This is a genomic window from Bradyrhizobium sp. NBAIM18, assembly GCF_020193825.1.
GTDB lineage: Bacteria > Pseudomonadota > Alphaproteobacteria > Rhizobiales > Xanthobacteraceae > Bradyrhizobium > Bradyrhizobium yuanmingense.
Genome location: NZ_JADYVO010000008.1, coordinates 225,092 through 282,762, shown reverse-complemented (window position 1 = coordinate 282,762; position 57,671 = coordinate 225,092). Strand labels below are relative to the sequence as shown.

Sequence of the window (57,671 nt, the reverse complement as noted above, 5' to 3'; positions counted from 1 at the left end):
GGCGCGACCGCGTCATCACCCGCGCCGCCCTGATCGAGGAGATCTACGGCTTCGACGACGAGATCGAGTCCAACACGCTCGAGGCGCAGGTCTCGCGCTTGCGCAAGAAACTGGCCGAGCTCGGCGGCGACGTCGAGATCCGCAGCATGCGGGGCATCGGCTACATCCTGCGACTGGCAACGCCGCGATGACGTCGATCGCCCGGACCTTCGCGATCTCGCTCGGGATCGCCGCAACGACGATTTTCCTGATCATGCTTGGTATCTTCATCTGGCGGTATCCGACCGAGGAACGCGAGTTTAGGTCCTGTCAGGTCGTGGCTGCCGTTCTCGATCGCGCAACGGTCATCGAAGGGCAAAAACTGACGGTACGTTCGACTCCTGCCCTTGAGGAATTGAAGGCGGACAGCCCAAACCTCTGGTACGTCGTGTCCGCGGGCGACCTGCTCAGCGAATACGGCAGCGAACATCGGCCCGCGCTCCCCTTCGTATTCCCCTACCACGGGCCCGTCGGTTCGTCCGTCTTCAGCACGCTCGACCAGAACAGCACTTTCTGTCTATCCGCCGTACAACGGGGCTCGTTGCGGCTCGCGATGATGGTCGGCGAGCCTCAGGTCCGCTTTGCCCGGATTGCAAGGACGTTTCTCCTTCGCAGGGTCTTTTCGATCGCCCTGGTGGCGCTGGCCTTTGCCGCGACCGTCGCCATCGGTTCAGCGCTTGCCGCACGTTTCGTCTCTCGCAGCATCGAGCGGGTGGCGCGTCGCGCGCTCGCGATCGATCCCTCGGCGCCGCAGGGCCTGATCTCGCTATCCGAGGTCCCTCGCGAGTTGAAGCCGCTGGTCGAGGCGCTGAACCGCGCTTTCAGCGAGATCGATGCCTATATCAGGATGCAGCGCCGCTTCCTCGGCAATGCCGCCCATCAGCTCCGCACGCCGCTGACCCTGCTGCGCGCCAAGATCGACGATGTGCCCGATCCGGCCCTGAAGGCCGAGCTGGTGCGCGACGTCCGCCGGCTGACCTCGCTGGTCTCCGCGATGCTGGACCTGGCGCGATTGCAAAATCATGCGATCGAGAAGCGGCCGATCGATCTTGCCCAGATCACGCTGGACGTGCTGGCCGATTTCAGCCCGTCGGCGCTGGACGCCGGCATCGAGCTTGCGCTGGAGCACGATGGAAGAGGTCCCTTCGTGGTGCAGGGCGTAGACGCTGCGATCCGAAGTGCACTTGCCAATCTCGTCGGCAACGCGCTCATCCACGCCCATGGCGCGCGGCGCATCGTCGCCACGATCGGCTGCGATGGCGTGGCTATTCACGATGATGGCGCGGGCCTGCCCGACGGCGCCGAACACGGGCTGACCGAGCCGTTTCAGACCGGCAACGCCGCAGGTGCAGGCGCCGGTCTCGGCCTGTCGATCGTCCGCGAGATCATGGCGGCGCATGGCGGGGAGCTGGTCGTCGCTTCCGCGCCCGGCTACGGCACGACGATGCGCCTGCGCTTTGCCGCGGCCGCCGCGCCGGCGAGATCTGCGCAGCTCGATCTGCAAGAGCATTGAGCGGGCGCATCGGCGCTTTTCGCGAAACCGTCCGGAAACATTGGCGCGGAAAACGTCTTCCGCGTTTCGTCCCTTCGCATCACGCAATCAATATCTGCGCCGAAGACAACGGGAATGTTCGCGCACGGGCGAACCTGTTCTGCCATCGCGGCGACCAAACCTCCGATCGACATCTTCCACGGAGATTCTCCCATGCGTGTTCTCTCGATGATTGCCGTTGCCGGCGCCATGATTGCGAGCTCGGCCGCCGCGTTCGCCAGCGAACTTCCCTCCTATGAAGTGACGTCGTTTCCGATCACGACAACGCAAGTGCAGGTGCTCGGCGGCGCCGGCGTCGAGGAGCAGTCTGCGAGCCCCGCGATGATCGTCGCCGGCATGCCGGCCTCGCCCGTGCAGGTCGCCGTGCTGTCGCCGCGGATCAAGCAGCTCGCGAGCGCGGGTTCGAATAACCAGGCGCGCTAAGCTTGGCGTTGTCGCTCCGGTTCGGCGCTTCGCGCCGACCGGAATGACGCGCTTCTACATCATGCTGCCCGGCATGAAGCAACGCACGCGCGGATGGCCGTCGATATAGTGCTTCCACACCATGGTGCGGCCGATCTTGTTCGGGACGGTGATCACGGCGCCGTCAGGCACCACGACCCACTCGTCGTCGATGCGCACGCGGTAGCGACCGCGATCGGACTCCCAATCGACGTCGGCGATGACGTAGCCGTCCGCATCCGAGCAGCATAGCCCGAACTCGCTACGCAAACTCTCGAACCAGGGTTTCAGGGGCGAGTTGGCGAAGCGGCCGTCGTCGCGCGCTAGCGCCGCATGCGTCAGAACCGCCAGCCCCAGCAGCACGGCGGCACACTGTCTTGCAGGTTTCATGTGGTCTCCGCGGTCGAAGTGATCACCGCGGGGCAAACGCTACCGTCCGCCTTCCGCATGGTGCGCGGCAGGCGTGGAGACGGCGACTCGCTCCCCCAGCAGCTTTGCCGACAGCTATGCAAATCCAGCGCCAGCGCGCATTCCGGGGAACTACTGGAGGGCGCCCGAGGCACGTTCGCCCTTCGGCGAAGGTGGCCGCACAGGCTGGAGACCCTGCGCTAGGGCCATTGAGACCGCGCAGCGTGCGGCTTGCGCCCTTACTGCTTTGCCGGCGACATCATCGCGCCGCCCTTTTTCGCCGCGGGCGCCGGTTGCTTGGCGGCAGCAGCCTGCGCGGGCAAGTATTTTGCGACGATGGCCGGATCGACCTGCGCGATGTTGGCATCGGGCAGGCGCGTCCAGGTCTCGTCCTTGCCGAGCAGCGCGATGCCGAGATAGCCGCGCAACGTCAGGGTCTGACCGTCGGGGCTGACCCGCATGTTGGCCTTCCAGATCTGGCCGTCGCGCGGATTGAGCACGTTGCCGCCCTCGTACTTCAATCCTTCGCGCTTCATGTCGCGGACGAAGGAGATGCCGAGCACCCGAGCGTTCTTGCGATCGTCGGTGCACTTGGAGCAGACCTCATTCGGGTCGTCGGTTGGCCGCGGGAAGGTCTTGGCGATCACGCCTTCGAAGACGCCGTTGCGATCGATGAAGAGGAACCATCCGACCGTCCTGCCGTCTTCGACCTTCTGCCAGAGGCCCGCCGCCGTGGGCTCGGCGGTCTGCGCCGCGCACGGCGTCACGATCGCGAGCGACAATGCGAGCGCCAGGAAGGAGAGCAGCCGAAAGCTGGAAACGAGAGTCCGCATTATGATCACCTTGCTGAGCCAATCACCTTTGCTGAGCCAAGACTTCGCAGAGCCAAACTGTGCTAAGCCAAAAACCTGGCCAAGCCTATGACCGGAATGGCCGCAGACTACGGCGATTTCACGAACGGTTCCAGCACCAGAAACATGGGGCATCGCCGCCCCGAACGCTTCCGTCAGTTGACACCGAGCTTCTTTTGCAGGCTGGAGGACGAGGTCGTGTACTGGAACACGAGCCGCTTCTCCGGATAGACATAACGATGGGCTTTTTGCGACATCAGCGCGCCCTCGTGGAAGCCGCACAGGATCAACTTGATCTTGCCGGGATAGGTGTTGATGTCGCCGATCGCGAAGATGCCCGGCACATTGGTCTCGAACGCGGACGTCTCGACCGGCACCAGATTGTTCTCCAGCGCGATGCCCCAATTCGCGACCGGGCCGAGCTTCATGGTCAGCCCGAAGAACGGCAGCATGGTGTCGCAGGCGATTTCGGTGACGCTGTTGTCGTTGCCCTTGACGGTCGCGCCGGTGAGCTTTCCGTCGGCGCCGGAGAGCGCGGTGACCTGGCCGAGCCGCAGATCCATCTTGCCACCGGCAACCAGCGCGCGCATCTGCTCGACACTATGGGGCGCGGCGCGAAACTCGTCGCGCCGATGCAGCAGCGTGATGCGCTTCGCAATCGGATGCAGATTGAGCGTCCAGTCGAGCGCGGAATCGCCGCCGCCGACGATCAGCACGCTCTTGTCGCGGAACGTCTCCATCTTGCGCACGGCGTAATGCACCGAGGTGCCTTCATAGGCCTCGATACCCGGTACCGGCGGGCGTTTGGGCTGGAACGAGCCGCCGCCGGCCGCGATCACCACCACCTTGCATTCGAACACCTTGCCGGCATCCGTGGTGCAGCGAAACAAGGGATCGCCGATCTTCTCCACGGTCTCGACCATCTCGCCGAGATGGAAGGTCGGATGAAACGGCTTGATCTGCTCCATCAGCGCGTCGGTCAGCCCCTGCCCCGAAACCTGGGGAATGCCGGGAATGTCGTAAATCGGCTTTTCCGGATAGAGCTCGGCACACTGGCCGCCGACCTTGTCGAGGATGTCGACGAAATGCGCCTTCATGTCGAGAAGGCCGAGCTCGAAGGCGGCGAACAGACCACACGGCCCGGCCCCAATAATCAGCACATCGGTTTTGATCACGTCGCTCATGTCGTCTCTTTATCGATCGTTATCGGTTGGACGGCGCCCGTTGGGCAGAGGTGACCCTGCCTGTCTAGCCAACGGGGATGGAACAGGGAAGGCATAAAAGCGGGATCGCCCCGCAGCCGCGCCCACTTGCCGGGGCAAAATAACTGGGCTGTAACGAGAATGGATATGACGGAGATCAATCGGTGAACGCGCCAGCCCGCCTCGACACGACCCCGCGCCTTGAGGACTTTCCGTTTCGCCTCAGCGACAACGTCCGGTTCGGCGACCTAGACCCGAACCAGCACGTCAACAACGCGGTCTATGCCACATATTTCGAGACCGGCCGTGTCACGCTGATGAAGCTTCCCGAATACGGGCTGACCCCGCCGGGGCTCGCCTGGATCATGGTGCGGCTCGACATGCATTTTCGCGCCGAGCTGCACTGGCCCGGCTCGATCGAGCTCGGCCTCGGCGTGGTCAAGCTCGGGCGAACGTCGGTGACATTCGAGCAGGTCGTGTTCTCGAACGGCACGTGCATTGCGTCGGCGACGTCGGTCGGCGTCCTGCTCGACGAGGCGACGCGCCGACCGGCGCCGCTGACCGCAGAGGTGATCGAGAAGCTCAGACCCTGGCACAAGCGCGGCATCGAGGTCGCGCCGCCGAGCATTTAGAGCATGATCCGGAAAAGTGTGTAGCGGTTTTCCGAAAAGATCATGCTCAAACAATAACCTAAAGCGCGATGACGATTCATCCTAATCGCATCGCGCTTTAGTCGACTTGGACAGTCTGCTTGGAGACGGATCAGGCCTGGCGCTCGGGCGTCGCCACGACGAGGCCGTCGAGCTCGTCGGAGACCTTGATCTGGCAAGACAGGCGCGAATTCGGGCGCACGTCGAAGCCGAAGTCGAGCATGTCCTCTTCCATCGGCGTCGGGCTGCCGACCTTCTCGCGCCAGGCTTCGTCGACATAGACATGGCAGGTTGCGCAGGCGCAGGCGCCGCCGCATTCGGCCTCGATGCCGGGAATACTGTTGCGGATCGCAGCTTCCATCACGGTTGCGCCGTTCTCGATTTCCACCGTGCGGGTTTCGCCCTTGTGGTCGACAAAGTGAATCTTGGCCATGTGTGCTCGTGCTGCCGCGGTGCTTTGAATGAAGGAGGGTCCCGGCTGTCCTATAACGGGTCGGTCAGCCCGGCGCCATAGCGTTTTGAAGCCAAATGATTCCCGCTTTGCGGGAAGAAAACGCGTCAAAACAAGCGACTAGAGCCCGGCTCCGGACGTATCGGCTCAACGCTTCAGCATCGCCGCGATGGCAGCGCGGGCCTCGGCCACCGCCTCTTTCAGCGCGGCGAAGGCGTGGGGCCGGCCATGGCCGGTCCGGATCGCAGTCTCCAGGCTGGCAGCGGCATCAGCGACCGCAAAGGCGCCGATCCCGCGCGCCGAACCCTTGAGCTTGTGCGCAAGCGTGCTGGTCTCGGCCGGCAATGCGGTCATCGCCGCGAGCAGACGGGCCGCCTGCTCCGCGAACATGGCCAGCACTTCCTGCTCCAACTCAGCGTCGCCGAGCGTCATTCGAGAGAGGTGATCGAGGTCGAGCGGGCTGTCGATGGGCGCAAGCGGGGGCGAAGGCATCCAGTCCATCCCTTGCAGTTCAGGCGTCATGGCGCAGGCCCCGGCTTCGCGCGACGGCCGCCGGTCCGGCGGTCAGATTCCCCTCACCCAAGCATGGAAATGGTTAACGAAATGTTTGGGGGATTTGACGCAGATCCGCCGGTTTATTGACGAAAAGTTGCCGCAATTGGCCGAGTCCGGTTGAGAATTGCGTTGATTGCTAAGGCGTTACGGCGCGATCCTGTTAACGATGATTAAGAATGTCTTAATCGCGGGCATTTCATTCGCGACGCTCTGCCAATAGGATGTTGCAGAAATTGGCGGACAAGCCGTCCGGGTGGGGACGGCTCGGAGATCCGCGCAAGCGGCATGATCCGGTCTGTGGGCTTGCGTCGCGCGCAGGGCTCGCGGGGGGACGCGTACAAGTAACGAGGGCTCGGACTGAACATGGCGAACACTCCGAAAAAGGTCAAAGACCCTACAGAAGTTGCGCTTTCTGCAATCCAGGAAGCTCTGAACATCAGCGACACCGCGGCCGATACCAGCCGCAACGCCGCAATGCGCAACGAAACGGCGCCCCCGGTGCCGCCGGCCGCGCCTCCGGTCTTCGACGAGCCGAGCTTCGAGCCGCGCCCCGCCGCCAACGAGCGCTCGACCGTGTTCGACCCGGTCGAGGAGCCGCGCACTGCGCGCCGCGCCGCCAACGACGATCGCGAGACCATCGGCCAGTTGCTCCAGGCGCTGCAGAAGGGCCGCCCTGCCCGCAGCGTCTACACCTTCGCCACCATCTTCGCCGGCATCTGGCTCGCCGCCTGCGCTGCGCTGACCTTCGGCTTCCTGCCCTCGATCCAGGCCGCCATGGGCCAGAGCGGCGGCGTGCTGGTGATCGCCGGCCTCGTCGCGATGTTCTTCGCGCCGGTCATGCTGTTCTACTTCCTCGCGAGCCTCGTCTGGCGCGGCCAGGAAATGCGCATGATCGCGCAGGCGATGGCGCAGGTCGCGATCCGCTTCTCCGAGCCGGAAGGCTCGGCCTCCGATTCCATGGTCACCGTGGGCCAGGCCATCCGCCGCGAGGTCGCGGCGATGGGCGACGGCATCGAGCGTGCGATCGCGCGCGCCGGTGAGCTCGAGACGCTGGTCGCCAATGAGGTCGCCGCGCTCGAACGCGCCTATTCCGACAACGAGGTGCGCATCCGCGCTTTGCTCCAGGACATCGCGCATCAGCGCGACAACCTGGTCGGCCAGGCCGAGCAGGTTCGCAGCGCCATTTCCGGCGTGCAGATCGACCTGCGCCACGACATCGCGCTGATCTCGGACGCGATCGCCTCCCGCGTCGACGAGGTGGCCAAGTCGATCACCGGCGCTCTGGAAGAGCGCGGCGCTCACATCACCCAGGCGCTGAGCAATGCCGGCGACAACATGATCCTGGCGCTCGGCGAGCGCGGCGGCGACCTGCTCGACCGTCTCGAGGAGGCCAGCAACGAGACCACGCGCGCCGTGCTCGATGCCAGCGAGCGGCTGACCACCAGCCTCAACTTCAAGACCGGCCATGTCCACGACGAGTTCGTCGACCTCGCCGACCGCGTCCACGAGATGCTGAACGAGCGCATCGACCGCATCACCGGCGAGTTCGAGCAGCGTTCCGCCGCGATCGTCGACGGCATCTCCGAGCGTACCGAGCAGGTGCACGATTCCTTGAAGAACTCGTCGGACTCGCTGCTGCTCGAGCTCGAGCTGCGGTCCAACGACATCTCCGCCAAGATCGACGACGCCGGCAATCGCCTCGCCGGCCAGATCATGACGAGCGGTGACAAGGCCAGCGAGGCGCTCGACGCCACCGTCAACGCCCTGGTCGCCAAGGTCGTCAGCCAGACCGAGACCGCGCACGATTCGCTGTCGCTGCAGATGAGCGCGTTCGACGAGCTGGTGAGGAACCAGGGCACCGAGCTGGTCGAGAAGTTCGCCCGCGATTCCGGCACGCTGGGCGCGCTGATCACCCGCCACATCTCCGAGTTCGACCGCACCGTGAAGACCTTCGGCGGCGAGATCGTCGAGCGCATGGGCCAGCGCACGCAGGACATCGCCGAGACGCTGAAGACCTATGTCGACGATTTCGACACCCGCTTCACGTCGAACGGCGGCCAGATCACGGCGGTGCTCGACCAGCGCCTCGTGCAGTTCGAGACCACGATCGGCGAACGCGTCGGCAATATCGACGCCTCGCTGAACGGCAAGATCGCCAGCCTCGACGGCACCATCCAAGGCCACATCAGGACCTTCGACGAGCAGCTCGTCGGCCGCGTCGCCGCGCTCGAGCTGTCGTTCGATAGCCGCGCGAAGTCGATGACCGAGACCATCGACGGACGCATCAACACGCTGGCGACGTCGCTGAGCGACGGTGCCGCGCAGGCGATCCAGTCTATCGACTCCCGCCTCACCTACCTCACGACGTCGCTGACCGGCGGGGCGTCGCAGGCCATCGAAACAATCGATGCAAGGCTCAATCACCTCACGAGCTCGCTCACCGACGGTGCCTCGCAGGCCATTGAAACCATCGATGCGCGCCTCAACCACCTCACGAGCTCGCTGACCGACGGTGCATCGCAGACCATCCAGTCGATCGACACCCGCCTGACCCACCTCACGACCACACTCACGGGTGGCGCGACGCAGGCGCTCGAATCCATCGACTCCCGCCTCACCTACCTGACCACCGCCGTGACCAACGGCGCATCGCAGGCCGTGCAGTCGATCGACACGCGCCTGACGCTGCTGACCTCGACGCTCACCGACGGCACCGCGCAGGCGATCGAGGCGGTCGACCGCCGCATCACCGGCGTCACCGAGATCATCGACGGCCGCAGCACGCATCTGACCGACACGGTCACGGCACGCTTCCAGGAGATCCAGCAGGCCATCGAGACCAAGGTCGGCTCGGTCGCCAGCGACATCGACGTGCGCGTGGCTCAGTTCGAGGATCTGCTCGGCTCCCGCGTCGAGGCCGTGGCCGGCCGCATCGAAAGCAGCGGACGCCAGGCCAGCGAGGACATGATGTCCCGCGCCGAGATGATCTCGACCGCGATCCGCTCGCATGTCGAGGACGCCGAGCGCTCGCTCACCAACCTCGTCGTCAACACCAGCGAGACCATCCAGACCGGCGCGCGCACCGCCCAGCAGTCGCTGCTGACGGTCTCCTCCGATGTCAACGCCCAGCTCAAGATGACCTCGGCCGAGGTCGAGCAGGCGCTGACCGCAGTCGGCACCGGTGCGGCGAACTCGATCCTGACCAGCGCGCGCGAAGCGCAGTCGACGCTGGTCGCGGCCTCGGGCGAAGCCTCCACCCAGATCAAGGGGCTCGCGGCCGACGTCGAGCGCACGCTGTCGGCGGCGGGCTCCGCCACCGCGGCCTCGATCCTGGCCGGCGCCCGCGAGGTGCAGACCACCCTCGTCACCGCGTCCTCGGATGCGGCGAGCCAGGTCAAGACGCTCACCGCCGACGTGCAGCGCTCGCTGTCGATGGCCGGCACCGCCACGGCGGAGTCGATCACCGCCGGCGCCCGCGATGCGCAGAGCACGCTGATCGCGGCCTCGACCGAGACCGCAAACCAGATCAAGGCGCTGTCCTCGGACGTGCAGCGCTCGCTGACGATGGCGGGCACCTCGACGGCCGAGACCATCATGAGCGGCGCCCGCGAGGCCCAGAGCACGCTGGTGACGGCGTCCTCGGACGCGGCGAGCCAGGTCAAGTCGCTCGCGGCCGAAGTGCATCGCTCGCTCTCTCAGGTCGGCCAGACCACCGCCGAGACGATCACCACCAGCGCCCGCGACGCCCAGAGCACCCTTCTTGCTGTCTCCGCAGAACAAACCAGCCAGGTCCGTTCGCTCGCGGCCGAGATGCAGCGCGCGCTGGCGACAGCCGGCGGCGCCACCATCGAGGCGCTCACCAGCGGCGTGCGCGAGGCCCAGGGCACGCTGATCTCCGCCTCGACCGATGCGGCGGGCCAGATCAAGTCGCTGACGACGGACATCGAGCGCACGCTGACCGCGGTCGGCGCCGACACCGCCTCGACCATCCTCAACAGCGCGCGTGAAGCCCAGATCTCGCTGACCTCGACCTCGGCCGACGCCGCGAGCCAGATCCGCACGATCTCGACCGAGATCGAGCGCACGCTGAGCGCAGCCGCCGCCAACGCGACCAACGACATCCAGACCAGCGCGCTCAACGCCCAGAACGCGCTGATCTCCGCCTCCAACGAGGCGAGTTCGCGCGTCAAGTCGAGCTCGGCCGACGTCGAGCGCTCGGTGCTCGCCGCCAGCTCCAGCTTCGGTCAGGCCATGACCGGCAAGACCGACGAGATCGTCACCTACGTGCAGCAGCAGGCCGACCGCCTGTCGAACATGATCGACGCAAAGCGCGGCGCACTGGTCGACGCGATCGGCTCGAAGACCAGCCAGCTCACGCTCGACATCGACCGCGTCACCTCCGACGCGCTGAAGTCGATTGAGACGCGCGGCCAGGCCTTCTCGCAGACCATGATGGGCAACGGCTCGGAAGTCGCCCGCACCATCAACGCGGCGAGCGAGGTCGCCACCAGCGCCGTCGGCAAGTCGCTCAAGGACCTCGAGCAGGCCTCGCGTTCCGCGATCGACCAGTCGCGCCAGGTCTCGATCGCGGCCGTGACGGAGATGCAGGAGACCAGCAAGATCCTGCGCACCGACACGGTCGCCCTGTTCGAGCGCCTGCGCGAAGGCAACATCCTGCTCCAGGAGGTGCTGACCGGTGCGCACGACAACCTCAACTCGCTCGAGCGGGCGCTGGTGACCCGCGTCGCCGACTTCGTCTCGGCGATGAACGACGTCACCTCGCGCAACGGCGCGGCGACGCAGAACCTGGAAGAGCAGCTCAACGTCTTCAACAGCAAGACCACGAAGGCGCTGCAGGATCTCGGCGAGCTGTCGACCCAGTTCGACAAGCATGGCCAGGCGCTGGTCGAGGCCGCGCAGGTCGTCGAGCAGAGCAACAAGAACACCACTGCCTCGCTCGCCGAACGCAAGCAGGCACTGGAATCGCTCGTCACCACGATCGACCTGCGCACGGCCGATCTCGACCAGCGGCTGTCGCGCTTCACCGGCCTGCTCGATGAATCGCTTGCCGCGGCCGAAGAGCGCGCCCGCGACATCGCCCGCGTCGTCGCCGAGACCGCCGGCGCCGGCTCGGCCGCGATCACCCGCCAGTTCGAGGCGGTGCGCGCGGCGTCCGAAGAGGAGCACCGGCAGACCATCGAGGCCATGCACGACATCTACCGCCAGACTACGGACGAGGCGGATACGATGTTCAAGCAGTCGACCGAGAAATTCACCAACCTCGTCGCCAGCATGAAGCAGATGGCTTTCGAGATGCACAACGAGCTCGAAGCCACCCGCAACGAGCTGCGCCGCGGCGTGCTCGAGATGCCGCAGGAGGCCGCCGAGAGCACGGCGCAGATGCGCAAGGTGATCGTCGACCAGATCGAGGCGCTCGCCGAGCTCAACCGCATCGTGGCCCAGCACGGCCGCGGGCTCGACGTCACCACGGCGGGCCGCGCCAGCGTGCAACGCCAGGAAGAGCCGGTGCTGGCGGCCGTCGGCAGCCGGGCTCCCGAGACCCGCATGCGCGACATCGGCAGCGCCTCGACGCTGCCGCCGCCGGACCTCGGCATGCCGGCCTCGCGCCGCACCGAAGCGCCGCCGGTCGCGCCCGGTGGCAACGACCAGGGCCGTGACGGCTGGCTGTCGGACCTGCTCAACCGCACCGACGCCAATCAGGGCGCACCGGCCGGCCAGGCCCCGCGTGGCCGCGCCGCACCCGCGCCGCAGCCGCAGGCGCCGCAGGCAAGCAGCAATCCGCTGGAATCGTTGTCGCTCGACATCGGCCGGCTGATGGACCGCAACCTCGCCGCCGAGATGTGGGACCGCTACCAGCGCGGCGAGAACAAGGCCTTCACCAAGCGCCTGTACACGCCCGCCGGCCAGAAGGCCTTCGACGAGGTCGCCCGCAAGTACCGCGCCGACCGCAACTTCAAGGGCACGGTCGACCGCTACGTCGCCGAGTTCGAGCGCCTGCTCGACGAAGTCGCCCGCGACGGCCGCGGCCCGCAGGAGCTGCGCAGCCACCTGATCTCGGAGACGGGCCTGGTCTACACCCTGCTCGCGCACGCGGCGGGCCGGCTGGGGTGAGCGGAAGCTCGCCTTTGGCGAATTGCGAATAGCGAATTGCGAATGAAAACGGAGCCCTCGCGGGCTCCGTTTTTGTTTGGGATCGATCCGTGAGGAAGGCTGTATACGCTACTCGCTACTCGCTATTCGCCACTCCCCATTCGCGCTTTCCTACCGCCTACCGCCTCGGCGCTGCCGCAGGCTTCGGCGGCTCGGGCGGCGGGGCGGGCTGCGACGAGTTGCTGGCGCCGAACAGGACGCGGGTCGGGTTGCGGTCGAAATTGTTCACGGCGCGGCTGATGTCGCCGAGGGTGCGGCGGCCGTCGGCCATCAGAGCGCCGGAGCGCTTGTCGAAATCTTCGGCTAGCTCGCGGATCGACTTCACCGCCTGGAACAGCTCGCCGCCATCCTTGCCGCCGGCCAGCGTGTTGAGGCCGAGCATGAGATTGTCGGCCTTGAGCATGACGCCGTCGACCTTGGCCATCACGGCGTCGATCTTTTCGGAATTGCGCGCCAGCGAGTTGGTAAAGGTCTCGAGGTTCTTCAGCGAGTTCTTCACCGATTCCTGATTATCGGCGACGATCTTGTTGACGTTCTGCAGCGTGGCGCGGATCGCCTCGGTGACATCCTGGAGCTTGTTGGGGTCGGCCGTGAGCGTCGGGATGCCGTCCTGGTCGAGCGGCGGAGCCGGGGCGGCCTCCTCGCCGCCCTTCAGCGAGATCGCCGCAACGCCGGTGAGACCCTGGAATTCGAGGCCGACCAGGGTGTCCTTGCGGATCGGGGCGTTATTCTCGATCATGGCGAGTGCGACAACCCGCCGCGGGTTGTCCAGCTTCACCGAGACCACCTCGCCCACCCTGATACCGTTGAAATTGACGCTGCCGCCGTTGCGCAGGCCCGCCGCCGGGCCCTCGAACACGACGCGCAAGGGGCTGCGCTGCTTGGTTGTGTGCAGCGACTGAAACCACAGCACGAAGCCGATCGCGGCGGCGATCACCGCCAGAGTGAACGAGCCGATCAAAATGTAGTTCGCCCGCGTTTCCATCAGGTGCTCCGGCTACTCAACCCAGCTCTCAACCCATGACCGCGCGGGCGCGCTTGCCATGAAAATACTGCCTCAGCCAGGGATGCTGCGAGGCCTGCATGTCGGCGATCGACCCTGCCGCAATGATCTTACCGTTCCCTAAAACGGCGATGCGGTCACATGCTGTGTATAGGCTGTCGAGGTCGTGGGTTACCATGAAAACCGTCAGCCCCAAAGTGCGCTGCAGGGTCCGAACCAGCTCGTCGAAGTCGCCCGCGCCGATCGGATCGAGGCCGGAGGTCGGCTCGTCCAGGAAGACGAGGTCGGGATCGAGCGACAACGCACGCGCCAGCGCCACGCGCTTGATCATGCCGCCGGAGAGTTCGGACGGGAAACGCTCGGCGACCTCGGGCTTGAGGCCGACCATGGTGAGCTTGGCCATGGTGATCTCGTCCATCAGCCGCTGCGACACGCGCAGATATTCGCGCATCGGAAACTGGATGTTCTGCCGCACGGTCAGCGAGGAGAACAGCGCGCCCTGCTGGAACAGGACGCCCCAGCGCCGCTCGACATTGCGCCGCTGCGACGCGCTCGATGAATCGAGGTCAACGCCGAACACTTCGATGGAGCCCGCGACCTTCGGCACCAGGCCGATGATGGTGCGCGTCAGCACCGACTTGCCCGCGCCGGAGGGGCCGACGAAGCCCAGGATCTCGCCGCGCTTGACGTCGAGGTTGAGCCCGTCCAGCACGCGCGTGGCGCCAAACTGCACGGTGATGTCGCGGACGCGGATGATCGGGTCCTGTATCTCGCCTGCCATCGTCACATCCCGATCGAGGCGAAGAAGATGGCGAAGATGCCGTCCATGACGATGACGAAGAAGATGCCCTTCACCACCGACGCGGTGGTGTGCTGACCCAGCGATTCCGCACTGCCCTGCACGGCGAGCCCTTCGACGCAGGCGACGATGCCGATCACGGCGGCCATCACCGGCGCCTTGACGATGCCGACGATGAAATGGTCGATCGAGATGGCGTCACGCAGGCGCAGCAGGAAGGCCTCCGGCTGAACGCCGCCATAGAGCCAGGCCACCAGACCGCCGCCATAGAGCGCGGCCATGGCGCCGAGAAACGCCAGGATCGGCAGCGCCAGCACCAGCGCCATCATGCGCGGCAGCACCAGGACCTCGATCGGGTCGAACCCCATGGTGCGCAGCGCGTCGATCTCCTCGCGCATCTTCATCGAGCCGAGCTCGGCGGTGTAGGCGCTGCCCGAACGGCCCGCGACCATGATCGCGACCAGGAGCACGCCGATCTCACGCAGCACCAGCACGCCGAGCATGTCGACGACGAAGATGTCGGCACCGAACCTGCGGAAATGGAAAATGCCTTGCTGCGCGATGATGCAGCCGATCAGGAAGGTGATCAGCACGATGATCGGCACCGCGCGCCAGCAGACCTGCTCCATGTGGTGCACGGTCGAGGTCAGGCGGAACGAGCGCGGATGGATCAAGACGCGAAACCACGCCGCGAGCACGGCGCCCAGCATGTCGACGAGGCCTGCCACCGTACCGGCGACGCCGGCCACGGTCCGGCCGATCTGCTCCAGCATGCCGGAGATGGTGATCGGGTCGCTGTCGACCACGGCCGCCCCCCTGACCCGCCGCACCTCGTCCACGAGGCTGGAATAATTGGCGGAGAGCCCCGCGATCTGCGCCTCGACGGGTCCCTTGGTCAGGCTGCGGCGCAGCCGCTCGATCAGCCAGGCGCCGAACGTGTCGAGCTTGGCGACCTCGGAGACGTCGATGAAGATGCTTTGCTGGGTGTCTGCAAGCTTCTCGGCGTCGGCGACCATCCGCTCCAGGACCGGCGCAAAGCTCGCGGTCCAGGTGCCGGTGGCGCACAGTGCCAGGGCGTTGCCCTTGGCAATCCGTTCCAGCTTCGGATCGCCACTCATGTCCGCTCCCGTGCCGGGGCGGAGAAAATCAGATGGTTGCGCACGCGCCCTTACCCAGAGAAGGTATCCCCAAGGGTTAATGTTAGTTGCTAGAGGTAACTAGCAGGTTCAGATTTCGCCAGAGTTCAAAATGACTTCCATGAAATTTGCAGCTCTGGCGACGCGAATCGAGCGCTTCCCGATCGCCGGCAGCTTTACCATCAGCCGGGGCGCCAAAACCGAGGCCGTCACGGTCGTGGCGGAGGTCAGCCGGGGCGGCCTGACCGGCCGCGGCGAATGCGTGCCCTATCCCCGCTACGGCGAGACGCCGGAGGCGACGCTGGCCGCGATCCAGGCCATGCAGGAGGCTGTCGCGGGCGGGCTGACGCGAGAGACCCTCCAGGCCGCAATGCCATCAGGTGCGGCCCGCAACGCCCTGGATTGCGCCCTGATCGACCTCGAGGCCAAGGCGGCGGGCTTGCGCGCCTGGAACCTGCTGGGCCGCCCGGCCCCGGAAGAGCGCACCACGGCTTACACGATCTCGTTAGCGACCCCAGAGGCCATGGCAGCCGCGACCGCCAAATCGGCGCACCGTCCGCTGCTCAAGATCAAGCTCGGCGGCGACGGCGATCCGGAGCGCATCGCAGCCGTGCGCAAGGCCGCCCCTGAGGCCGAGCTGATCGTCGATGCCAATGAGGCATGGACCGAGGCCGATCTGGAAGCCAATCTCGCCGCCTGCGCCGCCGCCGGCGTGGCCCTGGTGGAGCAGCCGCTGCCGGCAGGCCGCGACGAAGCGCTGGCGCGCATCAAGCGCCCCCTCGCCGTCTGCGCCGACGAGAGCGTGCATGACCGCAAGTCGCTTGCGCCTTTGCGCGATCGCTACGACGCCGTGAACATCAAGCTCGACAAGACCGGCGGCCTCACCGAGGCGCTGGCCATGGCCGATGCTGCCCGGGCGCTCGGCTTCGAGATCATGATCGGCTGCATGGTCGCGACCTCGCTGTCGATGGCGCCTGCAATGCTGGTGACGCCCCAGGCGCGCTTCGTCGATCTCGACGGCCCCTTGCTGCTGGCGCGCGACCGCGACCACGGCCTGCGTTATGACGGCAGCCTGGTCTACCCGCCGGACGTTTCGCTCTGGGGCTGAGCCGTGAGGCGATGCCGCGCCGACCAGATCAGAATGGCGCCGGCAGCGGCCATCGCGGCCATGACGTAATAGACATTGTCGCCGATGCGGGCGTAGATCGCGCCTGATGCGATCGACGTCGCCGCCCCCAGGAGCCCGTTGCAGGCGGCGTAATAGCCCTGCCCGCGCGCGATCTGATGCGAAGACACGCGCTGCACCAAAAGGTTCATGGTGCCGACGATGGTCAGGCCGAAGCTGAAGCCGTGGCCGAGCTGGGCGATCGCGAGCAGCACGAGCGGCGGCTCGCTCGCGGTGACGATCCAGCGCAGCACGGCGATCACGCCGCCGATGGCTATCAGCGTGGACGGCTGCAGCGAGAAGCGCGGCGACAGCGCGAACACGACGATCTCTGCCATGATGCCCAGCGTCCACAGCACCGCGATGGTCAGCCCGCTGATGCCTTGGAGCTGCCAGTTGATGGCCGAGAAGGTGTAGAAGGCGATGTGACTGCTCTGGATCAGCGCCGCCGACGCGATTACGGCCCAGAAGGCTGCATCGCGCAGCAGCGGCTTGCCGGCATGCCGCTCCGGCGTCCTGTGCCTGAGATCGTCGAGCGGCTGCAGCAGCAGGCTGGCGAGAACCGCGACGACGGCCCAGGCGACGATGACCCAGATCAGGTCGCGCGGAGCGATGACGTCGACGAGATAGCCGCAGGCGAGCGAGCCGGCGGCAAACGCCGCCGACCCCCACAGCCGCAGGGGTCCGTAATCGAGCCCGTAGCGGGCGACACCGCGCAACGCATAGGCATCGGTCAGCGGCATCGTCGGCGTCCACACCATGCAGGTCAGCGCATAGATCAGGAACAGCGCCAGCGGCTGCTGCTGCAGGCCGACCATCGTAAATCCGATCGCAGTGGCCAGCGCCGACACCATGATGGCGGCGCGAATGGCCTGTCGCTTTTCGGCAAAGGCGGTCACTTGCGGCAGCGTGGTGAAGCGCGTGATCGCCGGCAGCGCGGTGATGACGCCGATCCAGACAGCGTCGATGCCGATCGCCTTCAGCCAGACCGGGAAGAACGGCACATGCGTGCCCAGAACCGCAAAGAAGGCCGAATAGAACACGGCGAGGCTCAAGGCGAATCGCCGCTTCGTCGCTGCCGCGATGGGGATTTGTGATTCGGACTGCATCAAACCAATTGCGATTCGGTCGATATCGTGGTGATCGTTACAGTAACGCGCACTGATTTGCGCGACGAGATTGTCATGGCCAACGAAGCATTCGCCCTCTCGCCCATGTCTGCCCGCGCGGCCGCGCCGAACGAGCAGGATTACGAAGCGATCCGCGAAGCCTTCATGGAGACCGCGCGCGGCCGCTGGTTCCTCGGCGAGTATGCCAAGCGCAACCGCAATGCCGACACAAGCATGGTGCTGGATGCGGTCGCCAAAATCGAGGAAACCCTTGCGGCACAGCGGCAACCGGTGGTCGAGGACCGCTTGCCCGAGGCGCTGGTCGAGATCCGCCGCGCCATCCGCGAGGCCGAGACGATCGCGCTCGCCGCGTTCGATCCCGGCGCGATCGAGGCGAGTCTCGCGCCGATCCCGCGCGGGGTCCGCATCATCAAGGAGATCTCCTGGCGCTGGCGCGAGATCGGCGCCGACGGGCGAATCTGCGACCTCATTGATTCGCAGCTGGCCTCGATCGAGGCCGCCTGCGGGCAGATCTCGACCCTCGATCCCCGGATCGATCTCAAGGCTGCGTTCGATCTGCTGAAGGATCGAGTCGAGCAGCTCGACGGCGACGCAACGCCGCAGGCCGCGCCTGCTCCGGCGCAGGAGGCGCCGTCATCAGTCGCAGAAGCCTCGCCCGTCGAGACGGCGGCGATGGCGGGCGATGCATCCGTGGCTTTTACGGAGACGCGCGAAGAGATCGCGGCAACTCCGGAACTCGATGCGGCCGTCGAAGCAGCGGCCGTCGCTGAAACCTCCGCCATGGCCGAGCAGGCCATGGACGCGGCTGCCGCACAGGGGATCGCAGCCGAAAACCAGATCCCTGCCGAAAGCGCGGCACTCGAAAACCTCGCGCCTGATGATGCCGAGCTCGAACCCGTCGTGTTTGAAGAGCCGGCCGCTCAGCCGGAGGCCTTGACGGAAGCACGCGAGGAGTTCGCGCTCGACGCCGCAGCCGAGGCCGAGGACGAAGCCATCCTCGAGGCCATCGCGATGGAGATGGCCGCGCCCGATCCCGACTTCGACGAGATCATCGAGCCGGTGGAGATGGCAGCCGCGACGCCGGAGCCGGCGCTCTCGGATGTCGTGGCGCCCATTGCCACCGAACAACCGGAGCCGGTCGCAGCTGAGCCTGTCCTCGCAGCCATCGCCGAAGAGCCCGCGGACGCGCCGATCGCGCTGGACTCGCTCGCGCGCCTCACCGACGCCATCGCGGAAGCCGCCGCCGAAGTGATGGAGCAGCAGGCACCGGCCATGGCGGCCACCGCATCAATGGCCGCAGCCCCGACCGCGACGCTGCCGATGCCCTCGCCGCTGCCCGCGTCCATGTCCGACGCCTCGCTCGGCGCCACCATCCTCGCCAGCGGCATCCTGCAAAAAACCCGCGCACCGGCCAACGACCCGCTCGCCCCGATCCGCCGCATGACCCAGGCCGAGAAGATCGCGTTCTTTTCGTGAGGATAAAGCCGCGTACCCAGCTGTCGTGTCCCGGGCAAGCGAAGCGCAGATCCGGGACCCAGCTCTATAACATGGGCCCCGGCTCAGCAGCGCACCGCTAAGAAGCGCTGCGCTGCGTCCGGGGCACGAGAGTCGGATTTGATGCGAGCTCTCTCCACCGTCATTACCAGCGCAGTGAAGCAATCCAGGCTCTCTCCGCGGAGGGATTCTGGATTGCTTCGCAGAGCCTGTCATCGGGCCGTGCTATGCGCGGATCCGTTGGCTCGCAATGACGCGTAGGCGACGTCAGCGCCTCACCCGCAATTCCAGATCGGACCGATCGGCGTGCGCGTCCAGCACGGGCCATAGCTGCCGCCGTTGTAGCGGCCGCCGTTGAATCCGGGGCGACCGAAATAGTGCCACTCGCCGTCCCAGCGATAATATTGTGGGACCGGGTCGATGTACCAATGGCGCCGGTCGGCGCGCGACAGGCGGCGCATGGCGTCTTTCTGCTTGTACAGCGGGATGCTGTTGCTGAGCGGCTGCCGATAGCCAGGCAGAAAGCCGTAGCCCTTCCAAACCGGCTTGGGGCGCTTTTGCACGGGCTCGGCGGGTGCGACGGCAGGCAGCAGCGACAGGACGACAGCAACGAAGAGACACAGAAGGCGAGACATGAATTGACGATAGACGCTCGCCTGCTCGAACGCCATTCAAATTCGAGTGCTGGCAGATGGTCGCGCGGGAGCATCGCAGACGATGAAACGGCCGCTTTGATCTCACGTTGCGTCTATCGACGCAGCCCTACTAGCCGATCACGCCCTTCCTGATCAGGAAGCAGCCATAGCCCCTGCTGTCACCGGCCTGCACGACGCCAAAGCCGGCCGCTGCCGCGCGATAGAAATCGGGACGCGCGAGCTTGCCGGGCGTGACCGGCCGGCCAGCCGCACGTGCGATCTCCGCGAGCACGGCGCGCTGCACCTCGGGCACGCGGTCGGGATCGTCGACCGGCATCATCACACGCACGGGATCGGGATCGAAATCGTCGAGCGGATAGACCGACATGATGGCTCGTATGGCGACCTCCATCGTCATGCCCGGCAATTGGATCAGGCGCTGCGACGAGGTGCCCTGCGCGATCCGGGTGGCGGGGTGATTGGCATCGACGAACACGAGGTCGTCGCCATGGCCCATCGCGGCGAGCAGCCAGAGCAAATCGGGGGTGAGAATCGGATCGATCGATTTCAGCATGTGGCGGACGTCCTCCCAATCGATCACTAACCATAACAGGTTCCGAGCGTGATTCAGATCACGGAGGCCAGCATGGTGACAGGGATCACGGACCGCAAGGCTCGAACGCGGCCAAGCTGGCGCGCAACCAATCTCGCATCGAGATGAGTGCCAAAGGAGCACGCCATGTTCCGCCTAAAGCCCTTTTTCATGACGGCGAGCCTGTTGGGAAGCCTGTTCGGCTTCGCCTGCGGACCCGTTTTCGCGCAAGTTGCCCCGGTCCAGCCTGCCCCCACCGCGCTGCAAGGCCCGGAGCAGCGGGTGGCGCTGGTGATCGGCAATGCGAACTACCAGAATGCGCCGCAGCTTGCGAACCCCGACGATGACGCCCAGTCGATGGCGCAGTTCCTGAACTCCGCCGGGTTCGAAGTGGTCGCAGCGACCGACTTGACCCAGAACGACATGCTCCGCGTCGTCCAGGACTTCTCCGCCAAGGTCGCCTCGCGCGGTCCGAACACGGTGGCGATGGTCTATTACGCCGGTCACGGCGTGCAGCTCGCCGGCGAGAACTATCTCGTTCCGGTCGACGCCAAGGTTTCCAGCCCGACCGAGCTGGTCAACAATTCGCTGCGCCTCGTCGACGTGATGTCGACGCTGGAGACGATCCCGAGCCGCATGCGCATCGTCATCCTCGATGCCTGCCGCAACAACCCTTTCCCTGAAATCAACGACGCCGGCCGAGGCTTGGCAATCGTCGATGCGCCGAACGGCTCGATCGTCGGCTACTCGACCGCGCCAGGTGCCGAGGCGCTCGACGGCACCAATGGCCACAGCCCGTACACACAGGCGTTCCTGACCGTCGCGCGAGAGCCCAACGTGCCGATCGAGCAGCTGTTCAAGCGCGTGCGCCTGCAGGTCAACCAGACCACCAGCGGCGCGCAGATTCCTTGGGAGAGCTCGTCATTGACGAGCGACTTCACCTTCTTCGGTGACACCGCCGTTGCCGCCAACCGCGCGCCGGTGAAAGCGCCGGTCGTGCAGATGGCCTCCAATTTGCCGAGCCGCTCCACCCGCCAGGCCTATGACTACGTCGTGTCCGAGGGCCGTCCGGAGTACTATCAGGAGTTCATCCGGATGTACCCGCACGACCCGCTGTGCGACCACATCCGCTGGCTGCTCAACAACATCCTGATCTCGCAGGCCTGGCACAAGGCGGTGCTCGCCAACTCGCCGCTCGCCTACAAGAGCTTCTATGACAGCTACGGCAACAGCCCCTATGCGCAGGTCGCGCTGAAGCTGCAGGTGCAGCCGAAGCAGATCCCCCTGATGCAGGCGACCAAGTTCCTGGCGCCGCAGACCATTGCTCCGACGATCAAGATCGGCAATCTCGGCCAGCCCAAATACATGCCGCTGATGCAGCAGGGCAATGGCGCGCAGGTGAACGGCAATCTGCCGGTCGTGCAGAAGCCGCTCGACGGCAATGTCGTCGGCAAGCTCGGCAATGGCGGACAGATCGTCACCCTGCCTGCGGGCAACAACCAGCCGAACCCGCAGAACGGCACGCCGCCGCAGACCCCGAGCAAGATCGTCACGCTGCCTGCGCCGACCAACACGGTCAACGGCAAGGTCGGCATCGGCAAGATCGTGACCCTGCCTGCGACCAGCACCATGCCGAATGGCGGCACCGTCAAGCCGGGCAAGATCGTGACCATGCCGGTGAATGTCGGCAAGGGTGGCCCGAACATCGAGTCGAAGCCGGTCAACGTGCAGACTCCGAACCGCCCGATCCGGCTCAACAACGGCAACACCGGCATCGTCAAGCTCAACAATAACCCGTTGAATAAGGGGCAGGTGCAGAACAACGTGCAGAACACCCGCCCGCAGATCAACACGATGCCGAGCCGCATGGTCAGCAGCAACAACAACTTCCGGCAGTCGATGAACCAAGCGCCGAGCATGAACAATGGCGGCAACCGTCGCGGCGGCTTCACGCACTGATTGCGGCGAGCGAGACGACAGAGGGGCAGAGCGGAAACGCTCTGCCCCTTCTTCATGTCTGTTCTTGGTCATTCCGGGATGCGCCGGAGGCGCAGGCCCGGAATCCATACTCCCGATCGTGGTTATGGATTCTCAGATGCGCAATTGCGCATCATAGCTCTCGCTGCGCGAGCCCCGGAATGACGATCAGGCCACCAGCTCCGCGAACAGATCCGCATCGACATTGCCGCCTGACAGCACGATGACGACGTTCTTGCCGGCGACATCGAGGCGGCCCGCGAGTAGCGCAGCAAGCCCCACCGCGCCGCCGGGCTCCACCACCAGCTTCAGCTCGCGATAGGCAAAGGCGACCGCCGCGCCGACTTCCTTGTCCGACGCCGTGACGCCGCGCGCCAAGAGCTTGCTGTTGATCGCAAACGTCATCTCGCCCGGCATCAGGGCCATCAGCGCATCGCAGATGGTGCGGCCGGCCGGCGGATGCGGCTCGCGATGGCCTGCGCTGAGTGAAATGCCGTGATCGTCGAAGGCCTCGGGCTCGGCGACCACGATCGCGGCTTGCGGATAGCGCGCCTTGACCGCCGTGGCGACACCCGCGATCAAGCCGCCGCCGGAGGCCGGCGCCACCACGATGTCGGGGCTGAGGCCCAGCGTTGCCATGTCCTCGGCAATCTCACGGCCGGCGGTGCCCTGCCCTGCGATCACGAAGGGATCGTCGTAGGGTTTGACCAGCGTCGCGCCGCGCTTCTCGGCAATGCCGCGCGAGATCGCCTCGCGGTCGTCCTTGTCGCGGTCGTACAGCACGACCTCGGCGCCGTAGGATTTGGTGCGCTCGCGCTTCGACAGCGGCGCATCCGCTGGCATCACGATGGTGGCCTGCATGTCCAGGATCTTTGCCGCCGCCGCCACGCCCTGGGCGTGGTTGCCGGAGGAGAACGCAACGACGCCGCCGGCGCGCTTGTCCTGCGGGATCGAGAACACCTTGTTGAAGGCGCCGCGGAACTTGAACGAGCCGGTGCGCTGAAGCATCTCCGGCTTCAGGAACACTTTCGCACCGACGCGCTCGTTGAGCACCGGGAAGGACAACAGCGGGGTGCGGATGGCGTAAGGCGCGATCACGCGCGCTGCGGCATCGATGTCGGCAGGGCCGACCGGAAGGGCCTGTTGGGTCATGGCGGAATGTTATCGCGGCCGATCAGGCCCGGGCAAGACACCTCCGCGAGAGGATTTCTTGCCTTAAGCCACGAAACGCGGCTGTTCCGCGGCGGTCCGACCGGGCAGCACCGCCCCGACCGCCAAAATGCTGTCAATAAAGACCGTTGCAGAGGCCTCCCAGGTGTAATTGGCGGCGAACGCGACGCAGTCCTGCCGGGAGATATCGAGCGCGGCGAAGCAGGCATCGCGCAGATCGTGATCGAGCGCGCCGACCGGCGCATCGCCGATGACGTCGCGGGGACCCTTCACGGGGAAGGCCGCGACCGGCAGGCCGCTCGCGAGCGCCTCCAGCAGGACCAGGCCGAAGGTGTCGGTCTTGCTCGGGAACACGAACACGTCGGCGGCCGCGTAGATATCCGCCAGTTCGTCGCCGTGCTTCTCGCCGAGGAAGATCGCATCGGGATAGGCCTCTTCCAGCGAGGCGCGCGCCGGGCCGTCGTCGACGACCACCTTGGTGCCGGGTAGGTCGAGGTCGAGGAACGCCTCGAGATTCTTCTCGACTGCGACGCGGCCGACCGACAGGAACACGGGTGCCGGCAGGCAGAGATCGATGACGCGCGGGTGGAACAAATTGGTGTCCACGCCGCGCGGCCACAGCACGACATTGTCGAAGCCGCGCTCGGTCAGTTCGCGCGCGAGCGCCGGCGTCGCCGCCATCACGGCGCGGCTGGCGCTGTGGAAGCGCCGCAGCGCCCGCCAGATCAGCGAGCCCGGCACTGGCACGCGGGCGCGGACATATTCGGGAAAGCGGGTATGGAAGCTGGTCGTGAACGGCAGCTTGCGCTGGCGGCAATAGCGGCGGACCATCAGGCCGATCGGCCCTTCGGTCGCGATGTGGATGCTGTCGGGACGCGCCTCCTCGATCAGCCTTGCGATCCGGGCCGGGCGCGGCATAGCGAGGCGCACGTCGCGATAGCTCGGCATCGCGAAGGTGCGGAACGATTGCGGCGTCAGGAACGTGAACTCGACGCCGAGCGCTTTTGCAGCGTCAGAGAGCTTGGTCAGCGTCCGAACCACACCGTTGACTTGCGGGTGCCAGGCGTCGGTCGCGACCAGGATGCGCATCAAGTGGTCCTTGTTATGCAGCTCTGGCTGCGACCTGTGGCACCTGCTCCGGCTTCCGCAACTGATCCGCCCAGGTGATGATCTCGAAGTGACCGTCGTCATGCTCGACCAGGGCGGTGCAGCTCTCCACCCAGTCGCCGCAATTCATGTAGCGGATGCCGGCCTCGTCGCGGATCACGGCGTAGTGGATGTGGCCGCAGATCACGCCGTCGGCCTGGTGACGCCGCGCCTCGGCGGCGAGCGCCTGCTCGAACGCACCGATATAGTTGACGGCGTTCTTGACCTTCTGCTTGGCCCATTGCGACAGCGACCAATAGGGCACGCCGAACAGGCGGCGGAAGAAGTTGACCAGGCGGTTCATCTGGATCGCGAAGTCGTAGGCCTTGTCGCCGAGATGGGCGAGCCAGCGCGCGTTCTGCACCACGAGATCGAAGATGTCGCCGTGAATGACGAGATAGCGCTTGCCGTCGGCGCCGGTGTGAACCGTGTTCTCGACCACGTCGATGCCGCCGAAATGCGTACCGTAATAGTTGCGCAGGAACTCGTCGTGATTGCCGGGAATGTAGATGACCTTGGCGCCCTTGCGCGCCTTGCGCAAAAGCTTCTGGACGAGGTCGTTATGCGATTGCGGCCAGTGCCAGCTCGATTTCAGCGCCCAGCCGTCGACGATGTCGCCGACGAGATAGATCGTATCGGCATCGTGGTAGCGCAGGAAGTCGAGCAGAAGATCGGCTTGTGAACCGCGGGCCCCGAGATGGACGTCGGAGATGAACAACGTGCGAAAGCGCCGCTCCGGGCTCTCGTCACTCACATCGTAACTTCCCATGCGCCAGCCTGTAACAATGTCCCGTGACAGGGGGATGACCGATTGAACCCTTGAGGCACCTTCAAATACGAATCACGCCTTGCCTCGCCCTCCCCGCGAATATCAGTCGCATGCGACAATCAGGCGACATGGCGCCGCAGGGTAGGTGCGCTCCCTCCCCGCTTGGCTTGCGGGAGAGGCGAAGCAAGCCCGCCTCAGTAGAACTTGTGGAAATGATGGATCGGCCCGTGGCCGTGGCCGACGCTGAAGCGGTCGGCGGCGGCGATCGCGGCGCTGATCCAGGCCTTGGCGTTGCGCACGGCGGCCTCGAGGTCCTCGCCCCTGGCCAGCCCTGCCGCGATGGCGGAGGACAGCGAGCAGCCGGTGCCATGGGTGTTGCGGGTGGCCACACGCGGCGCGGCGAGCGCGATCGCGGTCTCGGCAGTGACGAGATAGTCGGTGCTCTCGGCGCCCTCGCCGTGCCCGCCCTTGATCAGGACGGCGCGGCAGCCCAGCGCCAGCAGGCGTCGACCCTGGCTTTCGATCTCGGCCTCGCTCGCCGCCACCGGCGCATCGAGCAGGGCCGCAGCCTCCGGGAGGTTCGGCGTGATCACGGCAGCCAGCGGCATCAGCCTGGTGCGCAGGGCGTCGACGGCTTCAGCGGCGAGCAGGCGGTCGCCGGAGGTCGCCACCATGACGGGATCGAGCACGACATGCCGCGGCGCCCAGCGCGACAGCGCGGCCGCGATGGCATCGATGCTGGCGGCCTGGGCCACCATGCCGATCTTCACCGCACCGATGTCGAGGTCGGAGAACACCGCGTCGATCTGCTCGGTGACAAACCCGGCCGGCACCGCGTGAATGCCGGTCACGCCGCGCGTGTTCTGCGCCGTCAGCGCCGTGATCACGGAGGCGCCGTAGACGCCGAGCGCGGCAAACGTCTTCAGGTCCGCCTGGATGCCGGCGCCGCCGCTCGAATCGGAACCGGCGATGGTGAGTGCGACCGGGGTCGTCATCGCGGGAGACATGTGCTTGAGGAGGCCGCCATGGCCTCTCGTAGCGCGACCGTGGAACGTCAGCAAGCGCGCCGGGCCGCCGCCAAGCGTGATTCGCGAACCGATTGCGCACCTTGCGAATCAGTCGGACACCGCGCGGACCAAGACCCGCAATGGTGCGGACTTGAAAATGCAACCGCGCCGGACCCTTGCTATAGTCGCGTACCTTAGCGTGCTTCGCCGGTTACGCGAGACGTCAGGTGGTGGAACCGTCCAGCGCCCCCATGTTGCGGGCCGCCGGCCCCGCAAGCCACCTGAACAAGACTCCTTGGGGTGGAACGAATGTGGGCCTTCTTCGAACGTCTCCTCGACTCGTCCATGCTGTCGCCGCACGGCATCTGCCTGTTGTGGGAGCCTGAGCTGATCTGGCTTCACGTCGTTTCCGACGCCAGCATTGCCGCCGCCTATTTCTCGATCCCGTTCGCCCTCGCCATCCTCGTCACCAAGCGGCGCGACCTCAAGTTCGGCTGGGTCTACTGGGCGTTCGCGATCTTCATCATGGCGTGCGGCCTGACCCACGTGCTGTCGATCTATACGCTCTGGGTTCCGATCTATGGCATCGAGGGCATGGTCAAGGCCGCCACGGCGGTCGCGTCGGTCTTCACCGCCGCCGCGCTCTGGCCGCTGCTGCCGAAGATCCTCACGATCCCCTCGCCGTTCGAGCTGCGACAGGTCCAGGCCGCGCTCGAGGAGGAGGAAATCAAGAGCCGCGACGCCACGCTGCTGCTGCAGCAGGTCCGCGACGCCCAGCGCGCGATGCGCGAGAGCGTGGCGCGCCTCACCGCGATCGTCGAGACCGCGGTCGACGGCGTCATCCTGTTCGATGCGAAGGATCGCATCCTGCTGTTCAATCCGGCCTGCGAGCGCCTGTTCGGCTACCGTGCCGACGAGGTGATGAACCGCAACGTCGGCATGCTGATGCCCGAGGCGGATGCGGCGCCCGACCGCCAGGCGCGGCATTTCGCGACCGGCGGCGAGGCCGTCGGCCTGCGCAAGGACGGCACGACGTTTCCGATGGAGCTGTCGGTCGGCCAGGCGCGGCAGGACGGCGAATTGATCTTCGTCGGCATCGTCCACGACCTCACCGCGCGCAAGCTGACCGAGCAGCAGCTTCAGCAGGCGCAGAAGATGGAGACGGTCGGTCAGCTCTCCGGCGGCATCGCGCACGACTTCAACAATCTGCTGACCGTCATCATCGGCAATGCCGAGCACCTGAGCGAGCAGCTCAAGGCGAGGCCCGACCTCGGGCGCTTTGCCGACGACATCTGCCAATCGGGCGAACGGGGCGCCGAGCTGACGCAGCGCCTGCTCGCCTTCAGCCGCCGCCAATTGCTGCGGCCTCAGACGATCGATTGCCGGAGCCTGCTCGATTCCATGTTCAAGCTGCTCAAGCGCACCTTGCGCGAAGACATCGAGATCAGGACGACCTCCGGGCCCGGCACAATCCTGGCCTTTGCCGACCGCGCCCAGCTCGAATCCGCCGTGCTCAATCTCGCGCTCAACGCGCAGGATGCCATGCCATCGGGAGGCCACCTCACGCTGGCCACGGAGCTGATCACGATCGAGGATGATGACGGTGCCGTTCACCGGGAGGTCGCACCCGGCAGCTACGTCCTGATCGCGGTCACCGATGACGGCGAAGGCATGACGCCCGAGGTCGCCGCACGCGCGTTCGAGCCGTTCTTCACCACCAAGGAGGTCGGCAAGGGCTCGGGCCTCGGCCTCAGCATGGTCTACGGCTTTGCCAAGCAATCAGGCGGCCATGTCTCGATCTACAGCGAGGCTGGCCTTGGGACCACGGCCAGGATCTACCTGCCGCGCGCGAGCACCGGTAGGTCGCAAGCCGATCTTCCCGACGGCGAGGACACGGCGCCGCGAGGCTACGAGACGGTCCTGATCGTCGAGGACGATCCGTTCGTCCGCTCCTCCGTCATTCGCAGGGTGGAAGCGCTCGGATATCGCGTCGTCGCCGCGGTCAACGGCAAGGATGCCTTGCAGCAGCTGCAGGGCGATCCCGGCATCGACTTGCTGTTCACCGATATCGTGATGCCCGGCGGCATGAGCGGGTGGGAGCTCGCCGATCAGGCGCGGCGGGTGCGTCCCGGCCTGCCGGTCCTGTTCACCTCGGGCTACGCGCTGGAGACCCTGGTCGAGCAGGGCCGCGCGCAGGCGCGAGCGGTCGTGCTGACCAAGCCCTACCGCAAGGTCGAGCTCGCTCAGCGCCTGAGGGATGCATTGGCCGCCGCAGTGGTCCCATCCTAGCATCGCGCCCGAATGCGCCTCGGATGATCCAGCAAGTTCGCTTGCTAAATCCAGCCGGTTTTGGCCTATTAGCCGGAAGAATACGCTTTCGGAGTGCCCGCGATGGTTCCTTTTTTCGTTCAGATCAAGTGCAAGCTCGGCCAGTCCTATACGGTGGCCAATGCGCTTGCCGAAGCCGAGATCGCCTCCGAGATCTACTCCACGGCCGGCCAATACGACCTCCTGGTGAAGTTCTACGTCGACAAGGATACCGACATCGGCCACTTCGTGAATGAGAAGGTGCAGGTGCTGCCGGGCATCCAGGACACCCTCACCATCATCACCTTCAAGGCGTTCGGCACCGGCTAAAGCATGATCCGGAAAAGTGCGAAGCGGTTTTCCGGAAAGATCATGCGTAAACAACAACCGAAAGCGCGATGATGATTCATCCCAATCTCATCGCGCTTTAGACCACGCGCAAAACAACGGCCGAAGCGCCGGCAGCGCTAGCCGCCCTCCTTGCGCTTGGGCGGGGTCGGTCCCTGCACCGGCGGCAGCGACTTCAGATAGGCGGCCATCGCGGCGCGGTCTTCCGCGGTCAGTTGCGCCAGATTCTTGATCACCGCCCGCATCGCGCCCGAAGCGCTGTCGCCCTCGGGCAGGTCGCCGGTCTCGAGGAAATCCGCGATATCCTTCTCGCTCCAGTTGCCGATGCCCTGCTGCGTGATGTTGGGGACCCAGCCCTCCCCTTCCGGATTGGGCCCACCGGCAAAGCGCTGGCCGGCGATGATGCCGCCGAGCGCATTGCGCGGGCTGTGGCATTCGGCGCAATGGCCGAAAGCGTTCACGAGATAGGCTCCGCGATTCCATTGCGGCGAGCGCGCGGCGTCCGCGACGAACGGCGCGGTGTCCATGAACAGCAGCTTCCAGATGCCGACATTGCGGCGGATGTTGAACGGAAACGGCAGCGCGTGGTCGCCCACTGTGCCGGACACCGGCGGAAGCGTCTTCAGATAGGCAAAGAGATCACGGACGTCGTCGACGCTGGCCAGATGATAGGACGTGTAGGGAAACGCAGGGAAATAGTGCGTGCCCGCGGGCGAGACACCGCGCATCACGGCGTTGACGAAATCGGCCTCGCTCCAGCGGCCGATCCCGTAGGCGGGATCGGGGGAAATATTGGGGACGTAGAACGTCCCGAACGGCGAGCCCAGCGCCAGCCCGCCGCCGAGCCGCAGGCGATCGGGCTGATTGGGGGTGGCATGACAGGACGAGCAGCCGCCGGCGTTGAACAGCTCCTGCCCGTTGGCGAGATCGGGGTTGCGTGTCGGCGCCGGCAAGGCCAGCACGGCCGGGGCGGTCAACCACCAATAGAGGGCGAACGCCGCGGCGGCGGCGATCAAGGCGGCAAGAAGCGTTCGTCCCAACATTCGATCATTCCATCGTGAACGCGCGAACTTAAGGGTCATGCCGCGCCCGATCCAACCACGAATATTTTAGGCGGTCCGGCTGTAATGCCGGAATAAACCGCACGACGCACTGTTTGAACAGCATCAGGCGTAAACAGGAGAGATCTATGACCAAAGCCGTTTTTGCCACACTGGTACTCGGTGCTGCCGTTGCGTTCGCCGCCCCGGCCAGCGCGGAGAAACTGAAGGCGACGCTGGACGGCAAATCCGAAGTCCCCGCCAACACCAGCAGCGCGACCGGAACGGCCGATCTGGACTACGACGCTGCCAGCAAGAAGCTGTCCTGGACCGTCACTTATTCCGGTCTCTCGGGCCCTGCCACCGCCGCGCATTTCCACGGGCCTGCCGAAGCCGGCAAGAACGCCGGCGTCGCGGTCCCGATCCCGAATGCAGCCTCGAGCCCGGTCAAGGGCGAAGCCACGCTCACCGACGCGCAGGCCGCCGATCTGCTCGGCGGCAAGTACTACATCAACATCCATACCGCGGCGAACCCGGCCGGCGAGATCCGCGGTCAGGTGACGAAGTAAAGCGAAAACGCGGGCTTCGTCGCGGAAAGGCCGGACGCAAGGAGGGAGCGTCCGGCCTTTTCGATTCCAAGCAGTTGAACTTCGTAGCCCGGATGGAGCCGACGGTCGGCGCGAAGCGCCGCCCGTCGGTGCGATCCGGGAGCCTGCGCGTTGCGGACAGGTCCCCCGGATTTCGCTGCGCCCCATCCGGGCTACGACGCTGCGACTCTGACCGTGCTCAAGCCGCGTTCAGCGCCTGCGCGAGGTCGGCGATCAGGTCCGACGGGTTCTCGATACCGATCGACAGCCGGATCGTGGAATCGAGCACGCCGATCTTTCGGCGGATGTCGGCGGGAACGCCGGAATGGGTCATCGTCGCCGGCAGGCTTGCGAGCGATTCCGTGCCGCCAAGGCTCACCGCCAGCTTGAGGATCTGCAGCGCGTTGAGGAATTTCACCGCCGCCTCTTTGCCGCCGACGATGTCGAACGAGAACGTCGAGCCCGCGCCCAGGCATTGCCGCGCGAACACACGGCCGGACAGCGAGCCCTGCTCGTGGTGACCGAGATAGTGCACCCTGGCGACCTTCGGATGGTCGCGCAGGAAGTCCGCCACGAGCCGCGCATTCGCATCGGCCTTCTCCATCCGCAGGCTGAGCGTCTCGAGCGAACGGTTGATCATCCAGCAGGAATGCGGATCGAGCTGGGTGCCGATGGCGCCGCGCAGCGCCTTGATGCCTTTCATGATCGCCTTCGATCCGAGCGCGGCGCCCGCGATCAGGTCGGAATGACCGCCGACATATTTCGTCAGCGAATACAGCGACAGATCCGCGCCGTGCTCGATCGGCCGCTGAAACACCGGCCCGAGCAGCGTGTTGTCGCAGGCGATGACCGGCGTGTGTCCCTGGGCCTTGCCGATGGAATCGGCGGTGCGGCGGATCATTGCGATGTCGACGAGGCCGTTGGTCGGATTGGCCGGCGTCTCGATCAGGATCATCGAAACCCGCCCCTTGCCCATCGCCTCCTCCGAGGCCTGCTTGACCGCCGTCTCGTCGATGCCGTCGGCAAAGCCGACGGCGCCGATCGACAGGCGCGCGAGCGTGTTCGTCAGCAGCGTCTCCGTCCCGCCATAGAGCGGCTGCGAGTGCAGGATGACATCGCCCGGGCGAACGAAGGCCAGGATCGTGGTTGCGATCGCCGCCATGCCGGACGAGAACAGCGCGCAACTCTCCGTGCGCTCGTAGATCGCGAGCCTGTCCTCGACGATCTCGCTGTTGGGATGATTGAAGCGCGAATAGACCAGGCCTGCGCCCATGCCTTCCGGCGGCTCGCGCCGTCCGGCGACGTAGTCGAAGAAGTCCTGCCCGTCCTCGGCGGTCTTGAACACGAAGGTGGAGGTCAGGAACACCGGCGGCTTGATGGCCCCCTCGGACAATTGCGGATCATAGCCATAGGTCAGCATCAAGGTTTCCGGATGCAGCATATGATTGCCGATATGGGTCTTGGAGGGGAACGGTTTTGCCATGGCCTGTCTCGCTGTTGATCGAGGTGCTCGCCGCGCGCTGGGAATCCCGACGTGAGGATGCCGGGAGGAGACTCGTGTGAGCGCACGGCCGTTGGCGCAAAGATAGCCGCTCTCGCGGCAATCCGTCAGGCCTTGCGGACGGAAGTTCCCGCGGGCCGCGATCAAGAAAAAGGCGGTTGCTTTCGCAACCGCCCTTTCCGAAGTCCTTGGTAGCCCGTTAACTGCGCCCGGTTATTTCAACTTCACGCGATAGGTTTCGTGACAATCATTGCAGCGGTCGTTGATCGTCGTGTAGGCCGCCTTCAGGCCCGCGACATTGGTGATCTTGCCTTTGACCTCAGTGATCGCCTTCTGCACCGGCGGGATCTTGGCATCGAAATCGGCCTTGTTCTGCCAGACCTTCGGCGAGGAGCCATAGGTCGCGTTGACGACATCCTGCTTGGGATTGATCTCGAAGGTCTTGGCGATCTTGGCAACATCGGCCTCGATGCTGGCGATGGCCTCATCGGCAGCCTTCTTGTCGAAGGGAATATCGCCCTTGCTCATCTTCTGAAGCACGCCATACTGATTCTTGGCGATCGCTCGCATCAGATTGTCCTGCTGGACGGCAATCTCCTGTTGCGCCATGACGGCGCCCGCGCCCAGCACGAGGACGCCCGCGACAATCATCGTCCGTTTCATTGGTTGGTTTCTCCGGCTCTCGAGACGTTCAGGGAATGAGACGTCACCGGCTTCGCGCGAAGCCGGGACCCATCATGGATAGAACCCCGCGCGGCGGGTTTATTCCCGTGCGCGCGGGAAGCGCGGCTTCACAAGCTGTGACGGCGGTGATGCTCGCTGATCGCAACCCACACCCGCTCGGGCGTTGCCGGCATGTCGATGTGGTCGATCTTGTACTCGCGCCAGAGCGCATCGACGATGGCATTGACCACGGCCGGACAGGAGCCGATCGCGCCGGCCTCGCCGGCCCCCTTCACGCCCATCGGATTGGTCTTGCAGGGCACGTTGTGGGTCTCGAACACGAAGGCCGGCCCGTCCGCCGCGCGCGGCAGCGCATAGTCCATGAAGGTCGCGGTGATGAGCTGGCCGTCGGTCGGTCCATACACCACCTGCTCCATCAAGGCCTGGCCGATGCCCTGCATGGCGCCGCCATGCACCTGGCCGGCCAACAGCAGCGGATTGAGCGTCTTGCCGAAATCGTCGACGATCACGTAGTTGACGATTTTGATGATGCCGGTGGCCGGATCGATCTCGACCTCAGCGACATGGGTGCCGTTGGGATAGGTGCCGTCGGCGCTGGCAAAGGTCGCGCTGCCGTTGAGCTTCGACGGATCGGCGCCGGGCCGCTTGGCCAGGTCGGCAAACGAGATCGAGCGGTCGGTGCCGGCGATCCGCACCACGCCTTCCGAAATCTCGAGGTCGCCGGCGCTGGCTTCGAGCGCCTGCGCCGCGATCTCCTTCAGCTTCTGGCCGAGCTCGCGCGTGGCGCGCTCGACGCTGACGCCGCCGGAGGGGATCGAGGCCGAGCCGCCGGTGCCGAGGCCGGTTGCGATCTCGTCGGTGTCGCCCTGGCGGACATGCACGCGCTCGGGCGCCACGCCGAACTGTTCGGCGACGATCTGCGCATAGGCGGTCTGATGGCCCTGCCCGCTCGATTGCGTGCCGATCAGCACGGTGACGTCGCCATTGGCATCAAGGCGGACGTTGGCCGTCTCCTCACCCATCACGCCGCAAATCTCGACATAGCTCGCAAGGCCGATGCCGCGGATCAGGCCGCCCTTCTTGGCCGCCTTGGCGCGCTTGGGGAATTCCTTCCATTCCGCGATCTCCATCGCGCGCTTCAGATGCGCGGCGAAGTCGCCGGAATCGTAGACCTTGCCGGTCGCGGTCTTGTAGGGCAGCGCTTTCGGCGGGATGAAATTCTTGCGGCGGATGGCGTCCGGCGTCATGTCGAGCTTTCGCGCACAGGCATCGACGAGGCGCTCGATGACATAGGCGGCTTCGGGCCGGCCCGCGCCGCGATAGGCGTCGACCGGCACGCTGTGGGTGAAGATCGTGCGCACCCGGCAATGGAAGGCCTGGATGTCGTAGAGGCCGGGCAGCATGCCGGCGCCGCCATGCGGGATGTAGGGCCCGAAGGTCGACAGATACGCGCCCATGTCGCCCATGAGGTCGCAATCCATCGCGAGGAACTTAGCGTCTTCAGCCAGCGCCATCTTCGCGGTGGTGACATTGTCGCGGCCCTGCGCATCGCCCATGAAATGCTCGGAGCGGTCGGCCGCCCACTTCACCGCCTTCTTCAGTTTGCGCGCAGCGACCGCCATCAGGGCATATTCCCGATACGGAAACAGTTTTGTGCCGAACCCGCCGCCGACGTCGGGGCAGATCACCCGCATCTTGTCGGTAGGAATGTTGAGAACGTTCTGGCAGAGGATATCGCGCAGGCGGTGGCTGCCCTGGCTGCCGACCGTCAGCGTCAGATGGTCGCGCTTGGAATCGTATTCGCAGACCGCCGCGCGGGTCTCCAAGAAGCTTGCAACCACGCGCGGATTGACGATGGAGATCTCGGCGACCGCATGTGCTTTCGCGAAGGCAGCTTCCGTCGCCGCTTTGTCGCCGATCGAGACGTCGAACAGCACGTTGCCCGGCTTGTCCGGCCAGACCAAGGCTGCGCCTTTCTTCACGGCGTTGACGACGCCGGTCACCGCGGGCAGCGGCGACCATTTGACCTCGATCGCCTCGATCGCGTCGCGAGCCTGGTCGATGGTCTCGGCGACCACGAAGGCGATGGCGTCGCCGACATGGCGCACCTCGTCCTTGGCCAGGATCGGGTAAGGCGGGCCGGTGAACGGATCGGTCTCGAGGTTGAACAGGCAGGGCAGATTGCCGAGATCCCCGACGTCGTCGGCCGTCAGGATCAGCGCAACGCCCGGCAGGCCGCGGGCGCGGGTCGCATCGACGGTGTACTTGGCATGCGCATGCGGCGAGCGCAGCACCAGGCAGCGGAGCGCAGCCTGCGGCGCGTAATCGTCGGTATAGCGGCCCTTGCCGCGGATGAGCGCGTCATCCTCCTTGCGCAGCACGCTTTGGCCAACGCCGAACTTGATGGGAGCCGCCATTTTATCTTCCCGTTCTCATGGTTGTTTTGTGGGCATATTGCCGTGGAAAAACTGGCAACGCAAACGGGATTAGCAGTGCACATTGGCCGCAGGCCCGTCCTAGATCCGCTCGATCAGATCCCAGCGATTGCCATAGAGGTCTTCAAATACTGCGACCGTGCCGTAAGGCTCGCGCCGCGGTTCTTCGAGAAACTCAACCCCTCGCTTCCGAAACGCGTCGTAGTCGCGCTCGAAATCATCTGTGGCCAAGAACAGAAAGACGCGGCCGCCGCTTTGATTGCCGATGGCTTGCGCCTGGCCCGGGTTCGCAGCCTTTGCCAGTAGAATGCCACTCTCGGTGCTGCCGGGCGGCGCTACGACAACCCAGCGCTTGTTTTCATCGAGACGGGTGTCTTCCCGAAGCTCAAATTCGAGTTTGCCAACAAAGAAGGCTATCGCCTCGTCGTAGTCGCGAACGATAACCGCAGTGAGGCTCAGATGCTGTCGCATGGAGGGCTGCCAAATCGTTCTTGCTCAAGGCGACTGGTTGGAACTCCTATCGTTAGATCAATCCTCCAGTAGAGGATAGGTCCTAGCCGCGCACCAGCGAGACCAGCCAGCTGCGGCCGAACAGGATCAGGATCGCGAGCGCGTAGACGACCGTGCCCCCGACAGCGAGCAGGACCAGCGTCGCTTCGTCACGGAAGGCGTGCACGGAGGCGAGAGCGGCCGGGCTGAAGCGCGCGATCAGCCAGAAGGCGGCGGCCAGGATGAGGCCGGTCAGCAGGAATTTCGCGAGCGACATCAGCCAGGCGCGGTCGATGGCGAGGAAGCCCCGCCGCACGGCGAAAAAGAGCACCAGCACTAGATTTGTCCAGATCCCAACGGCGGTCGCCAGCGCAAGACCGATCTGGGCGAGCGAGCCCATCAATGCGAACTTTAGCGCGACGTTAACGGCGATGCCCGTCAGCGAGGCGCGGACAGGGGTCGCCGTATCCTTGCGCGCATAAAAGGTCGCAACCGCGCTGCGGATCAGCACGGCCGGGATCAAGGCAATCGCGTAGGCCGCAAGCGTTGCGCCGGCCGCGGCGGCGTCCGCTTTGGAGAAGGCGCCGTGGGCGAACAACGCGCGCATGATCTCGTCAGGCACGGTGAGAAAGGCCGCGACGAACGGAACGGAGAAGAGAAGCGTGAAATCGAAGGCACGGCGTTGCGCTTTCATCGCGCCGTCCTGGTCATTCGCCGTGATCCGCCGCGACATCTCCGGCAGCAGTACGGTGCCGATGGCGATGCCGATCACGCCAATCGGCAGCTGATACAACCGGTCGGCATAATAGAGCGCCGAAAGGGCACCCGCCGGCAGGAACGTCGCGATGATGGTATCGGCGAACATTGCCACTTGCGTGCCCATCGAGCCCAGCGTCGCAGGCCCCAGCGCCTTGAAGAAGCCGCGGACGTCTTCGTCGAGCTTGAGCGGCGCAAAGCGCGGCAAGCCGCCATGGCGGGCGAGATCGCCGGCCAGCAGGAAATATTGCAGGAAGCCCGAGATCAGCACGCCCCAGGCCGCGGCGTGGCCCGCGGTCGGGAACCAGGCGGCGAGCGCCAGCGTCATCATCATCGCGACGTTGAGAAAGATCGACGCCGCCGCCGCGCTGGCGAAGCGCTGCATCACGTTGAGCATGCCGCCATAGAGCGTCACCAGCGTGATCAGCAGGAGGTAGGGAAAGGTGATCCGGGTCAGCTCGATCGCGAGCTTGCGCTGCTCGGCGTCCTCACTGAAGCCCGGTGCGAGGATGCTCATGGCCTGCGGCATGAACAGCCAGGCGACGATCAGCAGCACCACCTGCGAGGCCAGCAGCAGCGTGAAGATGCGGTCGGCGAACAGGTGAGCTGCCGCCTCGCCCTTCTCGCCATGGACATGGGCATAGGCGGGCACCCAGGCCGCGTTGAAAGCGCCCTCGGCGAAGATCGCACGGAAATGATTGGGCAGCCGCAGCGCCACGAAAAAGGCATCGGCGACGGGGCCGGCGCCAAGGATCGCCGCGAGCATGATGTCGCGGGCAAATCCCGTGACCCGCGAGAGCAGCGTGTATCCGCCAACCGTGAAGATGCGTCCGAGCATGCGGACTCTTCTAGAGGCTTATCGGGCCGCCGATAAGGCTTTGAAAGAGCATGAGATCAAAAAAGCGGCTTGCTCGGTGTCGACCTCTCCCCGACGGGGAGAGGTGAGAGGCAAATCAGCCCGCCAGCGCGCCGCGGACGGCGGCGATGATTCGCTCCTGATCGGCCTCGGTCAGGTAGGCATGCATCGGCAGGCTGATGACGTCCTGCGACAGGCTCTCGCAACCCGGCAATCCGCCCTCGGCGACCGGGTATTGTTTGTAGGCGGTCTGCTGGTGCATCGACTTGCCGTAATAGATCGCGGTCGGCACGCCCTGGGCTTTCAGCGCGGCAGCGAAGCCGTCTCGGTCGGTGCCTTCAGGCAGGCGGATCGTGTACTGCGCCCAGACCGAGGTGTTGCCGGGCGCGAGGCGCGGCACGGTGACGACATTGGACAGGCCGCGCGCATAGCGCTCGGCGACCTTGTTGCGGGCGGCGATCTCGTCGTCGAAGATCTTCAGCTTCTCGATCAGGACGGCGGCCTGCATGGTGTCGAGGCGGCCGGTCAGGCCGAGGCGGACGTTGTCGTACTTGTCGACGCCCTGCCCGTGCACGCGGATGCTGCGCAAGGTGGCGGCGAGCTCGTCGTCATCGGTGAAGATGGCGCCGCCGTCGCCGAAGCAGCCGAGCGGCTTTGCCGGGAAGAAGCTGGTCGCCGTCGCGTGGCCGAAGGTGCCGAGCTTGCGGCCCTTGTAGCTCGCGCCAAAGCCTTGCGCGGCGTCGTCGAGCACGAACAGGCCTTCGGCCCTGGCGATCTCGGCGATGGCGTCGTGATCGGCGGGCTGGCCGAACAAATCGACCGGAATCACCGCGGCCGGCTTGAGGCCGGCCTTGCGGGCGGTGGCGATGCCGCGCTTGAGCGATTCCGGGCTCATGTTGAAGGTGGTCTCGTCGACGTCGACATAGACCGGCGTCGCGCCGGTCCGCGCCACCGGCGAGGCGGTCGCGATGAAGGTGAAGGACGGACACAGCACGGCATCGCCGGGCCCGACATTCCTGGCCATCATCACCATCAGGATCGCGTCGGTGCCGCTGGCGCAGCCGATGACGTGCTTGGCGCCTGAGTAGGCCGCGAGCTGCTTCTCGAGCTCGAAGACCTCCGGCCCGTTGACGAACTGGCAATGGTCCATCACGCGCTTGACGGCCGCATCGAGCGAGGCGCCGAGCCGGCGGCGCTGCGAGGCGACGTCGATGAAGGGAATGGGTTCGGAGCGTAAGTGCTGGTTCATGACGCCTTGTGACGTTTGAGCGGTCGACATGGAGAAGAGATCAGCCGGCGACGCGGCGCGGCCCCTTGCGCGCGGGTGACGTGGCCGCAGGACGCGAGGGCGTCTCCAGGCATTGCGTGGCAATCTCGAGGCTGGCGACGCCTTCGTCGCCCGTCACTGCCGGCGTCTCGCCGTTGCGCACCGCCTTGAGGAATGCGATCAGCTCGGCGCGAAGCGGCTCGTCATGGCCGACCGGCAGATGCCGCATCGAGTAGCTGCCGTCCGGCTTGAAGCCGAAGCATTCGGTGACCTGGCGCGTCAAGAGATCGCCCATCACGTATTTGCCGCGCGTTGCGACCGTGACGCTGCGCGCCTTGAACGGCGTCAGCCAGTTGGTGTTGATGTGGGCGAGCACGCCGCTCTCGGTGCGGAACTGCAAGAGCGCGATGTCCTCGCGCTCGGCGACCGCGCTCGACAATTGCGGCTGCACCTCGACGATGTCGGATTCGGTGAACCAGCGGATCAAATCGATATCGTGCACGGCAAGGTCGATGACGACGCCGACATTGGACATGCGCGGCGGGAACGGGCCGACGCGGGTGATCGCGATGGAGAGAATGTCCTCGCCCGCGATCGCCTGCTTGACCGCGGCGACCGCCGGATTGAAGCGCTCGACATGGCCGATCATCAGCGTGACGCCGGCCTTATGCGCGGCGGCGACGATCTCGCGGCCCTCTTCCACCGTGGAGGCGATCGGCTTCTCGACCAGCACGTGGATGTTCTTGGCGATGCATGCGAGCGCGACCTCGTGATGCAGATGGGTCGGTGCCGCGATGGTGACGGCATCGACACCGGCGCTGAGCAGCTGGTCAAGCGTCTCGAAGCTTTCGCAATTGGCGAGCTCCGTGGCCCGCGCGCGATGCGCCGGCGAGGGATCGACGACGCCGACGAGGCTGACGCCGGGCAGGCCGCTGAGCACGCGCGCATGGTTGCTGCCCATCACGCCGGCGCCAATGACACCGACGCGCAAGCCGGCCCTTGCCGGTGCAGATCCCCTGGAAGTCATCTGAGCAAACCCCGATTCAACGCAAATCCCCGGGCCGCTTCTAGCACGGACGCCACATTTGTGGCGAATGCCGCCCTGGCGGGCCGGACACGATTTGATTCAAAAAGTTACACGTTGCCCGGGCCTTAGGCCGAAAAAGATACCGCTTCTCGGCCCGGGTCGCGTGATTCGGAGTTTGCTGGTTACGACCTTTGATAGTCGTCTTCAATCCGGATGATGTCGTCTTCCCCCAGATAGCTTCCAGTCTGGACCTCGATCAGCTCCAGCTGGATCTTGCCGGGATTCTCCATCCGGTGGACGGCGCCCATCGGGATGTAGATCGACTCGTTCTCGTGCACCGTCTTCACCGTCTCGTTGACGGTCACCTGCGCCGTGCCGCGGACCACGATCCAGTGCTCGGCGCGATGATGGTGCTTCTGCAGCGACAGCCGCCCGCCCGGCTTCACCACGATGCGCTTGACCTGGTGGCGCTCGCCATTGTCGACGGATTGATAGCTGCCCCAGGGCCGGTGGACCTTGAGATGCTCCTCGGTGACCTTCGGCGCCACCGATTTCAATTTCGTCACCAGGCGCTTCAGCCCGTTGGCATCCTTCTGCCGCGAGACCAGCACCGCGTCCGCGGTCGCGACCACGACGAGATCGTCGACGCCTTCGAGCGCGACCAGCGCGGAATCCGTGGTGACGTTACAATTGCGGGAATCCTCGAACACGGCGGTGCCGTGCGCGGCATTGCCTTGCGCGTCCTTCTCCGACAGCTCCCATACCGCATGCCAGGAGCCGACGTCGGACCAGCCGCACGACACCGGCACGACGGCGGCGCGCGAAGTCTTCTCCATCACCGCATAGTCGATCGAGATCGCCTTGGCCGCGCCGAACGCCTCCGGCTCCAGCGTGACGAAGCCGAGATCGCGGCCGGCATTGTTGACGGCATTGGTGACCGCCTCGACGCTTGCCGCATCGACCCTGCGATATTCGTCGAGCAGCACGCTCGCCGGGAACATGAAGTTGCCGCTGTTCCAGAGATAGCCCGAATTGACGTAGTCGGAGGCCTTCACCGCGTCCGGCTTCTCGACGAAGCGTGCAACCGCCTGCACCTCGCCCGCGATCACCTCGCCCGGATTGATGTAGCCGTATTCGGTGGCCGGCCGCTCCGGCTTGACGCCGAAGGTGACGATGCGCCCGGCATTCGCGGCGGTGAGGCCCTCGCGACAGGCGGCGACGAAGGCGGCATTGTTCTGCACGACGTGATCGGCGGCGAGCGCGAGCACGATCGCCTCGCTGGCGCGGTTCTGCGCGAACACCGCGCCGGCCGCGATGGCAGGGCCGGAATCGCGCCGCATCGGCTCGAGGATCACGTCGGCCTCAATGCCGATCTCGGCGAGCTGCTCCAGCACCATGAAGCGATAGGAGGCGTTGGTGATGACGATCGGCCGGTCGAACAAAGAGGGATCGGACACGCGCAGCAGCGTGTCCTGGAACGTCGAGCGCGTGCCGAACAGCGGCAGGAACTGCTTGGGCCGAACCTCGCGCGAAGCGGGCCACAGCCGCGTGCCGGCACCGCCGCACATGATCAGGGGGATTATGCGTTTGTCCATCGTGATCTCAAACCTTGAAATGGTCCCGATACCAGGTGACGAAGTTATGAACCCCATGCTCGATCGGCGTTGACGGTGCAAAGCCGGTGTCGCGCGAGAGATCCTCGACATCCGCGAACGTTTCCAGCACATCTCCCGGCTGCATCGGCAGCAATTCTTTGATCGCCGTCCGGCCCAGCTCCCGCTCCAGAAGACCGACGACGTGCATCAGTTCCTCCGGATGATGATTGCCGACATTGTAGAGCTTTGACGGCGCATTTGCGGCAGCCGGATCGTCCGCAGGCACGAGATCGATCAGCTTGGACACGACGCGCGTCACATCGTCGATATAGGTGAAATCGCGGCGCATTTTGCCATGGTTGAAGAGCCGGATCGGCTTGCCGGCCATGATGGCGCTCGCGAACAGAAACATGGCCATGTCGGGGCGGCCCCATGGCCCGTAGATGGTGAAGAACCGCAGCCCCGTGACCGGCAGGCGATAAAGATGGCTGTAGGACTGCGCCATCACCTCGTTCGCCTTCTTGGTCGCGGCGTAGAAGCTGACCGGATGGTCGGTGCGGTCCGCAACCGCAAATGGCAGTTTTGTGTTGGCGCCGTAAACGGAGGATGACGAGGCGTAGACCAGATGACCGCAGCCATTGTTGCGGCAGCCCTCCAGCACGTTGAGAAAGCCGACGAGATTGGAATCGGCGTAGGTCTGCGGCTGCTCGATCGAGTAGCGCACGCCGGCCTGCGCGGCCAGATGCACGACTTTGGCAAAACGATGTTGCGCGAACAGCGCCGCCATGGTCTCGCGGTCGGCGAGATCGGCCTCGATGAACGAGAAGCGCGGCTGGTCCCGGAGCAGAGCAAGGCGCGCTTTCTTCAGCGCCGGATCGTAATAGCTGTTGAGATTGTCGAGCCCGACGACGGCGCGGCCTTCGCCCAGGAGCTGCCGGGCGACGTGGAAGCCGATGAAGCCGGCCGCACCCGTGACCAAAATCGCCCGATCCGTCATCCTGTTCCCTGGGTGATCCCTCGCCCGATCCTGTCTAGCCGCCACCTCGACGGGGTCGCAATAGGCTCCCCGCTCCTTCACGCGATCTCCTCATGGCGTCCTTAACGACGGCTATTGCAAGATCGGCGCCAAAACCATACCAAAGCGGCCGAATTCGGCGCCTCGCGTCGGGTTGCCTCAAATCTTAGCAAACCCTGTTCATGCGGACGAGATGCGCCGAATCCTGTTGTCGACGGCCAAGATCCTGATTTCCGCGGCGCTGCTCTATCTGGCGCTGCGCAAGGTCGACCTGTCCGAGCTGTTTTCCCGATTCACCCTGACCAGCCTGTTCTGGCTCGGTGTGGCGATCGCGGTCACGTTCCTGCAGATCTTCGTCGGCGTGCTGCGCTGGCGCGAGATCAGCGCCGCCTGCGGCGCACCGCTCGAGCTCGGCCGCGCCATGCGATACAACGTGATCGGCTCGTTCTTCAACCAGACGCTGCCGTCGGCGATCGGCGGCGATGCGGTGCGCCTGTGGCTGGTCGCCCGCGCCGGCGCCGGCTGGCGCACGGCGACCTACTCGATCTTCGTCGACCGCGCCATCGGCCTGATCGCGCTCGCAATCTTGATCGTCGCCAGCCTGCCCTGGAGCTACACCCTCATCACCGATCCGCACGGTCGCTCGGCGCTGCTGCTCATCGACCTCCTGGCGCTCGCCGGCGGCCTCGGCTTCCTGATCTTCGGCGCGCTGAAATGGGGCTGGCTGAAGACCTGGTGGGCAACGCATCACATCCACGCCTGCGCCGTCATCGCCAATCGCGTGATCTTCAGCGGCACCCGCGGTCCCGCCGTCGCGATCCTGTCGGTCCTCGTTCACGTGCTCGCCGTCGTCATCGCCTGGTGCGTCGTGCAGTCGATTGGGGCCCCGGTTCGCTTCAGCGACGTCTTTCTGCTCGTGCCGCCGGTGATGCTGATCACGATGATGCCGATCTCGATCGCCGGCTGGGGCGTACGTGAGGCCACGATGAGCCTTGCGTTCGGCTTCGCGGGACTTTCCGCCAACGAGGGCGTCAACGTCTCGCTGCTGTTCGGCGCCGTGTTCTTCCTGGTCGGGGCAGTCGGCGGCCTGGTCTGGATCCTCAGCGCCGAGAAAGCCGCGCAAGGGTCGGCCGCGATCGGAGTGCCGGAGTGAATTTGGCTGCCGATGCGCTCGCCGGCGCGGTCCTGCTGCTTGCCGCTGCGGCGGCCGTGCTGATCTCGGCGCTCGTCACCTGGACCAGCCGCCCCCTGCTGCAGCGCTACGCGCTGGCGCGGCCGAATGCGCGGTCCTCCCATCGCGTCCCGACCCCGCAGGGCGCCGGCATCGCGGTGATCGCCGCGACGCTGATCGTTGCCTCGCTGTGGGGGGTCTCCGCCAATGTCGCGATCCCGCCGGCGCTGGTCGCTGCGACAATCGTGATCGCGCTGGTCGGCTTCGTCGACGACATCGTATCGCTGCCCGTGCTGGTGCGCCTGGTGCTGCAGGCCGCCTGCGTCGGCGCCGTGGTGTTCACCGCCCCCGACACCGCGCGCATCGTGCCGGCGCTGCCGCTCGCGCTGGAGCGCGGCCTCATCGTCCTTGCCGGCGTCTGGTTCGTGAACCTCGTCAACTTCATGGACGGGCTCGACCTGATGACGGTGGCGGAAGTCGTTCCGGTCACCGCTGCGCTGCTGCTGCTGGGAATGCTCGGGGATCTCCCATGGCCGGCCGTGCTGATCGCCACCGCGCTGTGCGGCGCCATGCTCGGCTTTGCGCCGTTCAACCGTCCTGTCGCAAAAGTCTTCCTGGGCGATGTCGGCAGCCTGCCGATCGGCCTCCTGCTCGGCTGGTGCCTGCTCGAGCTCGCCTGGCACGGACAAGCGGCTGCGGCGCTGCTGCTGCCGGCCTACTACCTCGCCGATGCCACCATCACGCTGTTTCGGCGCATCGCGCGCCGCGAGCCGTTCTGGTCGGCGCACCGTTCGCATTTCTATCAGCGCGCAACCGACAACGGTTTCTCGGTGTCCCGGGTGAGCGGCGAAGTCTTCCTGCTTAACCTCGTGCTCGCAGGGCTGGCGATCCTCGCCGTTCGCGCCGCGACGGTGGCCGTCACGCTGCCCGCGCTGATCGCCGGCGCCATCGCGGTCGCCCTCCTGCTGCGCCGCTTCTCCCGGCCTCAGGCGTCCTGAGCCGACACGGCGAGCCGCAGCCCCTCGTCGAGCGAAACCTCCGGCCGCCAGCCGGTCGCGAGCGCCTTGGAGACGTCGAGCTCGAGCGAGCCGATCAGGCTGTCATGCATGTCCTGCCGGCCGATCATTCGGAAAAGCGCGCTGAGCAAGCCCGGCGGCACGCCGAATAGTCGTGGGCGCTTGCCGGAGGCCTTAGCCAGACGCGCGATGAATTCGGGCGTCGAGAACTGCTCGCTGTCGGCGAGCAGGAATATCTCGAAATGGCCGGCCGCATCTGGATGAGCGAGCCGGTGCAGGATGAAGGACGACAGGTTCTGCACGGCAAGGAAGGCGCGGCGATTGCGGATCGCGGCGAACGGCAACGGCACCCCAAGGTTCATCGCGCGCGTCAACAGAGCGAAACTTCCCTTGGCGCTCGCGCCATAGACCATGGGCGGCCTGATCACGGAGATCTTCATGTCGCTCTCGCCCGCGAGCGTCCTCAGGCCTGCCTCGGCCGCCGCCTTGGACGTCCCGTAGAGGCCGCGCGGCGTCGGGACGTCGTTCTCGCTGAACGGGGCCCTGCCCTCGTTGCTGCGGCCATGCACCAGCACGGTGCTGATGAAGATGAAATGGCGCACGCCCGCCCTCGCCGCGCAGCGCGCCAGGTGCATCGTGCCGGCGGTGTTGACGTCCTGGTAGAGCTGGGCTGCATGCTCCTCGCGCCTGTGATGCACGCGCGCGGCAAGGTGAACCACCGCCTCCACCCCCTCGAGCGCGGCCCGCCAGTCGGTGTCGCGGCCGATCGATTCGATCACGACCTCGCCGTCGATGCCCTGCCGCTTGCGGACGACGGGGCGGACCGACCATCCCTTGCGCACCAGCGCCTGCCCGAGGTGACGGCCGATGAAGCCGCTCGCTCCTGTCACCAGCACGACCGGTTTGCGTTCGCTCATCGTCGCTCCCCGAGCGCTGGATTGCGCAACAATGGTCAGGCCGCCGTGGATCCAAATTCCGGCACGGCATCCTTCAGGATGGTCCTGATGGTGGCGCGATCGTCGCGCGCGATCGCCTGCTCAAGCGCCGCATTCCATTTGCGCAGCGTGTGCATCGGCGGCTCGTTCGGCTGCGCGGCCATGATGCCGGGCACGCCGATCTCGCGGGTCGGCTCCTCCGAGGCAAACAGGATCTCGTGCAGGCGCTCGCCCGGCCGCATGCCGGTGAACACGATCTCGATGTCGTAGCCCGGCTGCAGACCGGACAGGCGGATCATGCGCTCGGCGAGATCGACGATCTTCACCGGCTGGCCCATGTTGAGCACGTAGACCGAGACGTCGGGACGCTGCGTCCCAAGCGCATGCGTCGCCGCGGTGATGACGAGATCGCAGGCCTCGCGGATGGTCATGAAGTAACGGACCATGTCGGGATGAGTTACCGTCACCGGCCCGCCGGCCTCGATCTGGGCCTTGAACTTCGGCACCACCGACCCGTTCGAGGCCAGCACGTTGCCAAACCGGACCGAGATCAGCCGCATCGGCGGCTTGCTGCCGCTCGCTCCGGCTGCGAGGTCGCGATCGAGCGCCTGGCAGTACATTTCGGCAAAGCGCTTGGTGAGGCCGAGCATCGACACCGGCTCGATTGCCTTGTCGGTAGAGATCATCACCATCGCCTCGGCGCCGGCGGCAACGGCGGCGTCCGCGACGTTGATGGAACCGAAGATGTTGGTTTTGACGCCCTCACTCCAATCGCGCTCGAGGATCGGCACGTGCTTGAGCGCCGCGGCATGAAAGACGATGTCGGGCTTGAACTCGGCCATCAGGCGCATGACGCGCTCGCGGTCGCGAATGTCGGCAATCCGGCCTTCGATCTGTGCGGTGGCACCACGCGCGGCCAGCGCCTCGGTGACCGCGTAGAGAGCCGGCTCGGAATTTTCCACGATCAAGAGACGTGCCGCGCCGAAGGCGACCACACGCTCGCAGATCTCGGATCCGATCGAGCCGCCGCCGCCGGTGACGATCACGGCCTTGCTCCTGATCAAGGCCTCCAGGCGAGCATAGTCGATCTTCTCGCTCGGACGCAGCAGGAGGTCCTCGACCGCAACCGCCGTGAGCCTTGGCGTATCGCCGCTCTCCAGCGAGGGCATCCGGCTCACGATCACACCCAGTTTGCGCGCCCGCATCAGGATCGATTCCGGATGCGACTCCGGCTCGAAAGCCGATGGTGTCATGATGAGGCGCGCGATGGGCTTGTCGCGCTTGGCGAAATCCGAGATCACATCCTCGACGTCGTCGATGCCGCCCAGCACCGGCACGTTGCGAATGAGCTGGCCCCGATCGGCAGGCGATGGTGACAAGACGCCGATCGGCCAGATGCGCTTGATCGCTCCGCTCTCGATGCCGCGCAGCAGCACTTCGGCATCCGCGGCGCGGCCGATCAGCAGCGTCGGCGCGGCCTCCCCGCCCCTCGCGTGACGCCGCACCCGCGTATAGCGGAAGTAGCGGTACGCCATGCGCAGCGCGCTGAGGAAGAAGATCTCGAGAAACCAGTAGAGGACGATCGTCACCTTGCCGAGAAAGAAGGCGCCGCGAACGTTGGGGGCAACGAGGATGTAGTCGAGCACGAGCAGCGCAACCGTGAGCACGGTCGCCGCGCGAATGATGTTCAGCGCGTCAGGCAGCGAGATGAAACGCCATTTCGTCGTGGTCAGATTGCAGAAGAAGAACACGACCACGCTGAAGGCGAGGAAGTAGGGCAGGATCTGGAACAGCAGCGGCAATCGAGCGTAGAAATCGTCGCCACCCTCGAATCGCAGATAGAAGGCGGCAAAAAGCGCCGCCGTGGTCGCCAGCAGGTCGTGGAGCGCGATCAGGAAATTGCGCGAGGTGAGATGCGTAAGTCGCGTCATCCGCCGACCGATGAAAACCCAGTTAGATGCAACCTGACCGCGCTGATAGCCCATCTCGACAAGACTTGCCAGCCGCGCGACCGCTCAGGAACCCGCTTCCGCCGTCTTGGTCCGAACCTGTTGTGCCCGGATCACCATGCCTCCGGCAACGCCGACTCCGATGACGTACATCCAGCCCTCGTGGAAGTCGAACAGATGCGAGTTGAACAGCGAGGTAAAGACGTTCTGCACCACGACTAGGAGTCCGATCCAATTGGCAATCCCGTCGCCGCGAAACAACCGCAGATGCAATATCCAAATCGCGTAGAGAATGGCGACGCCGATCGCGCCCCATTGCACCGCAACGTTCAGCGTCTGGTTGTGCGGGTTGCCGATCACCTCGGCTGACGCCCGCCGCTGACCGGCGGGCGTCGCGACGCGTTCGAACAACCCGCGGGTCGAACCGGTGCCGTGCCCCAGGATCGGCGCCTCCGCGAAGAAGCCGAGCGACTTCCGCCAGAACTCGAGCCGCATGCCCATGGAGGTTGCCTCGCCCCGTTCCACATAGCCGGTGTAATCGGTGGTAAACCTCTCGGCGGTGTGGCGCAATTGCGGCGAGGCCTGCCAGGCGAGAACGGCGCCGACGAGCAGCGCGCCGGAGATGATCGCGATGCTGCGCCATTTGAGGTGAAGCAGTGCAAACACGCCGAACATGATCGGAATGGTGACGAGCGCGGTGCGCGACACCACCACGAAGGTCATATTGATGAAGAAGCTAAGCGCCAGCGCCGTCAGCAACGCGGCGAACCAGTATCGCTTCTCGCGCAACAGCATCACGATCGGATAGGCGAGCGCCACCGCGCAAAGCGCGAATTCCTGGCTCTGGTCAATGTAGTTCTTGACGAAGATGCCGCGCTCGGGCGGATCGGTCTTGAGCGCGAGGTTCGGGTAGAAGGCGACCAGCCAGGACATCACCGACAGCAAGGCGCAGGACACCAGGAAGGCGATGAATATCCAGTGGCCACGCGGCGAGCGCTCGAAATGATAGAGCAGGACCGGCAGCACGAGCAGCTTGACGGTCGGATTAACCGCATAGAAGCGCGCGCCCCACGGGGCATCCGACCACAGCGTCCCCAGCAGCGCGAGAACGACCAGCGCGATCGGCGCAATGCAGATCGGACGCTTCAAGGACTGCAGGAAGTCGCGTAGATCGAGGAACGGCACCATGCAGATCAGCATCAGCGCGTTGAAGATCCCCGCAAGCGATGTCGACCAGGGCAGCGAGGCCGCAGTCAGGATCGCAAACAGATCGACTGTTTCACGCCAGGCCGCCGGACTGCGCAGGCGCCGCCGCAACATCTGGCCGGGGGTCTCGCGTGCGAGCGCCGTCACTTGCCCCCTCCCCGGGCGCGATGAACCAGCGCCGTCGTGCTGAAGCCCTGGAGAATGTCGACCAGCACGACCGCCCCGCCCGCGGCCTCGACCACCTCATGGCCGACGACCTGTTCGCGTGTGTAATCGCCGCCCTTCACCAGCACGCCGGGGTTGATCCTGGTGATCAGGTCGATCGGCGTGTCCTCAGTGAAGATGACGACGAGATCGACGGCCTCCAGTGCGGCGAGCACCTCGGCACGCGCGCGCTCGTCCTGGACCGGACGATCGGCACCTTTCAGCCGCCGCACCGAGGCGTCGCTGTTGAGCCCCACGATCAGGCGGTCGCAGGCGGCGCGCGCCGCGGTCAGCACCTTGACGTGGCCGGGATGAAGGATGTCGAAACAGCCGTTGGTGAAGCCGACGCGCAGGCCCTGCCTTTTCCATTCGGCGAGCTGCGCGTCGAGTGCTGCCGGGTCGACCACGATCTTCTCTTCGGCCGCGAGCGTGGCATGCGGCAGGATCTTGCGTCGCAGCTCGGCCGCGCTGACGCTGGCGGTGCCCTGCTTGCCGACCGCGACGGCGGCGGCGGCGTTGGCCATGCGCAGTGCCGTGTCCCAGTCCGCGCCGGCCGCGAGCGACACCGCAACCGCAGCGGCGACGGTGTCACCGGCGCCCGAGACGTCGCGCACCTTCACCGGGACGGCCGGCACGTGGACGGCCCCGCCATTCCGCGGCACCAAGGTCATGCCGTGCTCGCCCTGGGTGACCAGGATCGCCTCGCAGTCGGCGAGCCGCATCACGTCCTCGCTGGCCTCGACGATGCTCTGCACCGTGTCGGCGCGGCTGCGGGTCGCTTCCGAAAATTCCTTGCGGTTGGGGGTGAGCAGCGTGGCGCCGCGATAGATCGCCCAGTTCAGGCTCTTGGGATCGACGATAACGGGCTTGCCGAGCTTGCGCGCGGCATCGATGGTGTGGCGGATCACGCGCGCCGTCAGCACGCCCTTGGCATAGTCGGACAGCAGCACGATGTCGGCGCGCGCGATCTGCGGCAGGATCGCCTCGATCAACTTCGTTTCGATCTCGTCGGACGCAGCCAGCGCCTGCTCCCAATCCGCGCGCAGCATGTGCGTGGAAAAATGTTCGGAGACGAAGCGGACTTTTCGCGTGGTCGGCCGCGAGGCGTCGCGCACCAGCACGCTCTCGATGCCGGCTTGATCATTGAGCGCTGCCTCGAGCCGCGTACCGGCCTCGTCCTCGCCGATGAGACCGACGAAGATGCAGCGCGCGCCGAGCGAAGCGACGTTGCGCGCGACGTTGCCGGCGCCGCCGACGTGGATCTCGCTGCGCTGGGCGGCGATGACGGGCGCCGGCGCTTCCGGCGAGATCCGCGACACCTCGCCGTAGACGAACTCGTCCAGCATGATGTCGCCGATGCACAGCACCGTACGGCCTGAGATGGCTTGCGCGAGGGCATCGAAATCGAGAATGGGCGTCGGCATGGTCGAAAGGGCCTCAGCGAAAGCGGTCGGGCCGGTCGAGATAATCCCCGACATAGGCCTTCACCGCGTCCTCGAGCGTCGTGAAGCCGCCGTTATAGCCGGCGCGGAGCAGACGATCGACCTCGCTCTGGGTGAAATACTGGTAGCTGTCCCGGATCTGCTCGGGCATGTCGATGTATTCGATGTTGGGCCTGGTGCCGAGCGCCGCATAGGCAGCCAGCATGAGGTCCTTGAAGCTGCGCGCCTTGCCGGTGCCGACGTTGAACAGGCCGGACACCGACGGCGTCGCGAGCAGCCAAAGGACCACGCGCACGACATCGTCGACATAGATGAAATCGCGACGCTGATCGCCGTCCTCGATGCCCTCGCGATGCGACTTGAACAGCTGCACGACGCGGCCTGTCCTGACGTCGTCGAAGCGCCGCGCCAGCACGCTCATCATCGAGCCTTTGTGATATTCGTTCGGCCCGAACACGTTGAAGAATTTCAGGCCGGCCCATTGCGGCGGGAGCCGATCGCCGCGCGCCACACGTTCGGCGACAGCGAGATCGAACAGGTGCTTGCTCCAGCCGTAGAGATTCATAGGCCGCAACTTCTTCAGCGCCGAAAGCGAAGAATCGTCGTCGAAGCCTTCCGTGCCGTCGCCATAGGTCGCCGCCGAGGACGCGTAGATGAACGGCACCGCATTCATCGTGCACCAGTCCAGCAGGCGCATCGACAGGCGGAAATTGGTCTCGACGACGAGATCACCGTCGGTCGCCGTGGTCGCGGAAATCGCCCCGAGATGGATCATGGCCTCCAGCTTGCGGCCCTTCAACCAGTCCATCAGCTCGGTCGGGGGAACGATATCCACAAGCTGCCGCTTGGCGAGGTTGCGCCATTTGCCTTCGGTTCCGAGGAGATCACAGATCACGACGTCGCTGCGACCGGCCTCGTTCAGCGCGGCCACGACGTTCGATCCGATAAAACCGGCCCCGCCGGTCACCAGCAACATTCCACCTACCTGCCCGATTTTAGGTGCCCGATCCTGCCCTAGCGCATGATCCGCCAAAGTGTAAGCTGTTTTGGGATTGCTCTTCTGCCGCCTTTACCTGCCGGCCCGGAGCGGCTAACCGAGCCGCCATATCGGCACGTGTTCGGCCCTCATAACGAATGAATATTGATTCGCAACTTGGCAGTGATGCAGATCGGAGCGACACACGCCCGATCCTGATCGTCCCCTACATGTGGATCGGCGATTTCGTGCGGAATCACACCGTCGTGCGGGTCCTTAAGGAGCGCTGGCCGAACCGGCCGGTCGATCTCCTCACCACCTCCCTGTGCGCCCCGCTGGTCGATTACATGCCCGGGGTCCGCGCCGGCATCGTGTGGGACATGCCGCGCAGCCGGCTCGCCGTCGCACGCCAGTTCGGTCTGGCGGGGCTGCTGCGGAAGCGGAACTACGGCACTGCCCTGGTGCTGCCCCGGACCTGGAAGGCGGCCATCGCGCCGGCACTCGCCGGTATTCCTGAACGGATCGGCTTCGTCGGCGAGCTCCGGTTCGGCCTGCTCAACCGCTGGCGCTGGGGTGAGAAGAAGCTGCCCCGCTTCATCGACAAGAACGCCGCCCTCGCCCAGCCCGACGGCGCGCCCCTGCCCGCGGAATGGCCGGTACCGCAACTGCGCGTCCCGGCCGAGGAGATCGCCCGGTGGCGCGAGGCCAATGGTCTCGGTGCCGGCGCCGCGGTGGCACTCGCCCCGGGCTCGGTCGGCGTCTCCAAGCGCTGGACCTCTTATCCCGAAGCCGCCCGCCTGCTGGTCGAGCGCGGCCTCGAGGTCTGGGTGGTCGGCGGTCCCGCCGAAAAGGAGCTCGCCCAGGAGATCATCGCCGCCGGCGGCCCGGGCGTCCGCGATCTCACCGGCTCGGACTTGCGCAACGGCATCCTCGCCATGGCCGCCGCCGGCGTTGCCATCTCCAACGATTCCGGCCTGATGCACATCGCAGCCGCCCTGGGCACGCCGACCATGGGCATCTTCGGTCCCACCAGCCCCTATCTCTGGGCCCCGCTGAACGGCCTCGCCGCGACACTGGTGCAGGACAAGGAAAAGCTGTCCTGCCAGCCCTGCCAGAGCACGGTCTGCAAGGTGAACGACCACCGCTGCATGCGGAATATTGCGGCAAGCGAGGTGGTGGGGATTGCGGAGAGGGTGCTGGGGGAAGCGGGAAGCGGGTGACGAACTGAGGCGATCGTGGCTCGCGCCGATGATGACATCCTGCCACTGTTTTGCCCGACGAGTCAAAATTCGTTCGAAAAATCCGCAATGTCTCGAACTCTCCGCCAACTCCTTGATTTTGCTGACCCCGGCTACTGTGCATGGGGTTGTTTTCGCGGTTTTGTTTGCGACAGGCGAAAACGGCCTCAGAGCAGCGGCCGATAGACCGCGCCGATCCGCGCCGCCTCGGCATCGAGGCTGAACTTCTCGAGCACCCGCGCCCGCCCGCGCTCGCCCATCGCGGTCGCCGCAGCCACATCGCGCATCAGCGGCTCCAGCGCTGCCGCCAGTGCGTCGGCATCTCCCGTCGGGATCAGCACTCCGGTGACACCATCCTCGACGACGAGCTCGGCCGCGCCGGCGCGTGCGGCAACCAGCGCGCTGCCCGCCGCCATCGCCTCGATCAGCGTCAGACCGAAACCTTCGTTGCGCGAGGTGAAGGCGTAGATCGTCAGCCGCTGATACCAGCGCTGCACTGCTTCGATCGGCAGCTCGCCGGTGATGACGACGCGCGATTGCAGGTTTGCTGCTTCGATGCGCTTCTTCAGGTCGTTGGCAAAGGGCGTCTGCTCGGCCGTGATCTGCCCGACGATGACAGCAGTGAAATCCGGATAACGCGGCAGCAGACGGCACATCGCATCGACGAACAGATCGGTGCCCTTCTGCGCCCGCACGCGACCGAAGCAGCCGATGGCGTAGCGGCCCGGCAGCGCGGCTTCGGCGAAGGCAGCAGCGCGATCGGCGGGCGGCGCGTAGACGTCGGTGTCGACGCCGTGCGGGATCACCGTCGCCTTCACCTTCAGGAACGAGGCCGAGAGATCTGACGTTGCGATGATCGCGTCCATGCGCCGGATCAGCCAGCGCGTGATCCAGCTGTGATGCCGCTGCGCCGCCGAGGTGAACACGAGCTTGAGCGGCCAGCCGAGCGCGCGCAAGCCAACGCCCGCGATCATCTCGTTGTTGCGGCGCGCATGCCAGATCACAGGCCGCTTGCGGCGCCAGAGCTTGAGGAGATCTCCGATGCTCAGGCGCGCGATCCCCGCCGGCGCGTCCGAGCCGAACCAGGCGGCGCGGTACAGCTTTGCCAGCCGCGGCGCCACCATCCGGTTGGTCGCGGTGACCCCGGAATAGCGCCTGTGCAGATTTGGCACGATCAATTCGAGATCGCCGGGGACACCCGCCACGTCACACTCCATTTCGCAAAGTCCCTATACGCAACATTAAGCATAGTGACCAGTTCAGCTGTGCCGATACCCCCTCTTCACCACGCAAGCGCTAGCCTTGCGCGTTGATCGAAGACGGGTGAGATCATGACTGTGCTAGTCACCGGCGGCGCCGGCTATATTGGAAGTCATACGGTCCTGGCGCTGGCGGAAGCCGGCGAGGACGTCGTCGTGATCGACGATCTCTCCACCGGTTTCTCGGCCTACCTGCCCGAAGGCGTGCCGCTGTTCATCGGCGATGCCGGCGACGAGAACCTGCTCGAAGGCGTGATCGCCCAGCACGACATCGAGAGCATCATCCATTTCGCAGGCTCGGTCGTCGTGCCGGATTCGATGCGCGATCCGCTCGGCTATTACCGCAACAACTTCACCACTGCGCGCAACCTGCTCAACGTGGCGGTCAAGCGCGGCATCGGCCGCTTCATCTTTTCCTCGACCGCCGCGGTCTACGGCAATCCGGACCAGGTGCCGGTGCCCGAGCACGCGCCGACGCGGCCGCTATCGCCCTACGGCTCCTCGAAGCTGATGACCGAGATCATGCTGCACGACGTCGCAGCCGCCTACGGCATGCAATACGTGACCTTGCGTTACTTCAACGTCGCCGGCGCCGATCCCCAGGCGCGCATTGGGCTAGCCACCGTCGGCGCCACGCACCTGCTGAAGATCGCGGTGGAAGCCGCCACCGGCCAGCGCGCCAAGATTGACGTGTTCGGCACTGATTATCCGACCCCGGACGGCAGCTGCATCCGCGACTTCATCCACGTCACGGACCTGTCGCAGGCCCATCGCTCGGCACTCGCTTATCTGCGCAATGGCGGCGCCTCGTCCACGCTCAATTGCGGCTATGGCCGCGGCTATTCGGTGCTGGAGACCATCGACGCGGTGCGCCGGGTTTCGGGCCGCAGCTTCGCCGTGCAATACGCCCCGCGCCGGCCCGGCGACATCATGACCATGGTCGCCGACACCAGCCGCATCCGCAGCCTGCTCGACTGGCGGCCGCAATACGACGACCTCGAGACCATCGCAGCCCATGCGCTGGCCTGGGAGGACAAGTTGTTCCGCGAGCGCCACGGCGAGCTCCGCCACGCCGCCTCCGCCTAGAATCATCCCAAGCGCAAGCCCTTAATTGGGCTTGAAAAACCCGGCTTGAGCGGGCACAGAGGCCCATCGATCCCTGACGCGCGGGCAGGCTTTTGTCCTGCGCCGTCAATGGACACCGGATGGCCCAGTTTCCAAAGAAAATCACCGACGATCCCTACGCGGCAGCGGTCCTGATTCGCCGCCTGATCACGGAACAGGGAATCGTCTACTGGCGGCGCTACCTCGTGGCCTTCGCGCTGATGGCGCTGGCGGCCGGTGCGACCGCAGGCGCGACCTACGTGCTCGGCCAGGTCATCAACCAGGCCTATGTCGACAAGAACATCCCGGGCATCGCGATGTTTTCGGGGATCACGGTCGTTCTGCTCTTCATCAAAGGCGTGGCGACCTACGGCCACATGGTGATCCTGACCAAGATCAGCAACGCCATCCTCGCCACCAACCAGCGCCAGCTGTTCGCCAAGCTGATGCGCGAGAGCGTCGGCTTCTTTTCCGAGCGGCACTCCTCCGAATTCCTCGCGCGGCTGACCGCCGGCGCCAAGTCGATCACGGACGTGCTCAACATGCTGGTCAACGCCGTCGGGCGCGACCTCCTGATGCTGCTCGCCATGATCGGCGTGATGGTGTGGCAGGATCCGCTGATGTCGTTCATCGGCCTCGTCGCAGTCCCCCCGGCGATGCTGGTGCTGCGCAAGCTGGTCAAGCGCATCAAGGGCCTCGCCTTCAACCAGTTCACCGGCACCGCCGACATCATGGAGACGATGCAGGAATCGCTTCAGGGCATCCGCACCGTCAAGGCGTTCACGCTCGAAGAGACCATGCAGAGGCGCATCGACGAGAACATCGCGGTCGTCGAACGCAACGCCAACAAGATGGCCCGCGTCGCCAACCGCTCCAACCCGCTGATGGAGATGCTGGGCGGTTTCGCCGTCGCGGGCTGCCTGATGTATGGCGGCTATGCCGTGGTCGCGCTCAACGCCACGCCCGGCGCGTTCTTCTCCTTCATGACCGCGTTCCTGATGGCGACGGAGCCGGCGAAGCGGCTGGCGCGGCTCAACATCGATCTGAACAGTCAGCTGGTCGGAGCGCGCATGCTGCTCGAAGTCGTCGACAGCCCGGCAAGCGAACAGGCCGACGACGACAAGCCGGCGCTGAAGCTGACAGATGCCCGTATCGAGCTGCGCGATGTCAGTTTCTCCTATCGCTCGGGCGAGACGGTGCTCAACCGGATGAGCTTCGTCGCGGAGCCCGGCAAGGTGACTGCGCTGGTCGGCCCCTCCGGCGGCGGCAAGTCGACCGTGCTGGGCCTGCTCCTGCGCTTCTACGAGGTGACGCAGGGCGACATCGTGATCGACGGCCAGCCGATCTCGTCGGTCTCGCGCAAATCGCTGCGCGCCCAGACCGCCTATGTCGGCCAGGACGTCTATCTGTTCCGCGACACCATCCGCAACAACATCGCCTTCGGCAAGCCGGACGCCAGCGAGGACGAGATCGTCGAGGCGGCGAAGGCGGCCTGCGCGCACGACTTCATCACGGGCTTTCCGCTCGGCTACGACACGCCCGTCGGCGAGCACGGCACCCAGCTCTCGGGCGGACAGCGCCAGCGCATTGCGGTCGCGCGCGCGCTGCTCAAGAACGCGCCGATCATCCTCCTGGACGAAGCCACTGCCGCGCTCGATTCCGAATCCGAGCGGCAGGTGCAGGAGGCGATCGAGCATCTCTGCCAGAACCGCACCACCATCGTGATCGCGCACCGCCTGCACACCATCATGCACGCAGACAGCATCCTGGTGGTCGAAGGCGGCGAGATTGTCGAGCAGGGCCGCCATGACGAGCTGCTCCGTCGCGGCGGCCGCTATGCCTCGTTCTTCCGCCTGCAGCATCACGACGCCGGCGCTCTGGCGCCGATCAGCGCAACCGCATAGAGTTCGTTCCACCTCAAGAGCAGCGAGACCCGCATGAACGCCGCCCCCTACGTCATCCCGCTTCCGCCCCAGGCTTCGCTTCCCGTCGTCGGCGAGAGCGGCCGTTATCCGGTACGCCGCATCTGGTGCGTCGGCCGCAACTATCTCGAGCACATCCGCGAGATGGGCAATGACGAGCGCGCCCCGCCGTTCTTCTTCGCCAAGCATGCCGACATGCTGGTGCCCGACGGCGCCACCATTCCCTATCCGCCTCTGACCAAGGATCTGCATCACGAGGTCGAGCTGGTCGTCGCGATGAAGAGCGGTGGACTGAACATTCCCGCCGACAAGGCTCTGGACCACGTCTACGGCTACGCCGTCGGCATCGACCTCACCCGGCGCGATCTCCAGATCGCCTCGCGCAAGAAGGAGCGCCCGTGGGAGATCGGCAAGTCGTTCGACTATTCGGCGCCCTGCTCCGCGCTGCAGCCGGCCTCGAAGATCGGCCATCCCTCCAAGGGCAAGATCTGGCTGACGGTCAACGGCAAGGAAGCGCAGAAGGGCGACCTCACCGAGTTGATCTGGAACGTGCCCGAGATCATCTGGCAGCTCTCCCAGCAGGTGAAGCTCGCCGCCGGCGACATCATCATGACCGGCACGCCCGCCGGCGTGTCGCAGCTCCAGCCTGGCGACAAGCTCGAATGCGGCGTCGACGGCATCGGCACGCTGAAGGTCAGCATCGGCCAGCCGGAATAAGGCTCGCTGCAGCTCGAACTCAAAAGGCCCCGGAATGGGGCCTTTTGGATGTCGATCGTGCACGCGGTCGAGCTACCAGGCCTTTACCGGCCGATTGGCGTGGCTCGCCTGCGGCACACCCCGATTGAGCGACATGTGCGAATGCACGCACAGCCAGCCATCGCCGTTCCTCGAAAACACCATCGTCGCGCGGCCTGGGCGCGCGAACGTGCTGCCATCGGGATGATAGCCCGTGCTCGTCCACGGCGCGACGACGGTTGCCATCATACCGTCCGGTGATGC

Annotated in this window: 49 protein-coding genes (2 of these 49 running past the window's edge); 17 read left to right on the top strand and 32 right to left on the bottom strand. The window is 65.6% G+C overall.

Going from position 1 to position 57,671, the window contains the following annotated elements; translation table 11 throughout:
- The 3 genes from I6F17_RS20410 to I6F17_RS20400 form a co-directional block, all read left to right on the top strand.
- Positions 1–191, top strand: the end of a protein-coding gene (locus I6F17_RS20410; protein WP_225129768.1) for a response regulator transcription factor. It extends 490 nt beyond the left edge of the window; the window shows 191 of its 681 coding nt (coding positions 491–681); its start codon lies beyond the left edge, outside the window; the stop codon is at positions 189–191.
- Positions 188–1,552, top strand: a complete 1,365-nt coding sequence (locus I6F17_RS20405; protein WP_225129766.1) for a HAMP domain-containing sensor histidine kinase — start codon at positions 188–190, stop codon at positions 1,550–1,552. Before I6F17_RS20410 ends, I6F17_RS20405 begins: the two co-directional genes overlap by 4 nt.
- A gap of 192 nt (positions 1,553–1,744) precedes the next feature.
- Positions 1,745–2,014 (top strand): hypothetical protein, encoded by a 270-nt coding sequence (locus tag I6F17_RS20400; protein WP_036015592.1) that lies wholly within the window; start codon positions 1,745–1,747, stop codon positions 2,012–2,014.
- A 54-nt stretch (positions 2,015–2,068) separates the two neighbouring features.
- Here the strand turns inward: I6F17_RS20400 and I6F17_RS20395 are convergent, their stop codons facing one another.
- The 3 genes from I6F17_RS20395 to I6F17_RS20385 all read right to left on the bottom strand — a co-directional run bounded on the left by I6F17_RS20395 (position 2,069) and on the right by I6F17_RS20385 (position 4,475).
- On the bottom strand, positions 2,069–2,422 hold the full coding sequence (locus I6F17_RS20395) for a hypothetical protein (protein WP_225129764.1): 354 nt from the start codon (positions 2,420–2,422) through the stop codon (positions 2,069–2,071).
- Between the two features lie 257 nt (positions 2,423–2,679).
- Positions 2,680–3,273: a DUF2147 domain-containing protein gene (locus I6F17_RS20390; protein WP_225129762.1), complete on the bottom strand. Its 594-nt coding sequence runs from the start codon at positions 3,271–3,273 to the stop codon at positions 2,680–2,682.
- A gap of 173 nt (positions 3,274–3,446) precedes the next feature.
- The gene (locus tag I6F17_RS20385) at positions 3,447–4,475 is read right to left on the bottom strand and encodes an NAD(P)/FAD-dependent oxidoreductase (RefSeq protein ID WP_036015581.1); all 1,029 of its coding nucleotides are present in this window, start codon (positions 4,473–4,475) and stop codon (positions 3,447–3,449) included.
- A 182-nt stretch (positions 4,476–4,657) separates the two neighbouring features.
- Here I6F17_RS20385 and I6F17_RS20380 point away from each other — a divergent pair, with 182 nt between their 5' ends.
- Positions 4,658–5,125 carry a thioesterase family protein gene (locus tag I6F17_RS20380; protein WP_036030229.1) on the top strand — a complete coding sequence of 156 codons (468 nt, stop codon included), beginning with the start codon at positions 4,658–4,660 and terminating at the stop codon, positions 5,123–5,125.
- Positions 5,126–5,255: 130 nt separating this feature from the next.
- Here I6F17_RS20380 and I6F17_RS20375 read toward each other — a convergent pair whose 3' ends face one another.
- Positions 5,256–5,576 carry a 2Fe-2S iron-sulfur cluster-binding protein gene (locus I6F17_RS20375; RefSeq protein WP_008143731.1) on the bottom strand — a complete coding sequence of 107 codons (321 nt, stop codon included), beginning with the start codon at positions 5,574–5,576 and terminating at the stop codon, positions 5,256–5,258.
- A 165-nt stretch (positions 5,577–5,741) separates the two neighbouring features.
- Positions 5,742–6,116 (bottom strand): Hpt domain-containing protein, encoded by a 375-nt coding sequence (locus I6F17_RS20370; RefSeq protein ID WP_225129760.1) that lies wholly within the window; start codon positions 6,114–6,116, stop codon positions 5,742–5,744.
- Between the two features lie 396 nt (positions 6,117–6,512).
- Between I6F17_RS20370 and I6F17_RS20365 the strand changes: the two genes are divergently transcribed.
- Complete coding sequence (locus I6F17_RS20365; protein ID WP_225129758.1) at positions 6,513–12,281, top strand: negative regulator of septation ring formation; 5,769 nt, start codon at positions 6,513–6,515, stop codon at positions 12,279–12,281.
- A 157-nt stretch (positions 12,282–12,438) separates the two neighbouring features.
- Here the strand turns inward: I6F17_RS20365 and I6F17_RS20360 are convergent, their stop codons facing one another.
- Genes I6F17_RS20360 through I6F17_RS20350 form a run of 3 tightly spaced genes read right to left on the bottom strand, consistent with a single transcriptional unit; the run spans position 12,439 to position 15,240 of the window.
- Positions 12,439–13,305 (bottom strand): MlaD family protein, encoded by an 867-nt coding sequence (locus I6F17_RS20360; protein ID WP_036015558.1) that lies wholly within the window; start codon positions 13,303–13,305, stop codon positions 12,439–12,441.
- 28 nt (positions 13,306–13,333) lie between these two features.
- A complete protein-coding gene (locus tag I6F17_RS20355) occupies positions 13,334–14,104 on the bottom strand; it encodes an ABC transporter ATP-binding protein (protein WP_036044529.1) in 771 nt (256 codons plus the stop codon).
- 2 nt (positions 14,105–14,106) lie between these two features.
- Entirely contained in the window at positions 14,107–15,240 is a 1,134-nt protein-coding gene (locus I6F17_RS20350; protein ID WP_225129756.1) for an ABC transporter permease, read from the bottom strand.
- A 130-nt stretch (positions 15,241–15,370) separates the two neighbouring features.
- Between I6F17_RS20350 and dgcA the strand changes: the two genes are divergently transcribed.
- Entirely contained in the window at positions 15,371–16,366 is a 996-nt protein-coding gene (gene dgcA / locus I6F17_RS20345; protein WP_225129754.1) for an N-acetyl-D-Glu racemase DgcA, read from the top strand.
- Here the strand turns inward: dgcA and I6F17_RS20340 are convergent.
- The gene (locus I6F17_RS20340) at positions 16,336–17,532 is read right to left on the bottom strand and encodes an MFS transporter (RefSeq protein WP_225129752.1); all 1,197 of its coding nucleotides are present in this window, start codon (positions 17,530–17,532) and stop codon (positions 16,336–16,338) included. The genes dgcA and I6F17_RS20340 overlap by 31 nt on opposite strands.
- Before the next feature lie 75 nt (positions 17,533–17,607).
- Between I6F17_RS20340 and I6F17_RS20335 the strand changes: the two genes are divergently transcribed.
- Positions 17,608–19,029, top strand: coding sequence for a hypothetical protein (locus I6F17_RS20335; RefSeq protein ID WP_225129750.1), 1,422 nt, complete (start codon positions 17,608–17,610; stop codon positions 19,027–19,029).
- A gap of 293 nt (positions 19,030–19,322) precedes the next feature.
- On the opposite strand, the gene I6F17_RS20330 is transcribed toward I6F17_RS20335, so the two are convergent.
- Together I6F17_RS20330 and I6F17_RS20325 are read right to left on the bottom strand one after the other, a co-directional pair.
- Positions 19,323–19,718, bottom strand: coding sequence for a hypothetical protein (locus tag I6F17_RS20330; RefSeq protein WP_225129748.1), 396 nt, complete (start codon positions 19,716–19,718; stop codon positions 19,323–19,325).
- 94 nt (positions 19,719–19,812) lie between these two features.
- Positions 19,813–20,256, bottom strand: coding sequence for an RbsD/FucU domain-containing protein (locus tag I6F17_RS20325; protein WP_225129746.1), 444 nt, complete (start codon positions 20,254–20,256; stop codon positions 19,813–19,815).
- Between the two features lie 165 nt (positions 20,257–20,421).
- Between I6F17_RS20325 and I6F17_RS20320 the strand changes: the two genes are divergently transcribed.
- Positions 20,422–22,233 (top strand): caspase family protein, encoded by a 1,812-nt coding sequence (locus I6F17_RS20320; RefSeq protein ID WP_225129744.1) that lies wholly within the window; start codon positions 20,422–20,424, stop codon positions 22,231–22,233.
- A 186-nt stretch (positions 22,234–22,419) separates the two neighbouring features.
- On the opposite strand, the gene I6F17_RS20315 is transcribed toward I6F17_RS20320, so the two are convergent.
- The 4 genes from I6F17_RS20315 to thiD all read right to left on the bottom strand — a co-directional run bounded on the left by I6F17_RS20315 (position 22,420) and on the right by thiD (position 26,331).
- Positions 22,420–23,403, bottom strand: coding sequence for a threonine/serine dehydratase (locus I6F17_RS20315; protein ID WP_225129741.1), 984 nt, complete (start codon positions 23,401–23,403; stop codon positions 22,420–22,422).
- 63 nt (positions 23,404–23,466) lie between these two features.
- Entirely contained in the window at positions 23,467–24,510 is a 1,044-nt protein-coding gene (locus tag I6F17_RS20310; protein WP_225129739.1) for a glycosyltransferase family 1 protein, read from the bottom strand.
- A 13-nt stretch (positions 24,511–24,523) separates the two neighbouring features.
- Positions 24,524–25,336 (bottom strand): UDP-2,3-diacylglucosamine diphosphatase, encoded by an 813-nt coding sequence (locus I6F17_RS20305; protein WP_109143147.1) that lies wholly within the window; start codon positions 25,334–25,336, stop codon positions 24,524–24,526.
- A 194-nt stretch (positions 25,337–25,530) separates the two neighbouring features.
- A complete protein-coding gene (thiD, locus tag I6F17_RS20300; protein WP_225129737.1) occupies positions 25,531–26,331 on the bottom strand; it encodes a bifunctional hydroxymethylpyrimidine kinase/phosphomethylpyrimidine kinase in 801 nt (266 codons plus the stop codon).
- Between the two features lie 321 nt (positions 26,332–26,652).
- Between thiD and I6F17_RS20295 the strand changes: the two genes are divergently transcribed.
- Together I6F17_RS20295 and I6F17_RS20290 are read left to right on the top strand one after the other, a co-directional pair.
- Entirely contained in the window at positions 26,653–28,632 is a 1,980-nt protein-coding gene (locus I6F17_RS20295) for a PAS domain-containing sensor histidine kinase (protein WP_225129735.1), read from the top strand.
- A 102-nt stretch (positions 28,633–28,734) separates the two neighbouring features.
- Positions 28,735–28,980: an Lrp/AsnC family transcriptional regulator gene (locus I6F17_RS20290; protein ID WP_018642903.1), complete on the top strand. Its 246-nt coding sequence runs from the start codon at positions 28,735–28,737 to the stop codon at positions 28,978–28,980.
- Between the two features lie 137 nt (positions 28,981–29,117).
- On the opposite strand, the gene I6F17_RS20285 is transcribed toward I6F17_RS20290, so the two are convergent.
- Positions 29,118–30,041, bottom strand: a complete 924-nt coding sequence (locus tag I6F17_RS20285) for a cytochrome c (protein WP_225129733.1) — start codon at positions 30,039–30,041, stop codon at positions 29,118–29,120.
- Between the two features lie 146 nt (positions 30,042–30,187).
- On the opposite strand from I6F17_RS20285, the gene I6F17_RS20280 reads away from it, so the two are divergent.
- On the top strand, positions 30,188–30,607 hold the full coding sequence (locus I6F17_RS20280; RefSeq protein WP_036015536.1) for a CHRD domain-containing protein: 420 nt from the start codon (positions 30,188–30,190) through the stop codon (positions 30,605–30,607).
- 217 nt (positions 30,608–30,824) lie between these two features.
- On the opposite strand, the gene I6F17_RS20275 is transcribed toward I6F17_RS20280, so the two are convergent.
- The 9 genes from I6F17_RS20275 to I6F17_RS20235 all read right to left on the bottom strand — a co-directional run bounded on the left by I6F17_RS20275 (position 30,825) and on the right by I6F17_RS20235 (position 42,232).
- Entirely contained in the window at positions 30,825–32,108 is a 1,284-nt protein-coding gene (locus I6F17_RS20275) for a cystathionine gamma-synthase family protein (RefSeq protein ID WP_225129731.1), read from the bottom strand.
- 231 nt (positions 32,109–32,339) lie between these two features.
- Positions 32,340–32,789, bottom strand: a complete 450-nt coding sequence (locus I6F17_RS20270) for a cytochrome c (RefSeq protein ID WP_225129729.1) — start codon at positions 32,787–32,789, stop codon at positions 32,340–32,342.
- A 128-nt stretch (positions 32,790–32,917) separates the two neighbouring features.
- Positions 32,918–35,227 (bottom strand): xanthine dehydrogenase family protein molybdopterin-binding subunit, encoded by a 2,310-nt coding sequence (locus I6F17_RS20265; RefSeq protein ID WP_225129728.1) that lies wholly within the window; start codon positions 35,225–35,227, stop codon positions 32,918–32,920.
- 99 nt (positions 35,228–35,326) lie between these two features.
- Positions 35,327–35,716, bottom strand: coding sequence for a VOC family protein (locus I6F17_RS20260; RefSeq protein WP_036044553.1), 390 nt, complete (start codon positions 35,714–35,716; stop codon positions 35,327–35,329).
- Between the two features lie 82 nt (positions 35,717–35,798).
- A complete protein-coding gene (murJ, locus tag I6F17_RS20255; RefSeq protein ID WP_036044554.1) occupies positions 35,799–37,328 on the bottom strand; it encodes a murein biosynthesis integral membrane protein MurJ in 1,530 nt (509 codons plus the stop codon).
- 115 nt (positions 37,329–37,443) lie between these two features.
- Entirely contained in the window at positions 37,444–38,595 is a 1,152-nt protein-coding gene (locus tag I6F17_RS20250) for a DegT/DnrJ/EryC1/StrS family aminotransferase (protein ID WP_225129810.1), read from the bottom strand.
- A gap of 40 nt (positions 38,596–38,635) precedes the next feature.
- Positions 38,636–39,640: a Gfo/Idh/MocA family oxidoreductase gene (locus I6F17_RS20245; protein WP_225129726.1), complete on the bottom strand. Its 1,005-nt coding sequence runs from the start codon at positions 39,638–39,640 to the stop codon at positions 38,636–38,638.
- Between the two features lie 182 nt (positions 39,641–39,822).
- Entirely contained in the window at positions 39,823–41,235 is a 1,413-nt protein-coding gene (locus I6F17_RS20240) for a mannose-1-phosphate guanylyltransferase/mannose-6-phosphate isomerase (protein ID WP_225129725.1), read from the bottom strand.
- 7 nt (positions 41,236–41,242) lie between these two features.
- A complete protein-coding gene (locus I6F17_RS20235; RefSeq protein WP_036044561.1) occupies positions 41,243–42,232 on the bottom strand; it encodes an SDR family NAD(P)-dependent oxidoreductase in 990 nt (329 codons plus the stop codon).
- 211 nt (positions 42,233–42,443) lie between these two features.
- On the opposite strand from I6F17_RS20235, the gene I6F17_RS20230 reads away from it, so the two are divergent.
- Both I6F17_RS20230 and I6F17_RS20225 read left to right on the top strand, forming a co-directional pair.
- Positions 42,444–43,403: a lysylphosphatidylglycerol synthase transmembrane domain-containing protein gene (locus I6F17_RS20230; RefSeq protein ID WP_225129723.1), complete on the top strand. Its 960-nt coding sequence runs from the start codon at positions 42,444–42,446 to the stop codon at positions 43,401–43,403.
- Positions 43,400–44,419: a glycosyltransferase family 4 protein gene (locus I6F17_RS20225; RefSeq protein WP_225129720.1), complete on the top strand. Its 1,020-nt coding sequence runs from the start codon at positions 43,400–43,402 to the stop codon at positions 44,417–44,419. The genes I6F17_RS20230 and I6F17_RS20225 overlap by 4 nt, the downstream gene beginning before the upstream one ends.
- Here I6F17_RS20225 and I6F17_RS20220 read toward each other — a convergent pair.
- The 5 genes from I6F17_RS20220 to rfaD all read right to left on the bottom strand — a co-directional run bounded on the left by I6F17_RS20220 (position 44,407) and on the right by rfaD (position 51,149).
- The gene (locus I6F17_RS20220; protein ID WP_225129719.1) at positions 44,407–45,354 is read right to left on the bottom strand and encodes an NAD-dependent epimerase/dehydratase family protein; all 948 of its coding nucleotides are present in this window, start codon (positions 45,352–45,354) and stop codon (positions 44,407–44,409) included. The two genes, I6F17_RS20225 and I6F17_RS20220, sit on opposite strands and share 13 nt — an antisense overlap.
- A 35-nt stretch (positions 45,355–45,389) precedes the next feature.
- Entirely contained in the window at positions 45,390–47,303 is a 1,914-nt protein-coding gene (locus I6F17_RS20215) for an SDR family NAD(P)-dependent oxidoreductase (RefSeq protein WP_225129717.1), read from the bottom strand.
- 84 nt (positions 47,304–47,387) lie between these two features.
- Positions 47,388–48,674: an O-antigen ligase family protein gene (locus I6F17_RS20210; protein ID WP_225129715.1), complete on the bottom strand. Its 1,287-nt coding sequence runs from the start codon at positions 48,672–48,674 to the stop codon at positions 47,388–47,390.
- A complete protein-coding gene (gene rfaE1 / locus I6F17_RS20205; RefSeq protein ID WP_225129808.1) occupies positions 48,671–50,155 on the bottom strand; it encodes a D-glycero-beta-D-manno-heptose-7-phosphate kinase in 1,485 nt (494 codons plus the stop codon). The genes I6F17_RS20210 and rfaE1 overlap by 4 nt, the downstream gene beginning before the upstream one ends.
- A 13-nt stretch (positions 50,156–50,168) precedes the next feature.
- Positions 50,169–51,149, bottom strand: a complete 981-nt coding sequence (gene rfaD, locus I6F17_RS20200; RefSeq protein WP_225129356.1) for an ADP-glyceromanno-heptose 6-epimerase — start codon at positions 51,147–51,149, stop codon at positions 50,169–50,171.
- Positions 51,150–51,307: 158 nt separating this feature from the next.
- Between rfaD and waaF the strand changes: the two genes are divergently transcribed.
- A complete protein-coding gene (gene waaF, locus I6F17_RS20195; RefSeq protein ID WP_225190442.1) occupies positions 51,308–52,369 on the top strand; it encodes a lipopolysaccharide heptosyltransferase II in 1,062 nt (353 codons plus the stop codon).
- A 185-nt stretch (positions 52,370–52,554) separates the two neighbouring features.
- Here waaF and I6F17_RS20190 read toward each other — a convergent pair whose 3' ends face one another.
- Positions 52,555–53,592: a glycosyltransferase family 4 protein gene (locus tag I6F17_RS20190; protein ID WP_225130498.1), complete on the bottom strand. Its 1,038-nt coding sequence runs from the start codon at positions 53,590–53,592 to the stop codon at positions 52,555–52,557.
- Between the two features lie 126 nt (positions 53,593–53,718).
- Between I6F17_RS20190 and galE the strand changes: the two genes are divergently transcribed.
- The 3 genes from galE to I6F17_RS20175 all read left to right on the top strand — a co-directional run bounded on the left by galE (position 53,719) and on the right by I6F17_RS20175 (position 57,389).
- A complete protein-coding gene (gene galE / locus I6F17_RS20185; RefSeq protein ID WP_036015779.1) occupies positions 53,719–54,732 on the top strand; it encodes a UDP-glucose 4-epimerase GalE in 1,014 nt (337 codons plus the stop codon).
- A gap of 119 nt (positions 54,733–54,851) precedes the next feature.
- Complete coding sequence (locus tag I6F17_RS20180; protein ID WP_225130496.1) at positions 54,852–56,654, top strand: ABC transporter ATP-binding protein; 1,803 nt, start codon at positions 54,852–54,854, stop codon at positions 56,652–56,654.
- 33 nt (positions 56,655–56,687) lie between these two features.
- A complete protein-coding gene (locus I6F17_RS20175; protein WP_225130494.1) occupies positions 56,688–57,389 on the top strand; it encodes a fumarylacetoacetate hydrolase family protein in 702 nt (233 codons plus the stop codon).
- A 72-nt stretch (positions 57,390–57,461) separates the two neighbouring features.
- Here the strand turns inward: I6F17_RS20175 and I6F17_RS20170 are convergent, their stop codons facing one another.
- Positions 57,462–57,671 carry the 3' portion of a nuclear transport factor 2 family protein gene (locus I6F17_RS20170; RefSeq protein WP_036043275.1) on the bottom strand. The gene runs 249 nt beyond the window's last position, so the window shows 210 of its 459 coding nt (coding positions 250–459); its start codon lies beyond the right edge, outside the window — the gene reads right to left on this strand; the stop codon is at positions 57,462–57,464.

Coding starts and splice junctions, on each gene's coding strand:
- I6F17_RS20385 (WP_036015581.1), bottom strand. CDS start 4,475: ATGAGCGACGTGATCAAAACCGATGTGCTGATTATTGGGGCCGGGCCG.
- I6F17_RS20355 (WP_036044529.1), bottom strand. CDS start 14,104: ATGGCAGGCGAGATACAGGACCCGATCATCCGCGTCCGCGACATCACC.
- I6F17_RS20275 (WP_225129731.1), bottom strand. CDS start 32,108: ATGGCAAAACCGTTCCCCTCCAAGACCCATATCGGCAATCATATGCTG.
- I6F17_RS20245 (WP_225129726.1), bottom strand. CDS start 39,640: ATGACTTCCAGGGGATCTGCACCGGCAAGGGCCGGCTTGCGCGTCGGT.
- I6F17_RS20340 (WP_225129752.1), bottom strand. CDS start 17,532: ATGCAGTCCGAATCACAAATCCCCATCGCGGCAGCGACGAAGCGGCGA.
- I6F17_RS20365 (WP_225129758.1), top strand. CDS start 6,513: ATGGCGAACACTCCGAAAAAGGTCAAAGACCCTACAGAAGTTGCGCTT.
- I6F17_RS20305 (WP_109143147.1), bottom strand. CDS start 25,336: ATGGGAAGTTACGATGTGAGTGACGAGAGCCCGGAGCGGCGCTTTCGC.
- I6F17_RS20335 (WP_225129750.1), top strand. CDS start 17,608: ATGGCCAACGAAGCATTCGCCCTCTCGCCCATGTCTGCCCGCGCGGCC.
- I6F17_RS20285 (WP_225129733.1), bottom strand. CDS start 30,041: ATGTTGGGACGAACGCTTCTTGCCGCCTTGATCGCCGCCGCCGCGGCG.
- dgcA (WP_225129754.1), top strand. CDS start 15,371: ATGACTTCCATGAAATTTGCAGCTCTGGCGACGCGAATCGAGCGCTTC.
- I6F17_RS20220 (WP_225129719.1), bottom strand. CDS start 45,354: ATGAGCGAACGCAAACCGGTCGTGCTGGTGACAGGAGCGAGCGGCTTC.
- I6F17_RS20330 (WP_225129748.1), bottom strand. CDS start 19,718: ATGGCGTTCGAGCAGGCGAGCGTCTATCGTCAATTCATGTCTCGCCTT.
- I6F17_RS20270 (WP_225129729.1), bottom strand. CDS start 32,789: ATGAAACGGACGATGATTGTCGCGGGCGTCCTCGTGCTGGGCGCGGGC.
- I6F17_RS20360 (WP_036015558.1), bottom strand. CDS start 13,305: ATGGAAACGCGGGCGAACTACATTTTGATCGGCTCGTTCACTCTGGCG.
- galE (WP_036015779.1), top strand. CDS start 53,719: ATGACTGTGCTAGTCACCGGCGGCGCCGGCTATATTGGAAGTCATACG.
- murJ (WP_036044554.1), bottom strand. CDS start 37,328: ATGCTCGGACGCATCTTCACGGTTGGCGGATACACGCTGCTCTCGCGG.
- rfaD (WP_225129356.1), bottom strand. CDS start 51,149: ATGTTGCTGGTGACCGGCGGGGCCGGTTTTATCGGATCGAACGTCGTG.
- I6F17_RS20390 (WP_225129762.1), bottom strand. CDS start 3,273: ATGCGGACTCTCGTTTCCAGCTTTCGGCTGCTCTCCTTCCTGGCGCTC.
- I6F17_RS20235 (WP_036044561.1), bottom strand. CDS start 42,232: ATGACGGATCGGGCGATTTTGGTCACGGGTGCGGCCGGCTTCATCGGC.
- waaF (WP_225190442.1), top strand. CDS start 51,308: ATGAATATTGATTCGCAACTTGGCAGTGATGCAGATCGGAGCGACACA.
- I6F17_RS20250 (WP_225129810.1), bottom strand. CDS start 38,595: ATGAACCAGCACTTACGCTCCGAACCCATTCCCTTCATCGACGTCGCC.
- I6F17_RS20375 (WP_008143731.1), bottom strand. CDS start 5,576: ATGGCCAAGATTCACTTTGTCGACCACAAGGGCGAAACCCGCACGGTG.
- I6F17_RS20310 (WP_225129739.1), bottom strand. CDS start 24,510: ATGCGCATCCTGGTCGCGACCGACGCCTGGCACCCGCAAGTCAACGGT.
- I6F17_RS20260 (WP_036044553.1), bottom strand. CDS start 35,716: ATGCGACAGCATCTGAGCCTCACTGCGGTTATCGTTCGCGACTACGAC.
- rfaE1 (WP_225129808.1), bottom strand. CDS start 50,155: ATGCCGACGCCCATTCTCGATTTCGATGCCCTCGCGCAAGCCATCTCA.
- I6F17_RS20400 (WP_036015592.1), top strand. CDS start 1,745: ATGCGTGTTCTCTCGATGATTGCCGTTGCCGGCGCCATGATTGCGAGC.
- I6F17_RS20405 (WP_225129766.1), top strand. CDS start 188: ATGACGTCGATCGCCCGGACCTTCGCGATCTCGCTCGGGATCGCCGCA.
- I6F17_RS20215 (WP_225129717.1), bottom strand. CDS start 47,303: ATGACGCGACTTACGCATCTCACCTCGCGCAATTTCCTGATCGCGCTC.
- I6F17_RS20240 (WP_225129725.1), bottom strand. CDS start 41,235: ATGGACAAACGCATAATCCCCCTGATCATGTGCGGCGGTGCCGGCACG.
- I6F17_RS20370 (WP_225129760.1), bottom strand. CDS start 6,116: ATGACGCCTGAACTGCAAGGGATGGACTGGATGCCTTCGCCCCCGCTT.
- I6F17_RS20180 (WP_225130496.1), top strand. CDS start 54,852: ATGGCCCAGTTTCCAAAGAAAATCACCGACGATCCCTACGCGGCAGCG.
- thiD (WP_225129737.1), bottom strand. CDS start 26,331: ATGACGACCCCGGTCGCACTCACCATCGCCGGTTCCGATTCGAGCGGC.
- I6F17_RS20230 (WP_225129723.1), top strand. CDS start 42,444: ATGCGCCGAATCCTGTTGTCGACGGCCAAGATCCTGATTTCCGCGGCG.
- I6F17_RS20320 (WP_225129744.1), top strand. CDS start 20,422: ATGTTCCGCCTAAAGCCCTTTTTCATGACGGCGAGCCTGTTGGGAAGC.
- I6F17_RS20395 (WP_225129764.1), bottom strand. CDS start 2,422: ATGAAACCTGCAAGACAGTGTGCCGCCGTGCTGCTGGGGCTGGCGGTT.
- I6F17_RS20295 (WP_225129735.1), top strand. CDS start 26,653: ATGTGGGCCTTCTTCGAACGTCTCCTCGACTCGTCCATGCTGTCGCCG.
- I6F17_RS20290 (WP_018642903.1), top strand. CDS start 28,735: ATGGTTCCTTTTTTCGTTCAGATCAAGTGCAAGCTCGGCCAGTCCTAT.
- I6F17_RS20325 (WP_225129746.1), bottom strand. CDS start 20,256: ATGCTGAAATCGATCGATCCGATTCTCACCCCCGATTTGCTCTGGCTG.
- I6F17_RS20175 (WP_225130494.1), top strand. CDS start 56,688: ATGAACGCCGCCCCCTACGTCATCCCGCTTCCGCCCCAGGCTTCGCTT.
- I6F17_RS20315 (WP_225129741.1), bottom strand. CDS start 23,403: ATGACCCAACAGGCCCTTCCGGTCGGCCCTGCCGACATCGATGCCGCA.
- I6F17_RS20350 (WP_225129756.1), bottom strand. CDS start 15,240: ATGAGTGGCGATCCGAAGCTGGAACGGATTGCCAAGGGCAACGCCCTG.
- I6F17_RS20280 (WP_036015536.1), top strand. CDS start 30,188: ATGACCAAAGCCGTTTTTGCCACACTGGTACTCGGTGCTGCCGTTGCG.
- I6F17_RS20265 (WP_225129728.1), bottom strand. CDS start 35,227: ATGGCGGCTCCCATCAAGTTCGGCGTTGGCCAAAGCGTGCTGCGCAAG.